This window comes from Rhodothermales bacterium, assembly GCA_013002345.1.
Lineage (GTDB): Bacteria > Bacteroidota > Rhodothermia > Rhodothermales > JABDKH01 > JABDKH01.
In genome coordinates this window covers 1-48,543 of the sequence record JABDKH010000187.1, presented here as the reverse complement: position 1 = coordinate 48,543, position 48,543 = coordinate 1, and the positions used below count along the sequence as shown (strand labels likewise).

Genomic DNA, 48,543 nt, shown 5'->3' with positions numbered 1-48,543 from the left:
ACTTCCTCCGAAAGACGGCGATCGTTCTGGGGAACGAGGTAGAAGGTGTTTCGGAAGATTTTCGGGCTGCGTCAGATGTCGTGTGCCGCATCGACATGATCGGTTTCGTAGAGAGCTACAATATCTCTGTCGCGGCTGCTCTCATGCTTTATCACGCACATCTCGCTCGCACGAGTGGGCGAAACGGCGGTGGTGATCTGAGCGCGGCGGAAAAGCAGGCACTAACCGCACAGTACTATCTCCGTGCCGTTCAACGAGCAGAAGAAATCCTGCTAGAAACCGACCGGAGAGCCGACTAGATGCCCGAGCGTCTGCGATCGTGCGCGACAGTGATGCCCCACATCTCTGGTTCGTGCGGAGCAGCGTCGTTCCAGTCGCCGAATGAATGAGAGCCATCTGATGTGTAGTGTACGCGGTACGTGCCGGCAGGCAGCATCAAGACTGTGTTCACCATGCGGTTCTTGCTAGCGCCGCCTGCGTGCTCCGTCATTCGAAACGTCATCTCCCACACGACGGTGCCATCATCAAGGTTCTCTATCCATCCGTAGTCATACATCTCTCCGCCCACTCCTTCTCCCACCGCAAAAACCCTGATGCGGCCCTCTTTCTCGAGCGTGAAGTCTGCTTCTCTGTTCTCGCCATCAATCACCTCGGTAATGCGAGCCAGAGTCGAACGATCGTCCGCAGGTGAATAGGTCGCAAGCCGGTCCGAATCGTCCGCGTCCACCGGCGCTATTGTCACGCCCCACGCGGCCGCGTCAAACGGGCGATCGGAGTTCCAGTCTTCGTACGAGTGAGATCCATCCGTTATGAAATGAACGATGTAATTCCCGACATCCAGCTTGATGACCCCGTCGAACACCCGGTTCTTGCTCGCTCCGCCTGCATGATCAGTCGATGCATAATCCATGCGCCACACTTGTTCACGCGTATCGGTATTCACGATCCAGCCGTAATCGAACATGCGGTCGCCGCGGCCTTCGCCAATCGCATAGATCCGTATTTCCAGAGGGCGGACGACCGAAAAACCGGCGGTCTGGTGCTGATCGTCGCCCAGTCCGCGAAGCTTGACAACGGCATGGTCAAGCGAGATGTTTTCATAGTCGAAGCGTGAGATATGTCGCAGATCGTCGGCATCGGGGACGCGCAATGTCAGGCCCCAGAAATCGGGGTCATACGGCGGTATGGCATTCCACTCCATGGGGGAGTGCGAGCCATCCGAACTGTAGAATGCGGCATACCGACCGGGTTCGAGACTGATCTGGTCGCGGCTCAAGCGGTTCTTTTCGGCGCCGCCCGCGTGTTGCAGATTCGCGGAACTCATCTCCCACACTTTCTGCCGCGAGTCGACACTCGCAATCCATGCATGATCGAAGGCATCGCCCTGTACGAACTCACCGACCGCATACACATCGATGTCCAGCGGTCGCTTTAACTCAAAACCCTCCGCTACGTAGCGGTCATCCGGAACACCGGTTATCGTCAAAAAGGCAGTCGACAGGAACCCATCGGCAAGGTCGTCGACGTTCGTCACGGGCCGGCCGGCGGGCGAAGTTCGGATCTGAATACCCAGTTCACTTTGCAACTCCTTGAAGCGCTCGTCAAAGTCCTCGTCGTTGTGCCAGTTATGACGATCAAATAGCTCCCGTATTACATTCCGGATGATGTCGCCAATGTCGCGAGGATTCCAATCTCCCCGATTCCAGTCCGTGTAGGAAGCGTAGTACACTTCGTATGTCCCGGCCGGAAGCGAAATCTCATCTGTCACCTTTCGCAAGTGTTGATCTTCTTGCTCACCGGCGTGCGTACTGAATTCCCACACGGGCATGCGGGTGCTGGCGTCGAGAATCCATGCCTTGCTCGCGAGCGGTCTTGCGCCACTCGGGTCGAAACAGATGGTTTCGATAGATACACGAGAGTCATCGGCAATAACAAAACCAGCCGTGCGTACCTCGCCGAACTCGCCCGCTCCGAGATCTACCGTGACGGATGATTGGGCAGCTACTCTGGATATTGAACCTGTAAACAGTAGAAGCAGGAAGGCTAGAGCGAGAATCAGAAGTCGAGTCCGATCAGGCAGGATTGTCCGACCCTTCGAATAGAATGTTCTGGTCATAGCCGCGGCGGTGTATTATTTCGGGTACGTATGCTCCGGTTGACGAAGCGGTAAGGCAAAAGTTACCCCGGCAGCATCGTAACGAACGCGAGGTGGCTCCGGAAGACTCGAAATCAGCCGGTGTACGAGATCCGGTATACGATGCCTGCCTGGTCGTCCGATAGCAGAAGCGAGCCGTCGGGCATCTGCTCAAGGTCGACGGGGCGGCCCCAGTTGTCACGACCTTGCAGCCAACCTACCGCAAACGGTTCGTAACTGATCGGCAGGCCGTCATTCCCGAGACGAATCAGCGCGACCCGATATCCGACCTTGTCTCTTCGATTCCAGGATCCGTGTTCTGCGATGAATATCTGGCCTCGATACTCTTCGGGGAAACTGTCGCCGGTGTAGAACTCCATCCCGAGCGCTGCGACATGCGCTCCTAGTTGCTGAACGGGCGCCACGAACTCGGATGCGGATCTACCCGTACCGAATACCGGATCCTGAATCCCCCCGGCGTGAATGTGCGGAAATCCAAAATGTGGACCCGGACGAGATATTCGGTTCAGTTCGTCGGGAGGGATATCGTCACCCATCATGTCGCGCCCGTTATCCGTGAACCAAAGGTCGTCCGAATCCGGATGCCAGTCAAAACCGACCGTGTTTCGTATGCCGCGCGCCACGATTTCGAATCCCGAGCCATCGGGATTTATCCGCGTGATGGCCCCGTACGGATCTTCGACCTCGCATACGTTGCACGGCGCACCGACGGGGACATAAAGCTTCCCATCGGGTCCGAATGCGATGTACTTCCACCCATGCCAGGTATCGCGCGGATAGCGATCTGTGATCAATGCAGGGGCGGGAGGGTCCGCGAGGAGACTTTCGATATCGTCGTATCGCCAGACGCGATCGACTTCTGCCACGAACAGAGATCCGTCCCGGAACGCCACTCCGTTTGGCATCGTGAGGCTACGGGCGATGGTGAATATCTCGTCCGCCGAGCCATCCGCGTTGTTGTCACGGACCGCATACACGCTACCGTTGTCGCGCGTCCCGATAAATAGCGTGCCACTCGGCGAAAGCGCCAACGATCGAGCATCAGGAAGGCTGTCCGCGTAGATCTCGATCTTGAAACCGTCCGGCAGCACAATCCGGTCAATTCCCTCCTGCGGCGTCAACTTCGGATCGCAGCCTGTCGAGGCGAGAAGCGCAACAAAGACCCATGTTCGGAGAGGACGTCTCATGACGGATTGGTCCTGCTCGTGATCTACCCTACTCGCCACTCGGCAGCGATCGCGTCGAAGGCGCCTCGTCAATCGCGGTCCGGATCATGACAGCGACGTCTTCGGCCTTGCGCTTGTTGTGCTCCAGGGTGAGACTGGAGTGATTGAACATGTCGACGATCGTCCCGATAAGGCACAACCCCCCGGTCAGCAGATAGAGGATCCCCATTCCCACCTGGTCGAGATAGAATCGGTGGATCCCTCCAAAACCTAGAAAACCGACGACTGCGAGCAGGAGAGTGACGGTTGTGTCCTTTCGCCTTTTCCGGTAAACGGCGGCGAATTGACGCGCCTGCTCTTCGCCCATCTCCTTGATCAGGGAAGCGACGTGCAGAAGCTCCTCGTCTTCAACTTCCGGCAAGTAGGTAATGGCTTTCGAGATTGCCTCTGACATATGCTGCCCCCTTTACTTTAGATCAAACGGTTAGAGCCTGTGGCGGGATTACGTGGCCAGATTCGCACGACTCGACTCGATATGGCGAGCAGGGCAAATGGTGAAAGCGGATGAGTGTCGATGGCCGCGACGACGTCACCGTGCAGCAATGAGGCCAGTGCGTGCCCCATTCCACAGCCCGGACATTCCAATCCAATCCACTTGAAGAGGCAGAGGTCCAGGGTCGGTGGTGCTGCCGGATCAGTGCACGCGAGAGTTACAAGGGCGACTATCCAGAAGACGATCTCGCCGGAATTTTTCAACGTAAACATCGTTGTTTAAGCCTTCAATCTTTGCATTCAATGTACGCGGTCAGAATCAGATCCTGAAGGGCGCGTCCAAGGGCCCACACAGCCACCAGAAGCTGGATTGCGCGCGCGGCATTTATTAACAGAATATGCAACGTATTTGGGGGCCCTCTTGACGGCGGAGGGCTACTTTTTTTAGAGACGGATGGTCTGGCAGCCGCATCCCGGCGCTCGATCAATCAGAGCCATCAGACGTGGGCGGGTCGGACCGTTCCGTCCACCGGAGACAATCAAAGGAGGTTAGAAATGACTACCCCGAACGTTAAATGGTTGATGGGATTTCTGCTACTTGCCCTTTCGGCCGGGCCGGCATTCGCACAGGGTGTGACAACGGCCGGTATGCGCGGAGTCGTGAAGGACGCAAACGGGGCGACGCTGCCGGGTGCAAACGTCGTCGCGACCCACGTCGAGTCGGGTTCCGTATACGGTGCCTCAACCGGAATCAACGGTAGCTACACGATGCGAAATATGCGCGTCGGTGGCCCGTACGCAGTTGAGGTCACGTTTGTTGGATTTGAACCGTTCAGCTATGGGGGCATCTATCTGACGCTGGGGGAGACGTACCGTCTCGATGCCGTACTTGCGGAGTCCGCTCTTGAGCTGGCGGGGGTAGAGGTGGTGGCTGCTCGTGGCGTCTTCGACGCGGAACGGACTGGTGTCGGGAGAAACATCGATGAGGCCACCATCAACAGTTTGCCGACGATCGGACGCGATCTTGCGGATTTTGCTCGTATGACGCCGGCCGCCTTCGTCGGCAATGACGATGATGATGGTCCGTCGATATCGATTGCCGGACAGAACAACCGATACAATTCGATCTATATAGACGGCGCCGTCAACAATGATGTCTTCGGCCTTTCGGCCCAGGGCACGAACGGCGGCCAGACGGGATCCACCCCAATTGCAATCGATGCGATCGAGGAGTTTCAGATCAACCTCTCTCCGTACGACGTCTCGCAGAGCGGATTCACAGGAGGAGCCATAAATGCCGTCACGCGCAGTGGCACAAACCGGTTCGAGGGCTCCGCATACTACTACACCCGCAACGAGAACTTCGTTGGCAAGACGCCACCGGCCCTGCTGGGTTCTGGATCAGAAAGAACCAGGGTTGCGGACTTTTCGAACCAGCGTTTCGGTGCTCGCCTGGGTGGTCCGATCATCAAGAACAAGCTGTTCTTCTTCGCAAATGTTGAGATCCTGCGTTCAGAGACACCGCAGCCGTTTGACGTAGACTACACCGGAAACTCGTCTCTGGCAGACCTGGACAATTTGCGCCAGGCGCTGCTTGACTCGGGATACGATCCGGGCGAATACGGAAGCAAGAAGAGCTCGCTGGACGACGATAAGGTGCTCGCAAAGCTGGACTGGAACGCGAATCCGAACAACAAAGTCAGCCTGCGCTACAGCTATTCGAAGTCGGACAACGTCGACGCATTTCAGAGTGATGCAAGTGACATCGAGTTCTCGAACAATTCGGAGGTCTTTCCGAACAAGACGCATTCACTTGCGGCCGAGTTGAACAGTACAATCGGTAACAACTACGCCAACAAGCTGATTGTAGGTTTTACACGGGTCAGTGATGACCGCGGCTTTGCCGGCGACCCGTTCCCTGAAGTGAACATCGACGACGGCTCCGGTGAGATTCACTTCGGTTCGGAACCGTTCTCTACGGGCAATATCCTGGAGCAGGATATTCTGACCGTCACAAACAACTTCAACTGGTTCCGCGGAGACCACACGCTGACATTCGGTACTCACTTCGAGTACTACGACATCTACAACCTGTTCATCGCTCAAAACTTCGGCGTCTACGACTATGACAGTGTGGACGACTTCCTGTCCTCACTGCGCGGAACTCCCGTAGAGCCGGGGTTCTTCACACGTGGATACTCCCTTGTTGACGATGAGACCGGAGACGCTTCGAATGCTGCAGGGGTGTTCAAGGCGATGCAACTCGGATTCTACGTGCAGGACGAGTTCCAGTTGAACGAGCAGCTTCGCCTGACAGGCGGTATTCGTGTCGACATTCCGAAGATCCTGGATGAGCCCATCTTCGCTCCGGATGTCATGACAACAACAATACCTGATTTATCGGCAAAGGCGGATCTCAAAGGAGCTCTTCCGGGCCAGGTGCCCAAGGCTGCAATCTATCTATCGCCACGCGTGGGCTTTAACTACGACGTTCTCGGCGACCGTACCGTGCAATTGCGCGGAGGGCTGGGAGTCTTCACCGGTCGAGTGCCATTTGTATGGCCGGGCGGCATGTTCACGAACAACGGAGCAACGGTCGGTCGCATCAGTGGGACCACGTTGCCCAACGGTGACCCCGTGCCATTTGTAGCAGACCCGAGCCAGGGTCTGACATCGAGCGAAGTAGATCCGACGCAGGAAGACATTCCGAGCGGTCGGCTCGAAATGTTTGAGGAAGACTACAAGTACCCGAGGGTCTTTCGAACGAGCCTTGGAGTCGACTACGATTTCGGATCGGGCCTCGTCGGAACCCTCGAGGGTCAGTACACAAAGAACCTGAGCAACATTGTCGTCCGAAATCTCAATCTGAATCCGGACGCCGTACAGAACATGGATGGACCTGATGGTCGCCCGTTCTACACGGACGAGGCGGGCGAGGACGTGTTCATCGATCCTCGCTATGAGGCGATTCATGTTGTCGGCAACACGAGCGAAGGTTACAGCTACGATGTAACAGCTTCGCTAACGGGTGCATACGACGACGTGATCACCGAAGGTGACCGGGTATCCTTCAACCTGTCGTACACATATGGGACGTCGAAGGTGATCAATGACGGAACGTCCTCGCAGATCAACTCCAACTGGAGAACTGTGGAGATAGGGAACGAGCTTCCGAATAATCCGAAATTGTCGCGATCAGATTTCGCGATCGGCTCGAGAATTCTCGCCGGCGTCACGTTCCGCAAGGCGTTTTTGGAGAACCTGGCGACTACAGTTTCTCTTCTGTACACGGGGGAAAGTGGAGCTCTGTACAACTACACGATCGACCGTTCACCGATCGGTGGCGGGTTCAGAGACTATGCACTGATCTACGTGCCTAACAGTGCCAGCGAGTTAACGTTCATCCAGAATGGTGATATGAGCCCGGCGGACCAGGCGGCCGCTTTTGATCGGTACATTGACAGCAGTGAGTACCTGAGCAGCCGTCGCGGCACGTATGTGGAGCGCAACGGGAGCCGGATGCCGTTCGAGAATATCGTCGACCTGCGGTTGGCCCAGGAGGTCTGGGGAAACATAGGTGGGCGTCGTCAGACGCTCGAGATAACGCTTGATATCTTCAACCTGACGAACCTTCTTAACAAGGACTGGGGTCAGCGCTACAACGGATTCACGAGCAGTAGCAATGGTGGAGCCGAGATCTTGGAGTTCAACGGCTTTGTCGATGAAGCCGGCGGTGACTTCACGCCGCAGTATCAGTTGGAATTTGATCCGGACAGGACTCCGACCGAAGCGGATTTCTTTGATAGCCGGACGAAGGATTCTGGTACCTACGGTTCGCGCTGGCAGATGCAACTCGGTGTTCGATACAAGTTCTAGTCGGCTTCAGACTTGAAGTAAGATGGGCCCGTCGTCGGCGGGCCCGTCTTATATGTGCCAACTAGAGTTGTGTATAGGCAGAAAGAAAAGGGCGGCAGCCGCGATTGCGGTGCCGCCCTTTGTCGGGGGTCGTCTGCTGACGTTTCCTACTTCTCCTCGAGTCGTGCTACGACCTTGCGGTCGCCAAACATCTCGACAGTTGCGCGGTCGTTCTTTCCGGCCGTGACCTTGGGTGTGCCTCCACCGAGAACGATCTCCAGGCGACCGTTCGATCCTGACACCGTGATCACCACAGCGTCGACGCGAGCCGGTTCGATGTTCGTGGAGTCCGTCGAGGCTACTTCCACGACGGCGAACGTATACCGGGTGACACCCCAACCGGTCAGCACATCTTCAAAGTCGAGGTTGTCGCCGTCGGTGATGTTGTCGGAGAATCCGTCTCCATTAACATCTCGACCGCCATCAATGAAAGTGGTCTCGTCCATCCGAACAGCCGTATTACCAACCGTCTTCACGCGGTTGCCCTCGGCTTTGGCTGTTATAGACGTTCCCTCTGTAAGCGGATTGCCGTTCCAGTCGGTGACGTCAAGTGTGTACGTCGTGCCGATTGAGGCCACGCCGGGCTGTACCTGGATAACGGGTCCTCCAGTCATCAGCACAGGTGTGATGGCCGTTACAGGATCCTGATTCTCGTCGGCCGTGGTGGCCGTTACATTCACGACACCATCCGGCGGCAGTGGATTGCCTGAGATCAGGTTCACGGATCCGCTACCCTGAGGGTTGGTGGTCGTAGAGCCTTCGACCAGGCTATAGTCGGTCGCGAAAGACACGGAGGTACCTGGGCGCACCGGATTCGAGTACTTGTCTCCAACAAGCACTGAGATCCGGTTTGTCAGATTGAAGGCGCGCAATCCGGGATAGTTGAAGGTTGCAGGACCCAGGGTGAAGTGTTCCTGGTCCGGCAGGCCGCCGTGTATCGCGATTGAAACGGGAAGCGAACGGATCGTTGTGCCGAGCACCGTCGCCTGGGCTACGATCTGGGCTACACCGGCTATCGTTCCGGCCGAGATATTCACTTCCACCTCGCCGTTGTTGTTTGTCTCGCCGACGTCCGGGAAGATGAACTCGCCTCCACCGGGTGCTTCGCCGAACGAGAAATTGACGGTCACCTTGCGGTCAATCGTCACCGGCTTGCCAAGTGAATCGGCTACCTGGAAGATTAGAGTCGCGACCTCGTCGGAGCCGCTCTCGCGTACGCCGATAGCGTCAGTGTCCTGAGACAGAAGTAGGATATTGGATCCGTATCCGGAAGATTCCGATATCTCGTCGATCTGGGTCAGGCGAATGATGGGCACGTTGACCGCGTTGCCGGCGATCGCGTCCGCGACGGTCACACTGGCCTCACTAAAGCCAGTCTTGCGGGCGACGACGACAAGATCCATCGTGCTGTCGATCTTGACGTCAAAAACATAATCACCTTCTACACCGGTTTCTCCGAGGACATCGTTCATCGGTAACACGGTGATGGTCGCGCCGCTGATCGGGTCGTTGTTCTGATCCAGCACACGGCCGATGAGGGTTACGGTGCCACTCTCGCTGTCACCGCCGAACAAATCGCAGCCCGAAGCGAACAGGCCGGTGAGGAGTACGAGAAATACGTAGGTCGGGAAACGTCTCATGGCTTACAGACTCGGTGGGTACTACAGGGACCGGAAATACCGGGGAATTCAGGTGGGGTATCGACCACTCCAAAGGCATCTTTAGCCGCTTTCAGGGTCATTAGTCTGGCTGAAGCGCATCCTGAGCCTCAGGGAACGAAGAGAACCCATTCTAATAGCGAAAGCCCGCTCTGCGGCTCTGCAGCGGACGTTTCACGGTCAACAGATTAGTTGATGTTCCAGGTGTCGCCGGCGTTGAGGAGAGCGGCCATATCACCCGTTCCCCGCTGATCCATGACCAACTCCATCTGCTTCTGGATCTCGTCGTCGTACGTAGGGCGCTGTTCTGCGTAGAATACTCCGAATGGCTGGGGAAAACCTGGTTTGAAGAAGACGCGTGCAAGAACCGACGCGAGGTCGCGGCTCGTCTCGTCATGAACCACACAGTCACTGGCCGACCATTGCCCGTTGGTAAGGTCGACGACTTCCACCGAGAATCCGCTCAGCCGGAGTCCCTTTCGCCCCCCGTCAAAGACAAGCGGCTTTCCATGCTGAACAAAAACGGTGTTCTCGGGCTTCGATTCCTTCTCCGTATAGGTGAAGAAGGCCCCGTCATTAAAGATGTTGCAGTTCTGATAGATCTCTGCGAATGCAGCACCTCTGTGAGCGTGCGCACGCTTGAGAATCACCTTCATATGCTTTGGGTCCCGGTCCATCGTACGTGCGACGAACGTCGCGTCGGCTCCGAGCGCAAGCGCGGCGGGATTGAAGGGGTGGTCAAGTGACCCGTAGGGCGTGCTTTTGGTGACCTTGCCCAACTCGGAGGTAGGACTATACTGGCCCTTGGTCAGTCCATATATCTGATTGTTGAAAAGCAGCATTTGCACATTCACGTTTCGCCGCATCAAGTGAATGACATGATTGCCGCCAATTGACAGGGCGTCGCCGTCGCCGGTCACAATCCACACGTCGAGATCAGGACAGCTGGCCTTCAGCCCCGTCGCCAACGCAGGCGCCCTGCCATGAATCGAGTGGAAGCCGTACGTGTTCATGTAGTACGGGAAGCGGCTCGAACATCCGATTCCGCTGATGAAGACGATCTTCTCTCTGTCCACTCCAAGTTCCGGCATCAGGCGCTGGACGGTCGCAAGAATCGCATAATCACCACAGCCGGGACACCAACGAACGTCCTGGTCGGACTCGAAGTCCTTCCGGCTCATGCCATCTCCACCAGTCGACTTTGCGGCTGATGGGGGAAGAGTAGGTCCGCTACCCGGAGGGCGTGTAACCTTGCGCCTGGTGGCCGTGCTACCGGGCGGCATCGTCGGCTTCTTCGGGCGAGTCGCGCCCGGCTTCTTCGGTTTATTGTTGTTGTCAGCCATTGATCGGTAGGCGTGAAGGAATAGTCAGATTCTTCAGGACGACGCGTTCTCGATGGCGGAAACGATTTCGCTCGACTTGAACGGCTGCCCTTGCATCTTTGTGACGCTTTTGAATGGCAGCAGGAAGCGAGATCGAAGGACCATGACGAGCTGTCCGTCATTGATTTCAGGAACGATCAGGTGCTCAAATCGACTCAGCACCTCGCCGAGATCCGATGGAAGCGGATTCAGGAAACGCAGGTTTATACTTCCGACGCGCTTGCCGGTCTTCCGAGCCTCGACCACCGCTGCCTCAATCGCACCGCGGGTCGAACCCCATCCGACAACCAGTACATCTCCTGACTCGTCTCCATGGACTACGGTTTTCGGAATGATGTCTGCAACACGCTCCACTTTCTCAGCTCGGAGCCGGGTCATCAGCTCATGATTCTCGGGATCGTAGGATACGTTTCCAGTCTTGTCTTGCTTTTCGAGACCCCCGAGCCGGTGCTCAAGGCCCTTCGTTCCCGGACGCGCCCACGGGCGCGCGAGCGTCTTCTGATCTCTCAGATAGGGCAGGAAACCTTCTTCGGCATTTGCTTCGTGACTTGCATCGGCAAAGGTCACGTCGATGTCGGGCAGGCTGTCGAGACTTGGGATGAGCCACGGCTCCGACCCGTTACCGAGATAGCCATCGCCGAGGAGAACAACAGGAGTCATGTAGGTCAGCGCGACTCGACATGCCTCGAATGCTGTCTCGAAGCAATCTCCGGGTGTGCTTGCCGCGAGAACCGGAAGCGGCGCTTCCCCGTTTCTGCCGAAGAGGGACTGCAGTAGATCGCTCTGCTCTGTCTTGGTCGGCAGTCCCGTAGACGGTCCACCTCGCTGCATGTTTACCACGACCAACGGGAGTTCCGTCATCACCGCGAGTCCGAGGGTCTCCGACTTAAGCGCCAGACCGGGGCCGCTCGTACCAGTGATTCCAAGATGACCTCCAAAGCTTGCCCCAAGCGCCGAGCCGATCGCGGCGATTTCGTCCTCTGCCTGGAACGTCATGACGCCGAAGTTCTTCAGTCTGCTCAGCTCGTGGAGCAGGTCCGACGCCGGAGTGATCGGGTAGGTGCCATAGAAGATGGTCAGGCCGCTCTTCTGTCCGGCGGCGACGAGTCCCATTGCCATAGCCTGTGCACCACGAATCGCACGATAGCGCCCCGGAGGCATCTGAGCTTCCGCAACGTCATATCGAACAATGAACTGCTCGGTCGTCTCGCCGTAGTGGTATCCCTTCTTCAGCACCTGGGTATTGGCGTCCCGCACCTCGGGTCGCTTCGCAAATTTATTGCCGAGCCATTCCAGTGCCGGTTCCATGGGCCGCGAGTAAAGCCACAGCGCCAGTCCGAGCGCAAACATGTTCTTGGAGCGATCGATCTCCTTATGACCGAGGCCCGTGTCTTTGAGAGCGTCGCGAGTAAGCTGCGTAAGCTTGACCGGTATTACGTGACGGTCCTCCAGGGAGCCATCCTCCAGCGGATTACTGGTGTACCCGGCCAGGTCGAGATTCCTCCGCTCAAATGCGTCCGTATTTACAATAATGGCACTGTGAGCGTGGACGCGTGCCAGGTTCACTTTGAGAGCCGCTGGGTTCATCGCCACGAGCAGATCGACATCGTCACCCGGCGTGCGGACATCGACTGAGCCGAATCGTAGCTGAAATCCGCTGACGCCGTACGTCGTACCGGCCGGGGCTCGAATCTCCGCGGGGAAATCTGGCAGGGTGGCCAGGTCGTTGCGGGCGTAGGCGGCAGCCAGGGTGAACTGTGACCCCGTCAACTGCATGCCGTCGCCGGAGTCCCCCGCAAAGAGGATCGTTGCTTCCGGGATTAACTTGACGCTTTTCTCAGGCGCTTGCGTTGCCATGGTTATCTGGCGATGCCCTTTTCGTTAGAAGTAGCGGATATGACGGCGGCGCGAAAGCCCCCGGCTCCCATGTAATGGCGCTGAAACGTACTGATGGCAATGTTGATTCAAAAGGTGCTGGTGCACGTCCAGGTCCACGGACGTGCATCGAGTTCAGGCCGACTCGGAACTGGTTGAATTTCAGTGCCGTAGGAGTCTCGAGTAGCGCGAGCGGAGCGATCCCGCCAGCGTTCTCGCTGCGCCCCGAAAGCTAAGCTTTTCCTCAGATAGTTACGCATTCCTGATGCCAGTCGCTTTTGACAAGTTGTTCGGGCGCCCGAAGCCCGTCATTGCCATGATACACACGGGTCCGAGCCCGGGTGTGCCCGGGTTTGTGTGTGTCGAAAGCGCATTGGATCGCGCGATTGCAGAGACCGAGGTGTTCGTTAGCGCAGGCGTCGACGGAATCATGGTCGAGAACATGCGCGACTTCCCATGTGTCCACGAGCGAGACATGGGTCCAGAGGTTACTGCGTTCATGACGACCATCGCCTGTGCAGTCAAGCGTCGCGCCGGCAAGATTCCGGTAGGCATTCAGGTATTGTTCCAGGCGAATCGTGCCGCACTGGCGGTCGCGGTCGCTGCGAAATGTGACTTCGTCAGGGCCGAAGGCTGGACGTACGCTCATGTTTCTGACAAAGGCTTCGCGGACGCTTCAGCAGGCCGTGTGGTTCGGTACCGAAAGGTAATTGGCGGTTCACGGATCCCGATCTTCGCAGACATCAGGAAAAAGCATGCCGCTCACGCGTTGACAGGAGACCTCACCATCGGTGAGATCGCCGCCGGAATGGAACTCCACCTTGCCGATGCTATTGTCGTGACCGGATCGGCGACAGGCGTCTCTCCGAACGTCGACAGTCTGAAAGAGGTCCGTGAGGCTACGATTCTTCCGTTGATTGTCGGGAGTGGAATCACGGCGGAAAATGTCGGGCTGTTCTATGACCACGCAGACGGCTTCATCGTTGGCAGTTCGCTCAAAGAGAACGGCGTCTGGCACGGACCCGTCAGCGACGAAAGGACACATGAGCTCATGAGCGCCGTTGTGCAGCTTCGCGCGGCGCGAGAAATGGTCTTTCAAAAGAACTAGGTCGACTCCGACCGACCGCTCCTCAGCAACGACCACAGCATGCTCGAGTACGAAGCCCTCACCGACACGATTCGCGTTATCGTTCGCCCGATTTATCTCGACGGCCAAACGGACATCATGAGTGGCCGGTTCGTCTTCGGTTATTTCGTTCGCATCGAAAACGAGGGTTCGCAGGAAGTTCAGTTGCTCCGGCGGCACTGGCTCATCAGTGACGGCACTGGAAAGGTTCAGGAGGTGGAAGGTGAGGGCGTCGTAGGAAATCAGCCCGTCATCGAGTCGGGCGGCCATCACGAGTACAACAGTTACTGCGTGCTCGAGACTTTCGAAGGCAGCATGGAAGGATCGTATCTGATGCAGCGCGCGAGTGGTGAGCGTTTCAGGGTCGTCATCCCTCGATTCAACCTCCGGGCGGCGGCGAACTAGCAGCCACTACGTCATGTCGATGTCGATGACGCAGTCGGCGGTTTTCAGTTCGATGATTCGATCGTTGTCGGTCAACCTGTAACTCACGATTTCAGCTGGAAGCATCTCACGCGGAGTCGCCATCTGAAAGAGCGTGTCCGCCACTACGTGCCAGTCCTCGGGTGTCAGATGTACGGTTGCCCTGCCGTCTTCGACAACAAATTGAGAGTAGCTCAACACCCGATTCAGGTGATGAATGCCCATGTTCTGATGGAGATTCGGATCCATAACTCACTCTTCTCGCTTCGGTTGAAATTCGTAGATTTGGTTCATGTCGGTCCGCGCAACTTCCGGCAGCGTTCTGGCTACTCTATAGACCCCGCGTGGTTTCGATGCACACCGATCCCATCCGATAACAAGAGTTCGCGTCTGGCATGAGGCAGTATCTCGACTATCTCCAGGACATCCTGGACAACGGTACTCACAAGGAAGACCGGACCGGTACCGGCACCGTCAGCACCTTCGGCCGGCAAATGCGCTTCGATCTCTCCGAGGGCCTCCCGCTCGTCACGACGAAGAAGCTGCACGTGCGGAGTATCATCCACGAACTGCTGTGGTTTCTCAGCGGCGATACGAACGTCAGATATCTCCGTGACAACAACGTCACGATCTGGGATGAGTGGGCGGATGAAAACGGTGACCTTGGTCCCGTTTATGGCAAACAGTGGCGCAGCTGGGAGGCGAAAGACGGCTCAGTCGTGGATCAGATGAGTCGGGTCCTGGACCAGCTTCAATCCAACCCGGACTCGAGACGGATGATCGTCAATGCGTGGAAGGTGGACGAGCTCGAGGATATGGCCTTGCCCCCGTGTCACATGATGTTTCAGTTTTATGTTGCGCACGGGCGGCTCAGTTGCCAGCTGTACCAACGCAGCGCTGACAGTTTTCTGGGCGTGCCGTTCAATATCGCATCGTACGCTATCCTCACGATAATGGTGGCGCAGCAGACGGATCTGGAGCCCGGCGAATTCGTGTGGACCGGTGGCGATTGCCACATCTACGGGAATCATCTGGAGCAGGTCCGGTTGCAGTTGTCCCGCGAGCCGTTGCCTCTTCCCCGGTTTGTAATTCACCGCAGACCTCCGTCGCTGTATGAGTACGCCTTCGATGATTTCGAGGTGGTGGACTACGAGCACCACCCGCACATCAAGGGTATGGTGGCGGTCTAGCCACGAAGATCAGAGCCCGACCGATGCACACCCCTCGACCTGAGATCGTCATCATTGCCGCCCTCGCGGAGGACAATCGCGTCATCGGTGTAGATAAAGATCTACCGTGGCGTATTCCGGAAGACCTGAAGCGATTCAAACAGCTGACGACAGGTTATCCGTTGTTAATGGGACGCAAGACATTTGAATCGCTGATTCATCAGTTCGGTGGACCGCTGCCAGACCGACGCAACGTGGTGTTGACCCGTCGGAGCGCGTTCGAAGGCTATGACGGTGTCGAGACGTACGACAGCATCGAGGCTGCACTCGCCGCCGTCGAGAACGTGGAACGCATTTACATCGGCGGCGGCGGGCACATATACGAGCAATTCCTCGAGCAGGCCGACAGGTTGGAGTTAACCCTGGTCGAAGGCTCCTACGTGGGCGACACGTTCTTTCCGCCTTTCGAGCATCTGGTAGGTACGCTCTTCACTTTGACCTGCGTTGAGAATCGCGATGGCTACCGCTTTGAAACGTACGAGCGCGCAAGGACCGCGGTCTAGTACGTCACGGCCGAGACCAATCCCTCAAATGACCGGAGGGCGTCGCAGGTGAAAATCTGTCACCTGCTGGTAAGCATGCGCGAGGGCGAGGGCCGCTCCATCACGGTATAAGCCGGAAAGGAACGTGACAGAGCCGGGCGATTTCCGACGTGCGTTACCCTCCACGGAGTGAAACGCATTCGGCACGCAAACCGCAGGGTGACCCGTCAGGTTTGTGAGAGCCAGTGCTTTTCCTTCGAACGCCGGGCTAACGATGACATCAAAGTTCTCCATGAGGTTCGCCATGCGCTTCAGCAGAACAGAACGAATTCGATTTGCCTGCAGATACTCCACCGCCGGTATGAATCGCGATGATCGAAATACGTTGGGCCACGCGTTGCGCTCCTGACGCACCATCGAGTCAATTCCGCGAGAACGCGTGAGGCCATCGAAGGCTGCAGCCGCTTCAGCAGAAAGAATGATCAGCATCGCATCGATCGGCAGATCAACCGGCAGTACGACAGGCTGCAGATCGATTGTAAGCTCCTCTCTCAGCACGCGTAACGTCTCGTTGTCGGCCTGCTGATTCTTGTAATCAGCCTTGAACGATGCTTCCACATAGCCAACGCGAAGTTCTCTGACATCTTGTGCAGCGTCGAAAGTGAATGGAGCGTTCACGGTCGCCGGATCACGCGGGTCAGCCCCCCGAATCGTGTCGAACACGATGGCACAGTCAAGTGCAGAACGGCACATTGGACCGAGCTTGTCCATGGACCATGACAGAGCCATCGCGCCACTGCGACTGACCAGTCCGAACGTCGGCCGATGTCCGGTGACGCCGTTTCGAGTGGATGGCGAGACGATCGATCCATACGTCTCGGAACCGATTGCAAACGGAACGAGGCCGGCCGAGACGGCACTGCCGGGTCCCGCCGACGAACCACTTGAGCCCTCATCCAGATTCCATGGATTGCGGGTCTTGCCGCCGAACCAGACGTCACCCCAGGCCAGTGCCCCGAGCGTGAGCTTCGCCACGAGAACAGCTCCGGCGTCATCAAGTCGCTTAATGACTGCTGCATCCTCGTCGATAATCTGATCCCGATATGGTGTTGCGCCCCAGGTCGTTGGATACCTCCGAGCGGAAAGCAGGTCCTTCGCTCCGTACGGAATTCCGTGTAAGGGGCCGCGGTATTGGCCGGCCGCAATCTCGCGGTCGGCTCTGTCAGCCTGCTCAAGGGCGCGCTCTTCCGTTACCGTCACAACAGCCTGTAACCGTGAATCGAAGCGTCGGAGACGGCGGATGAACAGCTCCGTCAATGATCGAGCGGAGATCACTTTCGTTCGAATCATCTCACCCAATGCGGCTACTCCCGCGAAGGCGAGGTCGTCGTCGCTCAGCGATCCGGTGTCGGCAACAGCACCCCAGGCGACTGCCGAGTCGCCGCCAGGAATGCTTTCACCACCGATTCGTGGATCAAACACCAGGGCAGGCGGGATGTCGGGTGACGCTTCGTGCTCTCGGAGTTGCGCGAACTCATCCAGCCTGGCGGCGAGGTCCTCCAGCATGAGGTTCCGTTCTTCATCTGAAAAGGAGAGATCCACGAGGCGCTCCGCCGCCTCGATATCAGTCGTTGTGAGAGAGTCGTCATCAACAGAATCGTCAGGGGTAGCCACCGACCGTCCGGCCGCAAGTGCGGGTAACGCGACGAGGCTCGAACGGACAAACTTGCGGCGGGAAAGCTCCGTGATGCGGCTCTGGTTGGACAACATGGTTCTCGTCTCCTCTGGATCGTGAGTTACGAGAACAGTACGGCCGCAAAGCCGACTTCGTCAACTGCCAGGTTCGGCAGCTTCCGGATAGCTCGGCACTTCAGGTGATTCGAAATGCACGTACCTTCGCAGAATCTCGACAACTTCCGTGTCCAGATTCTCTGTCATCCAGACCACGTAGCCGGGATCGCTCTCGGTCAGTTCCCTGAGCGTCTTTCCGCGGTGCTTGCCGAAGCAGACGATCACGTGCTCGCCGTCGACCTTCAATCTGCGACCGCTGTCCAGGAATGGATATCGCAGCTTCGAAACGATTTCCGCCGGTGTGCCACGAAGTTCATAGCGAAGTATCTGCTCTCGCATTATGTCTTCAGTAGCAGCTACGTCGCCCATCGCCCTGTGAGCGTCCGGCATCTCCGTACCAAGATAGTATTTGAACGTCCACGCCAGATTGCGTTGTTCGTGATGGCGCAGGATTTCAAACGCATCCAGCACGACAACATCCGGCGGACACGGAAACGGCTTGTCAATTCGCCCAAACTCGTTTCGGAGTACCGGAAGATCGAACTTCACGGCGTTGTATCCTGCAAGGTCGGAATTGGCGAGAATGTTGGACAGCTCGTCGGCAATCTCCGCGAAGCGCGGAGCCTTGACAAGGTGCTCGTCCGTGATTCCGGTCAACTCGCTAATCTCGGGCGTAAGGAAGCGACCAGGATTCACCAGCGTCTCGAACTTCTGCTTCTGACGGTCCGGAAACACCTTGAGACAGGCAATCTCGATGACGTGATCCTGCTCGACATCGATTCCGGTTGTCTCAAGGTCGAAGAATACGAGCGGTCTTTCGAGATGCATATCGAAATCAGCCTGCCACGAAGGAGGCACCTGAGGGTGGACCGAGCCGGTTTGCGAGCATAAACGCAATCGCATGCCGGTTGAACAGTCGCGGTTCTTCAACATTGCACACGTGGCCGGCACCCTCAATTATTTTGAGAATGCTGCGCTTGTGTGTTTCGATCAGACGCTGGACTGCGGGCAGGAACATGTAGTCTTCCTGTCCCATGAGGTAGAGTGTCGGGGCTTCGAGTTCGCGCTCTGCATAGGAACGAAGCAGCGGTACAACTCTGGATGTCAGTCGGAACCACCGGAGGAATTCCTTCTGACACAACTTCCGCGCTTCTCTTGTGAACAGTGCTCGCGATTCCTTGTGTCGCTTTCGCGGCATGATGATCCATGCGAAGAAGCGGTAGAGCCAGATGTACGGAACGACGTGCTTGAACATGTTGCCGATCGCAACGAGTACTCGAGATCGGACATTGAGACGCGTAATAGCTCCCCCGAGAACAACAGTACCCACGCGGTCTGGATCGATATCAGCTATCGACCGAATGATCAACGACCCGAGCGATATGCCAACGAAGTGCGCACGGCGTACGCCGACGTGATCAAGTACCTCGATGATATCCCGGCTGACATCGTCGAACGTATACCGCAGCTGACTGACCGGCATTCTACTCGACTCACCGTGTCCTCGCAGATCGAAAAGCAGGACATTGAACTTCTTGCGGAAGTCCCGCACCTGCTTGAACCAGATCGCAGAACTGCCGCCGGCACCATGGACGAAGACCACCCAGTCGGCGGTTGGCCCTATCTCGTATGTCTTATGATGTAGCAAGGCGGTTTTCGAATAGGTAAAACATTCAAACGCTCCAGCTATCCACGTGGTTCGCACAACGGCCGTTTGCATAGCAAATCCTGCATGACGGCAAGTTGGAAGCGGATTTCGATAAGTATCGGATCCTTCGAGCTTCCTGGGTATTGGGAGAGGCGCCCGTTGCTTCTAAGGGTCTAAGATATCGCACACCAGACCGTTGCTGATCCCTGGCGGGAATAGCCCGATCGTCAGAATCCCAGATGCGCGGGTGGTTGCCGATTACTCCTCCGATTGCTCCTCGAAGAGAGCGCACGCGAATCAACATAAGTCGGTCGGAGGATTCAGAGCACAGCCTTCGACAGCACGGCCTCAGGACATCCCGACTCCAGAAAAAGAGATACCGGTCAACCTGGCGATATCGGGTTTCCATGTCGTAAGGTCTCTTGACTCAAACTGGCCAAGATGATTGTGTCCGCAGGCTCGCGCAAGGATCTGCATGAGATGAACGGTAGCCTTGAGATAGTTCGTCAATCTCTCTGCCGATTTCTCGATGATGATTCGTGATCGCAGTGACTTCTTCTGCGTCGCGATACCGACGGGGCAGTTGTTCGTGTGGCAGGCGCGCATTCCCAGGCAACCGATTGCCTGGATCGCGGAGTTCGCGATAGCTATCGCGTCTGCTCCGAGCGCAAGTGCCTTAACGAAGTCCGATTCCGTTCGCAGGCCGCCAGTGATGATGAGGCTGACCTTTTCGGCCCCGCGGCTATCCAGATGACGTCGCGCCCGCGCGAGAGCGACCATCGTAGGTACGGAGATATTGTTCTTGAAGATCTCCGGTGCGGCACCCGTCGCGCCTCCACGACCGTCCAGGATGATGTAGTCGGTGCCCGAGTCAAGTGCGAAGTCGATGTCGTCCTCGATATGCTGAGCCGACATCTTGAATCCGATCGGAATCCCGCCGGTTCGTTCGCGGATTGCGTCGGCCAGCCGAGAGAAATCCTGTGCCGTTACGAGGTCGGGAAAACGCGAAGGACTGATCGCCGGCGTACCGGGCTCCAACCCCCGTACCTGTGCAATCTTGTCGACGACCTTTTCGCCCGGAAGATGTCCACCGGTACCCGTCTTGGCTCCCTGGCCGGCCTTGAAGTGGAAGGCTTGAGATCGGCAGGCCTTGTCGAGGTCCCAGCCGAATTTTCCAGACGCGAGCTCGTAGAAGTAGCGTGTATTGGCCTGCTGTTCCTCCGGAAGCATACCACCTTCACCCGAGCAGATTCCGGTGCCGGCCTGCTCGGCCCCGATCGACAGGGCAGTCTTCGCCTCCTCGCTCAGCGCGCCATAACTCATGTCACTGACAAAGATGGGGATGTCAAGCGACAGCGGCCGGGCGGCGCCCGGCCCGATGACAACTTCGGTGCCGACTCCAGCATCATCTTCGAGCGGCCGGCGCGCCAGCTGCGCGGTCAGGATCTGGATGTCGTCCCATCGCGGCAAGTCGGTGAGAGGTACACCCATGGCGGACATCTTGCCGTGATGTCCGAAGCTCTTGAGGCCGTTTCTTGCGAGCTCCTGAACATAGGCATTGAACGGTTCCTCCGGTCCACCGTGGACGTCTTGATACAGACCGAGATATTCCTCCCGCTGATACGGCTGTGGATTCTCCTTCGTCCACTCCATTATTTCGTGCCGGTCGACATAGACCGCGTCGTCATCGAGACTCACCCATGCAGCAAATTTGTGCAGCACTTCCGAATTGTCGTACTCGCTGACACCGGTATCGTATCGATAATCCCATCCATGGACGCCACATATCAAGTTGTGCCCGTCGACGTGTCCGTCCGACATCAGGGCGCCGCGGTGCAGACAGCGTCCGTAGAGTACGGATACATTGTCGTCGTATCGGACCACCACGAGATCGACTGACTCTGCGAGGGCGTACATGGGAGTGCGATCCGCGAGTTCACCCCAGGTGGCGACCTTCAAGGCATGCGTTGTTTCAGCGGGATTCATGTATTCATCGGTTTGATTGGAGTTTGGCGGAGAGTTCTGGGCGCCTTTCAGTCACTCTTCAACGCGGTGCGACAGGCGGAGACGGCTTTCTGTAAGAAGCCATCAATGAAGTCCTTCTGGTCTGCATGTTTCGATTGATCGACCAACTCCGTACCTGTAAGCACGGCGCCGACCCACCCTTCAGTATGCCAGCGACCCGTATCGAGTTCGGGCAGAAGCTGGGCCGCAGGGTACGGCCAGGGGGTCACGTACCAGTATGGCTCAGCATATCTTCCGTCGCCGGGACTCATCCCGACGCCTATCGACCGTGCCTCTTCACCCTCCTCGTTTGGGTCGATCTGGACCAGCGAAGCCACGTCAAAATGGTGAGGCCAACATCTCACCGCCGACGCCGCCTGTGTCCTGGCTGAGAAATTGCGGAGTAGCTGGAACGCGGTCGCATACCAACGACCAAGCTCGGCGAAGTGCTCGGCCGGGGCGGCCGCGAACTCCGCGCCGTCTTTGAGCGGATGGCCGGGCATTTCATGGTCGAATCGTGTTAGCTGCTTCACCTCTGTCTTTTCGAGGCGTGTCGCAACCTCGTTTGAAAGCCAGTGATATCCCGCGTCAAGAGTCTGCCCCGCAAGAGGGTGTCGGGTTGATCCATTCTCGTCAAAGGCCAATAGACTCAGATCGTCGAGTTTTAGTGCAAATCGGGCTGCGGTCCGGTCACCGAGCGGTGGACTGCCAAACGCAGGAGGATCTTCGATCCAGGTCAAACTCGTATGGCTGAAGTCTGGGGCGGCGACGCCGTACGTCAGTCCGACCGAACCCAGGATCTGCGCCGCCCAGTGCAATTCGAGACGGGCATCCGTCAGAATTTTCGGGTCGACTTGTCCGAGTTTCAGGTTGCTCATTGTATCACGCGTGATAGAAGAACTCTATATCAGGAGAGCGTCAGAGTGGACTTCAACAAGACTCGGTCCGTTGTGAAGCAGGGCTTTTTCAATTGCCGCGCGGAGGTCGTTTGCCGTCTTCACTCGCTGGCCTCGTGCGCCGCATAGCTTTGCGAACGCAGCGAAACTCGGATTGGTCAACGACGTCTGCCAGACGTCCCAGTTACCGGCTCGCTGCTCCTTCGAGATCTTGCCCAACTCGCTGTTGTTCAGCAACACATGCGTGATGTTCATCCCGTACTTCACGGCCGTCGTCAACTCAGCCATGTATTGAGCGAATCCACCATCGCCGGAGATAGACACGACGGGCCGCCCGGCAAACGGTGAGTCCTTCTCCTGTGTCGCGGCCCACGCTCCCATCGCTGCCGGAAAGGCGAATCCGATCGACCCGAGATAGCCCGACATGAGAACCGTCTGGTGCTCGCATTCAAAGTACCGTCCGAACGAGTAGGTATTATTACCCACGTCGACGGCAATGATTGCATCTGCCGGACACGTCTCCGTAAGCACCTCAAAGATCTGGGCGGAGTTGATACCCTCACCGCGGTCATCACTGCGCCGACTCTCTTTTTCCTGTCTCCAGATTCGCCAGCGTTCAGCGATTTCTGCGCGTTGGTCAACGGCCTGACTCTCCAGCAGACTTTGCAAAAGATGAGACGCCGTCACTCCAACATCTCCCCATAGCGGGACTTCCACCGAGTGGAATCTGCCCAGCGCCATCGGGTCGAAGTCCACCTGAATAATCGGAATCTTGCTCGAGATACCGGTGTGATTGCTGAAGCTTGCACCGAAAACAAGAAGCAAGTCGGCCTCATTCATGAAGTAACTCGCAATCGGCGTTCCGCTTCGACCGAGGACGCCACAACCGAGTTCATGACGGTCGGAGATCTGCCCTTTCCCCTTAAAGGTGGTGATGATGGGGCACGACAACGCTTCTCCAAGCTCAATGATGCTATTCATCGAGTTGCGAGCGCCATGACCAACAATGATGACGGGCCGCGCCGAGTCGGACAGGAGGGCGATGGCTCGATCTAGACTTTCCGACGGCGGGGAGATGTCTGTTGTCGTCACGCGCCCGTTCGGTTTCCCCGCCGGCGATTCCGCTGCTTCAAGTGACTGTACCTCGTCCGGAAAAATCAAGTGCGATACGCCTCTGTTGAGAATCGCATTCTTGCAGGCGAGATTCATGAGTTCCGCGTGGCGACTGCTGTGAAGGACTGACTGGCTCCACTGCGCGACTCGTCCGAACGCGGCTTGCAGGTCGATTTCCTGAAACGCGCCCGGACCCAGGACCTGGGTGTCCACCTGGCCCGTCAGGGCAAGAACTGGCGACCGGTCAACATTCGCATCCCACAGGCCAGTAAGAAGATTTGTGGCTCCAGGACCCGCAATGCTGAAACAGGCGGCGGGTCGGCCGGTCAGTTTTCCGTATGCCGAGGCGGCGAACGACGCTGCACCTTCATGGCGAATGCCGATATATCTCAACTGCCCGAGGCCCTCCTGCGCGCGCAGGGAATCCGCCAGGCCAAGGTTCGAGTGACCAACCATACCGAAGACCCATCGCACGCCCCACGCGATCATTGTGTCCGTCATCACGTCTGACACGGTCCGCGTTCGTTCGACCTCGGCGTGGAGGCCGACATAGATTCCGTCGCTACGCTTCTCGACCGGGAACGACTCTACACCGTCATCGAAGCCCGGTGCCTTTCCTGAAAGAGGGTCATAGTCCCAGCCATGCCACGGACATCGCAGGAGTCCATTCTCGATGGAACCTTCGCCCAGCGGGCCGCCCTGGTGTGGACACCTGTTGTCAAGCGCACCGTAGCTTCCATTCAAGTGGGTCAAGCAGAGGGTCTTATGTGCGCAGGTGACACTTTGAACGCGGCCCTCGGGCAGTTCATCGGGATTCAGAACCTTGTGCCACATTATTTTAGCGGGTTCTTGAGGTTTGCTCGTGTCGTCTGGCATGGGGCTCTATTGTCGGGTCATAGGAATGGGGCGGTTACGGGAATGTAGGTCTTCGAAAACGGGAAAACGTTACCTTCAATCACTCAGGACAGTGTCCGAATTGTCGGGCAGATTGCCGACAGCGCAGCGTTTCACCAAACTAAATCGACTTGCCATGAAGGTACCGGGTCTGACCACGTCTTACGTCCATGATCACGCGGCAGAAGGCTCGTACGATCGTGGCGAAAGGTATCAGCGTGAAGGAGCGGTCGTTTCACTCAAGCGAACTTCCGAGACTACCATCGACGCGCTTGTAAAAGGAAGTCAATATGTCCCATACAACATTCGGATACGACACAACGACAAGGTGGTGACGAGCGTGGAATGCTCATGCCCCTATTTTGCGGGAGCGTGGTGCAAGCACGTGGTCGCCGCACTCCTCGCGTGTCTTGAGGAGACTGATGCAAGTCCTGTGTCGCAGGCGGCCAGCCATCTGGTCGATCGACTCGATAAGGAAGACGTTGGCAGGTTGCTGGATCGTGTAGCCCGGAATCATCCGGAGATTGTGGCGTGGATCCGTGCTGAGCTAGACAGATCGCCGATCTGACGACCGTCGTGTTCGCGTGGCGCGTCGAACTGATCCTGTGAATCAAAAAAAGGATCGAGACAGTGGCAAAGTTGCCGATCTCGATCCTTCTTGCGTCGGGGTGGCGGGATTTGAACCCACGACCTCTTCGTCCCGAACGAAGCGCGCTACCGGGCTGCGCCACACCCCGAATCTGTGTCTCGTACGCCCGTCCTTGCGACAGGATTCGGAAGATACATGCTTCCGTGCGCACCGAAAACCGTACGTCGGACGTTCGTCAAACTTTCGCACCGTGCCGGGCGCGCCTACACGACGTGCTCATACATGTCTTCGATAAGTCCTGCATATTCCGCTTCGATGATTCGCCTCTTGGGTTTCATCGTGGGTGTCAACATGCCGTTTTCAACAGTGAATGGCTCCAGGATAATGCGGAAGTCACGCACCTTTTCATGGGCGGCGGCATTTCGAGAGTATGACTTGAACTCATTCCTGAACAGGTCCTGAACCGTGTCGTTGTAGACCAGTCCTTCCGTGGTCGAGTGCGTAATGCTGTTCTCCTCGGCGTACGCCTGCAGTGCCTCGAGGTCGGGCACGACGATAGCGCTCAGAAACTCGCGGCCTTCGCCGACGATCATAATCTGATCAATTAGTGGCACGCTCCGGAAGATTTCCTCGATCGGTCCCGGGTAGATGTTCTTCCCACCCTTCGACACGATCATGTGCTTGATCCGGTCCGTGATGCGCAGGTAGCCTCCATCGAATCGGCCGACGTCCCCCGTGTGATACCAGCCCTGCTTGTCGATCGCGACTGCCGTTGCCTCGTCGTTATGCCAGTATCCCTTCATTACGTTCGGACCCCTCGCGATGATCTCTCCGTCGGACGTCGTGAGATCTGACGGATAGTCGTCCCCCGAGAGTTGTCCAACGATCACCTGATCGCTAAGCCGCTGGATCCCGATGGTCACACCCGGGATCACCTGGCCGACGGTACCGTAGCGCGGGTGGTCGGCCGGATTGACCGTGAGAATCGGGGCGGTCTCTGTCAGTCCGTATCCTTCGATGATGCTGACGCCCGCGGCTTCGAAGAACTCGCCGATAGCCTTTGGAAGTGCCGCACCGCCAGACACCGCAAACCTGACATTGCCGCCCAGTTTGTCGTGAAGTTTTGCAAAAACGAGTTTGTGTCCCAGTGATCTTCGAAGCTTCAGAAGAGGCGAAATCCGCTTCCCTTCTTTAACGCGTGTTGCAGCAAGCGACCCGGCATTCACTGCACTTCGGAAGATCGTTTGCTTGACGGCGGATCCCTCAGAGACTGATTTGGAAATGACGTTGTAAACTTTCTCGAAGAGGCGCGGCACGGAGATCAGCACCGTCGGATTTACCTCCGCCAGATTCCGATTAACTGCGTCGACGCTTTCTGCGTAGGAGATCCTGGCTCCGCAGGCCAGCACCGCCACGAATCCGCACGTGCGCTCGAAGGAATGGCATAGCGGCAGAAACGATAGATGGTGATCCGACGGACCAAATGGTATTCGCTGCAGCGCAGCCTTCACGTTGGAGCACAGGTTGCCGTGCGTCAACATTACGCCTTTCGGGTTCCCGGTTGTGCCGCTTGTGTAAATGAGAGCGCTGAGATCGTCCGGCGTGAGCCCATCGCCAATAGGGACGAGGCGATTCTCCTCCTCGGCCCAGTACTCAATTCCTTCGTCCAACACATCATCCCAGTAGCGCGCATAGGACGGGTCGTCACCCTTTGAATCCGTCAGAGTGATCACGAACTCAAGGTCGTCGCAGCGGTCAAAAACCTTCTGTGCCTTTTTGAACTGAACGTTCGTAGAAACGATGAACATCTTCGAGCCGCTGTCGCGCAAGATGTACTCAACTTGATCTGCCGGCAGCGAGGTGTAGAGGGAAACACTCACACCCCCGAGAATCTGTGTTGCAAGATCGGTGATGGCCCACTCGGGTCGGTTCTCGGACAGGATCCCGATCCGGTCGCCCTTCCTGATCCCGTGCTTGTGCATGAAACCGGCGAGTGCGTTTACTCGGCGCTCGAGGTTCTTCCACGAGATATCGACCCAGTGCTTGGTGTTGCGGTCTTTGTAGCTGAGCGCTGCTCTGTTCTGGCCCGCGTAAACGCCGACGAGATTTCGGAAAAGCTGCGGAATAGTATCGAACTCGACAATTGCGGGCATACGATGTCACGCGGAGGTGATAATGATTTGGTAAATATACGTTTCGTCTGAATTCAAGCTCGAAAATCAGGAGGTCAGATCAGCTCCAACCGCTTGCGAGACACTATTATAACCGTCCTCCTGAAGCAGTGCCACAAGTTGCTCCTTAATGATCTTCACCAGGCCCGGACCCTGGTAGATAAGCCCCGTATAGAGTTGCACGAGGGACGCGCCGGCCCTGATCTTCGCATACGCACTCTCGGCCGAGTCGATTCCGCCCACGCCGATTATAGGAATCGCTCCGTCTGTCTTCTCATACAGGTATTGCACCATTCGTGTGGAACGCCGGTGGATGGGTCTGCCGCTGAGTCCGCCTGGTCCGATGCGTTCGAGCTGGTCCGGGTCCGCGCTGAGTCCGGAGCGGTCCGAAGCTGTGTTCGTGGCGATGAGACCATGTATTCCGTGAGAGACGCAGACGGCGAGCAGTTCTTCAAGCAGACTATCGAACACGACGCGATCGGACAGCGGAGGCGAGAGTTTTACGAGGACAGGGACCCGCGGATTGACTTCCTCTCGGACCTCAAATACACGTCCGAGAAGTTGGTCGAGCGGTTCCGGTTCCTCGAACGTCTTTCCCTCGGCGGTGTTGGGACACGAGACGTTGAGCGCGACATAGTTGGCTGCCGGCGCCAGTAGCCGGAAGCTCTCTACGTAGTCCTCGATTGCATCGGTACCTACAATGCTCTCGTCATGTGTTTTGGCGATGTTAATACCGAGTGGGAAGGGATGATACATACCGCGGTTTCCGATCCGTGCGGCAACGCGCTCGGCACCGTTGTTGTTGAGTCCCATCCTGTTGACGAGTGCACCGTCGTCAACGATTCGAAATGCTCGTGGCCGAGGATTGCCACGTGACGGTCGCAACGTCACGGAGCCGACTTCGGCAAAACCGAATCCCAGACGCGGCCAGAAGTCGATGAGCGCGGCGTTCTTGTCAAAGCCCGCGGCAAGGCCGACCGGGCTCGAAAACTTCTGCCCCCATAACGATACGCGCAACGCTTCGTGATCGTATCTGAAGATGCGATCGACTACACCGGAGCCGACCGATTGGGCCGTATGACCGGCTGCAAACGACAGATAGTGGGCCACTTCGGGTGGCAAGCTGAAAAGTAGACGCCTCAGTGCCGGATACACCTGTGTGCTTGACCTCGCTGCTCGGTGCTCGATGAACGTGCAATGCCACCAGGGAATTCAACGTCGGGCAATTTAACTTGCACCCTTTCGCCGTGCCATACGGACACACCCCGGATACGCTCTCCGCCAGACCCTGCCACCTCACAACCGCTATGGGAATCGTTCTTTATCAGGTCGATGCTTTCACTTCGGAGCCGTTCGGAGGAAATCCGGCGGCGGTGACGCTGCTGTCGGAACCGGTGCCTGACACATACATGCAGGCCGTGGCCGCCGAGATGAATCTCTCCGAGACAGCGTTTCTTACGCCACGAGGGGATTCCTTTGGTCTTCGCTGGTTCACGCCGGCTGCGGAAGTGGATCTGTGTGGCCACGCCACACTGGCAAGTGCACACGTGTTGTGGACTGAAGGCGTCGTTCATTCTGACGCGAGGATCACGTTCGAGACACTCAGCGGGCGCCTGATGGCCTGGAGAGATGGCGATCGGATCATGATGGATTTTCCCTCTGAGGCGGCAGGACAGGTGGAGGTCCCACAAGCTCTTCTGGACGCCGTACCCGCCCGTATCGTAGAGGGATTGAGAAATCGCCTGGATTATATGGTCGTGCTCGATTCAGAGGAGGCCGTGCGATCTCTGCGTCCTGATATGGCGGCCGTTGCCAGTCTCGGTTCGAGGGGAATGATCGTTACCGCATTGAGCCATGACGCGGCGTACGACTTTGTGTCCCGCTACTTTGCGCCCCAGTTCGGTATCCCGGAAGACCCCGTGACCGGTTCGGCGCACTGCTGCCTTGGACCGTACTGGGCGTCGCGCCTTGACAAGCCCGATCTGACCGGGTACCAGGCATCAACACGTGGGGGAGTCGTTCACGTTGCAATTCGTGGAAACCGTGTGTTGATCGGTGGCCAGGCCGTGTCCACTGCCCGGATCGAGATGCTGGCGCAACCCGCCTGACAGCAGCCGGAACGGGAAAGGCATCCAGATGCAGCCCTGGCGACTACCAGCCTGGAATCAGCTGGAATCCTACATATCCTCCCTTCACGGGACGCTGGAACGGGTATGCGTAAAAGATCTCCAGGACCATGTAACCGAACAGGTTGAAGCGACTCGATACGCCGGCGCTGATCACCGGCACGCGTTCGATCGGTTGCCCCGGCACGATCTCATCTACGAATTTCAACTTGGGCGTCTCACCCGCACTCCAAGCCAGGCCGGCATCTGCGAACAAAGAGATCTCAGTCGGCAGATACGGGAAGTTCAACAGTCCAAAAGCTTCCGAGCCAAGCAAAGGCAAACGAATCTCGGCGCTCGCCAGTGCGAGCCGGGTGCCTCTCAGTCGTTCTACCTCAACACAGCGCGTTCCCGACTCGTCCGGCGTACACTCGTTGGGCTCGAACGAGCTGAAGCTGTACCCTCGAATGTGCGTCAGCGTGTTCGCGTAACCGAGATACTCTTCGGTGAAGAGCGATCCTGCGTCGACCTCTCCGTAGTTGCCAAGATGCATTCCGCGGAATGCGAACGTGACCGGCTTCGCAAAAAAGTAACGACGATAGTCGGCGACCAGGCGCACAAACGTTTCCGATCCCACGAATGGAGAAACCTGTACCCGGTATCGTCCACCCTGCACCGGCGACGTGAACGCAAAGTTTGAGAAATCGCCGACATACGCCAGCGTGCTCTGAACGAAGTACACCGCGTCAGGAGAACAGAACCCCGAAGATGAATCACTACATTTCGGGACGCTGATTCGTTCGCGCGTATAAACGCCGTTCAGGACAAATCGGTCTATTTCGTAGTCGAATCCGTACCGAACAAACCCCACACTCAGGTCAGCTCGTCGCGTCGTCGAGAACGGATAAGATCCTCCGATGTCGACGTTGTCGATGAAGATCCGCTGGCGAATTTGATCAATCGTCAGTGTGGCAGGATCGATCGACTGGAATCCGTAGAGAAGGGGAATGTGTCCAATGGACGCGCCGTAGTTGATGCGTCGCTTGCGGTTGAGATAGCCGACCTGGCCTCCGATGTCCTTGAACGTTCCATTAGCCTGGACGACGACGCCGAGATTGTGGTCTCCCAGCATGTCACTGAAATACAGGCCAACGCCGCCCGCCACCTGAGTACCATAGTATCCGCCCGTCGAGACGCCGACGGTGGGCGGAGCCACATAGTCGAGTCGCAAGCGGGCACCATACTCTTTGGCAGGGAAGTCGGACGGATTGGGGAGGCCGGTCAACGGATCGGACAGATAATTACCGACCAGGCCGACGTCTTTTGCCTGCGCAGGCGGAAGCAGGGCGGCCGTACGATCGTGGTCTTCCACAGGTTCGACGACGGTCCCGATTGTTTCGTCAGGGTCGAGCGAGAAGACCGCATAGGTGTTGTCGCTGAACACCGAGAACATCATCCGACCACTCTGCTGCGCGACCGACATTGCTGGCGACATCGCTGTGATTCCACTCGCCCCCGTTTGCAGCCTCGTTACCTGGTACGTCAACCGGTCGTCCAGCGAGTATCGGTAGATGTCCTTGAAGCCGTCGTGATCGGAAATGAAGTACAGGCTCAGACCGTCCGGCGAAAACTGCGGGTTCATGTGCTTCGCACCAGGGAAAGGCCGGATGATCTCAATTGCCTGCGATTCGATGTCGATCGTCGCAAGGCGCACGGCGCCGTACTCCAGGGACTGGAAATCGGTACCGTCGGGTCCCCGGTCGGTGACGAAAGCCAGCGTGCGCCCGTCCGGTGACCAGGCCGGCATGAGATCACCGAAGCGATCGTTCGTGAGCTGGCGGACATTGCTCGTCTTCATGTCCAGCAAGTAGAGGTCGCTGATGCCCCCGTCCATGCCGGAGAATGCGATGTAGTTGCCGTCCGGCGACCAGGCTGGATTGGAGAAGGCCGTTACGCCTGCAACGGAAATCCGCCGTTCGATTTCTCCCGAATTCCAGTCAAGTATGCTGAGTTCGTTGTCTCCCTGCACGAACGTAACGAACGCGAACTTGCGGCCGTCCGGTGACCACGATCCAGCAGAACTGATAAACCGGATGGCATCAAAATGCGGATTACTATTCGCACCTTTGAGCTTCTTCACGACGCGTCCGGTCTCCGCGTCTGCGATGAAGAGATTTATTCGGAACAGGTCCCGTTCGGAAAGAAAGGCCACCCACTTTCCGTCGGGACTAACCGAGGGTGCGATGCTTAGATCGCCACCCGTTGTTTCCTTCGTCAGAACAGCTCGTCCGGCCGAGTCGGCCGGGGCACGACCCTCCGTCAGGGGGAGATACGAATCCTTTATCGATGTTATCCACTCCTTGGACAACGAGTCGGCGGTGATTCCCAGCGTATAGACGAGTGCGGAATCGAGGCCTACACGTCCTCCCATCTTGTAGATGTTGGCGACGGCAGCGTCCCCATATTTTCCTCCGACATACGCCATGTAGGCTTGCCCGTACCGGTACGGGAAATACCGATAGTCCTTGCTCAGCTGGTCCATCGTCGGAAGATCATCTCTCAGCGCGGCGTCGCGAAGCCACATCGCCGTGTGCGGGTCGTCGCGTCCGACAGACAAGTATTCCGCTGTGCCTTCGATGAGCCAGAGTGGCAGCAGCGACAGTCCGAATCGGGTGGTGTCGTCCCTCGAAAGCGCTATATCGTACTGGAACGAGTGGACGAGTTCGTGCCCGAGAACGTGATCGGTCTCCGCATAGAGCCCTGTCATCGGCATGACGACCCGCTCTTTGAGGCTCTCCGTAACCCCGCCCGTGCCTTGCCCGATCATGCCGCCGATGACATTTGTCTGCTGGAAGTCGGCGTCATTCGCATACAGAATCAGAGGCTTCCGCTTCTTGAACTCCCTCAGATATGTGCGCGAATGGCGGCGATACCACCGCTCGGCCATTCTTGACGCGTCCTGGGACGCCAGGCGCTCCTCATCGTAGAAGTACACCTCGAAGTGCTCGGTCTCAATGGACTTGAAGTCGAACGAGTCGTACTGAACCTTGTTACGCCCGAAATACTGAGCGTGGCCCGGAATAGCAGCAATGCCACTGAAGACCATCAATGCGGCGAACGCGATCAGTGATCTACGCATAAAACCGTTGTCTACGTTAGTACCTTGATTCTTCTTCAGGTCACCCGCAACCTGCCGCTGCGAGCAACCCGCTCACTATGGTCCCGCATGCCGCGCCTGGCGAGAATGCTCCTGAATCGCCTGTGAGTGATGCACATTGCGATGGAGCGCTCACTGTTAGATTCAAAACCGTGCATACTGTTGCAATCAACATACAAGAAACAAACCCATTCCGAAGAGAATTTGACCAAGTCGGATGTCCGTGCTCTTGACCGGAGCTAAACCGAGACCGAACGGTCCCGGCCCTGGATGCGGTTGGAACAGGCCATCTACGCTTTCAGACGATTCCTGAGAGCACTGTACAATCTGCTGGGCAAGTCGATACCCTGAATTCGTTGTCGCCCCGTCCACCCGTGGAGCGTCCATGTTTGAGTACAAGATTCGATTACGTGTTTTTGCCGGTGTAATCGTCGCTGTGTTGTTGGTCCTGGCACTGAGGCTTGTATACCTGCAACTCATTGACGTACAGACTTACTATGACGAATCTTCTAACGCGATTCGCGTTAAGCGTGTACTTCCGGCCCGGGGAGTGATCTATGACCGGAACGGCACGCTGATGGTGGACAATCAGCCCTCGTACTCTGTTCTCCTGACCCCGCGCTATTTCGATGTGGACCGGGGCGGCCTGCTTGCCGACTTGCTGGAAGTGCCGGACAGTGTGGTGACGGCTCGTTTTTCGGAAGCCCGCGCCTGGAACGCTTTCAGGCCGTCAGCTTCATTCCAGGATGTTCCGTTCAGAATCTTCAGCCGTGTTCAGGAAAACCTGTTCCGACTGCCGGGTGTTTCGTTTGAGGTATCTCAAAAGCGGCGGTATCTGACGGCGGCCCGCGCGTGGCACGCGCTCGGATTCGTGCGCGAGATCAATCAGCGTGAACTTGATGTCATGCGGGAACGCGGCTACCGCCAGGGTGACGTGATCGGACGAAGTGGCATCGAACGTGTGTACGAGGACCGGCTGCGCGGAAGTCTGGGCGACGAGTTCAAACTCGTTAACGTGATGGGGATGGAGGTCGAGTCGTACCACGCGGGGCAGCAGGATCGCAGTCCGGTCAGTGGATTTGATCTTCATCTTACCATCGACCATCGTGCCCAGGCGTTGGCTGAATCTCTGTTCGTGAACAAGCGCGGTGCTGCCGTTGCTCTCGATCCGAACAGCGGACAGGTGTTGCTCTTTGTATCCAAACCTGACATTGATCCGGATATCTTCTCCACCGAAATGTCGCCCGAGAAATGGGAGACGGTGACATCGGCTGAGGGCGATCCGCTGTTCAATCGGGCGACGATGAGCGGAATGCCGCCCGGATCGACATGGAAGCCATTCATGGCTCTTGTCGGCCTGGCTGAGGGGTTGATAACGCCAACGACTCCGTATACATGTCGTGGGGGCTACCGACTGGGGCGTCGCACGTTCAAGGATCATGCGGGCCACGTGCACGGCCGTATTCAGCTGGAGGAGGCCATCGAACAATCGTGCAACAGCTACTTCTTCAACCTGATGATGAACCTTGATGTGAATTCGTTCGCCCGATGGGCACACGTGTTTGGCTTTGGCGAGCGCATCAACATGGACATTTCCGAACAGAATCCGGGATTGATCCCCGACTCTTCCTATTACGATCGGACCTATCCGGCGGGCTGGACGGCCGGCTTCACGATTAACCTCGGGATCGGGCAGGGCGACATGCTGGTTACCCCGATGCAGCTTGCTCGTTACGTCGCTTCCGTTGCCAACGAGGGCACGTTGGTATCGCCGCACTTTGTCCAGATGCTGAGACATTCCGAAACCGGTGAGTCGTTACTGCCGGACGTCGATGAGCCGCGATCCATTCCGATATCGCAGGAGCACTTCGAAACCGTCAAGGTCGGAATGCGCCGCGTGATGGAAGAGGGCACCGGTCGGTGGTTTCAGATTCCGGACATCGCGTCCGGAGGTAAGACGGGTACCGCACAGGCCCCGGGCGATCGTGCTGACCATTCGCTCTTCATCATGTTCGCACCTTTTGACGATCCGAAGATTGCGGTAGCAGTGCTGGTAGAGAACGGCGGATTCGGTGCTACCCAGGCGGGTCCGATGGCCAGTTTACTTGCCGAGATGTACCTGACCGGTGATATCAGTCCACGACGACGATATCTCTTGAACCATATGCTCACACTCGAAAGCGAGCCCATTGCGAAGGAGACCGCGCCGTGAGGGTCTGGAATCGAAATATCGATTTTGGGGTGGTCCTCGCCTGGTTTGGACTCGTTCTGGTGGGGCTGACGGCGATCTACAGCACGACCCACGGTCCGGCATCCGAGTTCCTTCTTGAGACCGTTCAGGACAACTTCAATCGACAGTTGATGTGGCTCGGGGTGAGCATCGTCGCGGGTGCATGCATCTTGCTGTTTCCGGTACGGTTCTACCAGTATGGTGCATATCCCGCGTACGGCCTTCTTGTGTTGTTGCTGTTAGCAGCTCTCTTCGGTGGCACGGAAATCAATGGATCCAGGGCGTGGCTCCGTCTCGGACCGATCCAGTTACAGGTTTCCGAATTTGCGAAGGTCGGGACCGTCCTTGCTGTGGCGCAGCTCCTGTCGAGTCGGCGGCGAAATGCGAACAGCGTTCGCTACGCGCTGCTGTCCGTCATCCTGATCCTCGTGCCCGCTGCGATCATTGTCGTCCAGAACGATATGGGGACGGCGCTGATTTTTGTCGGGTTAATTCCGATAATGCTCTTCTGGTCCGGCCTCCCGGCAAGCACGTTGCTCTTGATGCTCGCACCTGCTGTTGCCGGTTACCTCGCCATAGTGTATATGCCGGCAGCCATCGTCTTCTCTCTGTTATTCACGGTCGGCATCCTGTGGTTCACACGAGAACGGTATCTCGCGTTTCTCGCTTTCGTGTTCAGTGGCGGGACGGTGATAGCGCTGACGTTCGCGATGACCAGTCTGCTGCAGCCATATCAGGTCAAGCGGCTGCTTTCTTTCACGAACCCGGAAGCCGCAGAGTATCGAGACAATGTGGGTTTCCACCTGGTCCAGTCAAAGGCAGCCATCGGCTCCGGCGGGCTCACCGGGAAGGGTTTCATGCAGGGCACACAGACGCAGGGGGCCTACGTGCCGGAGCAGTCGACGGACTTCGTGTTCAGCGTGATCGGCGAAGAGTTTGGTTTGCTCGGTGGAATCATCGTCTTGCTGCTGTTCGCGTTTCTTCTCGTGCGACTGATCGTGCTGGGAGTTCAGATCAAGCACCCGTTTGGCGTGATGGTAGCAGCGGGTGCGGTAGGTATATATCTCGTACACGTCTTCATCAATATGGGGATGGCGACGGGCATTCTCCCGGTTATCGGAATTCCACTGCCGTTCATGTCGTACGGGGGGTCGGCCCTGCTTGCGAACACGATGATGCTGGCGATCGTGCTGAATCTGTCTATACGGCGCGATGAGTTTTCCATCTACGGATACTAGCAGGCTCACAGCCGAGCAATGGCACCGGTTGGCGGACTCGATCCCGATCGCCCTCGATGTTGCGGTTGAGCGCGGTAGTGAGGGAGCGAACGTTTTTCTCGAGTCGTCGCGGCGTGACCAATATCATTTTCGACAAGTGGTCGCAGCCGGTCGTCCCCAGCCTTCCGAACAGCGTCGAACACGGCATTACGTTGAGGGAGCATCCGTCACCGCTTATTCCCATGATTGCGTGGCGGTCGCGTGTATTGAGGTGATGAGTAAAGAGGGAGCCCGGGCCGCGGCGCTAAGCGCGTGCGAGGAGGCGAAAACGGAAGGAAGAACAAGCGCATCTCCTTCCGATCGCCTGGCTGGTCTGGATGTATCCATGATGCTGGAGGAACAGCAGGCCGGGCTTCCGGCCGCGACTACCCAAGAGGTCGGGCGCAGCCTTGCGGAGGTATGTCTGGCCGTTTGTCCCGATGCGGTCGAGGTCGGTGTTGTTATTTCGGAGGAGTTCCGTCGACGTCTGGTCGTCAGCACCTATGGGCCACCCCGTATCAGCCGGCATGCTTTTGCGACCACGATAGTGACGTGCGAACGTGAACGAGGGCCGGACGTGCGCGTGGTGGCCGGGTTCGCCGGGCAGGAGAATATCGGTCCCGGCTGCGACGTCGATCGGATGATTCACGAGATCTGCCAGCAGGGGTCTGTGCGGCCGACATCCTACCGCGGAGGCGCGCTGACGATACCGATTGTCTTCGAGGCAGGCTGGTGCGCGGGCGTCTGGTTGCACGAGGCCGTGGGACACTTTCTGGAGGGGGATAATGTGTTGAAGGGTTGGAGTCCGTTCTCAAAGCCTGGAGAGAAAGTGGCTCCTCACGAGGTTACGATTGTGGATGATCCGGCCATCCACTCGTCGCGCGGGAGTATATCTTTCGATGATGAGGGTATGCCGGCGGTCAGAAACGTGCTTGTTGCGAGCGGTGTCGTAGAGGGGCATGTCCACAGTCGGCTCACGGGCCGACATTCAGGGGTCGCCGCGACTGGAAATGGACGTCGTGAAAATTATCGCTTCCCCCCGGCTCCAAGAATGACAAACCTCGTTCTCGAGAACGGCGGCGGTGACCGTGATGCGATCCTGGCTTCAATCTCGAAAGGCCTCCTGATCAACGCCCTGGGTAGCGGTACGGTTGACGTACGCACCGGGCGTTTCTCGTTTGATGTTATCCTTGCCCACTGGATCGAGGGCGGTCGTACAGGAGAGGCAGTTACAGGACTTACACTTTCGGGAGACGCGCAATCCGCGCTCGCAAGCGTGCGAGCCGTAGGAGACGATTTCGCGGCGGACGCCGGCAGGGGTATATGTCGGAAAGGTGGGCAGACGGTTCCGGTGGGCCTGGGTTCACCGACGGTGCATGTCGATGGGCTTCGGGTACAGGCTCGCAACTGACTCCCACTGCCGGGATTCTTTGTACCTTTGTCAAGAGTCAATGCGATGTCCTCTCCTATCTGACTCCTACCTGACGTGCCTCTCGTTCCTGCCCGGACTTCCCTGTGATCAAGAACTATATCAAAGAGCAACTCCTCAGATCTCTGGCCGATTGGCCCGACGTGCCGGCCGAGTTCGAGATCGAGTTGGAGATCCCGAATAACACCGACCACGGGGATCTGGCAACCAATACCGCACTGCGTCTCGCACGCCACCTTCGAAAGGCGCCGCGGAAGATTGCCGAGGAGATTCGGGATCGGCTGCTGGAACTTCCCCTGGACCCGGATCGCGTTTCTGCTGTCGAGGTTGCAGGTTCAGGGTTTCTGAATTTCAGATATGCGTCGTCGTACCTGTACCAGGAGCTTCAGTTACTTCTTGACGAGGGGAGTTCTTTTGGCCGCGCCGATCGTCTCGGAAAGACCGCCATCGTAGAGTTCGTGTCTGCGAATCCCACCGGGCCGCTCACGATAGGTCATGGTCGTAACGCCGTGCTGGGTGACACCATCGCGAACCTGCTGGACTGGACCGGCTACGACGTCACGCGCGAGTACTATTACAACGACGCCGGCCGACAGATGCGTGTGCTGGGCGAATCGGTCCGCGCTCGCTACGAGGAATTGGTCGACCCCGATATCCCGAGGAAAGAGATTGAGGGTGCGGGAGCCGAACGCGTGTCGGTGCCGACATCATTTCCTGATGACGGATATCTCGGTGAGTATATCATAGACATTGCCGGTGCTGTGCACGAGTCGCTGGGCGACAGCGGGGACCCCGTGCCGTCGGTGGAGACGCTGAAGCACGCCGCCGAGAAGGAGATCTTCGGACAGATTGAGTCGACGCTAGCGCGACTCGGCATTCGCATGGATTCGCACTTCAATGAGCACTCTATGTATGAGAACAATGCAGTCTGGGATGTGCTCAAGAAGCTGAGAGATCAAGGGCACGTGTACGACCAGGACGGGGCCGTATGGTTCAGGACGTCCGAACTGGGAAAGGAAAAGGACACGGTGCTCGTAAAGAGCTCTGGAGAACCCACGTATAGACTTCCGGACATCGCCTATCACGTGGACAAGCTTTCTCGTGGCTTTGATCTGGTCGTCGATATTTTCGGGGCGGATCACGTTGCACAGTACCCCGACATCCTGTCTGCGATCAGATTACTCGGACTGGACGAAACGCGCATCCAGGTCGTGATTTATCAGTTCGTTACGCTTGTACGCGGCGGCGAACCGGTCAAGATGAGTACACGAAAGGCCACGTACGAGATGCTGGACGATCTGCTCGACGAGGTGGGTGAGGACGTCACACGGTTCTTCTTTCTCATGCGATCCGCAAACACGCACCTGGAGTTCGATCTCGACCTTGCGAAGGAGGCAAGCAAAAAGAACCCCGTCTTCTATCTCCAGTATGCGCACGCGCGGATCTGCGCCATCTTGCGAAAGGCAGAAGAGGTTGGATTCAAGTTCGCGAGCGATGCGGATCTAACTTTGCTGAATCATCCCACGCAACAGGACCTGATCAAGACGCTTTTGAAACTGCCTGACGCCATCGCATCCGCGACCGTGGATTTCGAGCCTCAACGGCTAACGGTCTATCTGCGCGAAGTGGCTGTTGCGTTCACACAGTTCTACGACCATAGTCGGATAGTCGGTGAGCCGGAAGATATCGCGACGGCAAGGATGCACCTTGCCCGTGCGACACAGACGGTACTGGCTAATGGCCTCGGGATTCTTGGGATCGATGCTCCTGAGCGCATGCATCGCGAAGACACGGCGACATGATTATTGCTTATCAGGGTGAAGTCGGAGCGTTCAGCGAGGCGGCGGCTCGTCATCTTTTTGCTGCGGACGAACTGCAGCCGCACAGTTCTTTTGAGTCTGTGTTCGACGCTGTTCACGACGGTGACGCGGATCGGGGGGTAGTTCCCATAGAGAACTCACTGCACGGAAGTGTTCACAGCAACTATGACCTTCTGGAAGAGCACGAGCTTCGAATCGTAGGAGAGGTCAATCTTAGAATCCGCCACAACCTACTGGTACTGGCGGGCACGTCGATAGAGGAGATCACGACGGTGGAGTCGCATCCACAGGCGATTGGTCAGTGCCGCCGTTTTCTCCGGGAGACGTTGCCGCACGCCAGCGTGGTGCCAACCTACGATACTGCCGGCGCCGCTCGGGCGGTGGCCCGGGGTGGTGATCGGACGGTGGCGGCCATTGCGAGCCGGCGAGCCGCGGACGAGTACGGGCTCACCGTACTGTTCGAAGAAATCGAGAGCAATCACGAGAACTATACGCGGTTTCTTGCCTTGTCTCGGCCAGGACAGCCGGTGTCAACCGTGGTCGGATCCGAGGATGGATTCAAGACATCTATCGTCTACTCGATGCGGGACAACGTGCCGGGCGCATTGTTCAAAAGTCTGGCGGTGTTCGCCCTGCGAGAGATAGACCTCTTCAAGATTGAAAGCCGTCCGCTTGTGGGCCGACCGGGTGAATATCTTTTTTATCTGGATTTTGCCGGCGGTGAAGAGGAGAAGGAGGTGCAAAAGGCGATAGGGCACCTGGAAGAGATCGCAGCGTACGTCAAGATTCTTGGATCATATGGTCGGGGTGAGGTCGTTTATTAGATCGCGGGGGCTATGGGTTCATCCGGGTCGTGCCGATTACTAGTTTGTTCTCCACCGAAACGAGAGGGTGATTGTGTCGCTTTCGTACAGTATTAAGGAAGGCGTCGCCGGCTTCAGAAGGGCAAAATTCGCGTCTATTGCCTCGACGAGCGCCATGGCAGTAGCGCTCATTCTGATCGGCTTGTTCTTGTTGCTGAGTCTTGAAGCAAACTACGTTTCTGACTGGTTGCGTCAGCGCGTGGGTGAGCTGGAAGTCTTCCTTCAGGACGATGTAGACGAACCGTTGGCTCGCGCGATGTACGAACGTGCGCGGGTAACGGAAGGAGTTGCTGAAACGGAGTACATATCCAGGGCGCAGGCCCAGGCCGTATTCAGGCGTGAATTCGGCGAGGGGAGTGAGTTGTTCTTCGACGAGCCATTTCTCCCTGCATCGATCAAGGTGCGGGTGACATCCGATTACGCCAATCCCGACAGCCTGAACGCGATGGTGGCGCTGTTTGAAAGCTGGTCCCGGGTTGACGAGGTTGTCTTCAACCAACCACTCCTGGTGAAAGTGCAGACGAACCTGAAGTTGATCACGACCATGGGACTGTGGCTCGGCGCGCTCGTTGTACTCGCTTCGATATTCCTGGTAGGGAATACCATACGGCTCACGATATATGCTCGCCGTCTACTCATTCGTACGATGAAGCTCGTGGGCGCCACCGATTCGTTTATTCGCAGGCCCTTCATTGTCGAGGGGATCATGCAGGGTCTCTTCGCGGCCGTTCTCGCCATCGCGGCTCTGGTCGTGTTGTACGGCGTGATATCAAGCTACTTGCCGCAGGTCGATTCCGAGGGCGCAACCAGCCCGCTCTTCCTGTTGATCGCAGGTACACTGGCAATGGGCATCTTCCTCGGATGGATCGGATCTTTCTTCGCAGTTCGTCGATTCATCCGACATGTCGCGCTTCACTGATTAGACTGCGTCTCGATCGACTGCTGTTGGCGCGTGTCGACCGGTTGACATTCGCGTGGGGTGCGACTAGTTTAAAAAAACTGCCCCCACTGCGGTGTCTTCCTACAGCGTCCCTGGCATATGCTCCGGGTACTCCTGGTCATCTTAGCCATTCTCTCAACGGTTCTGGGAGCGGTCCTGCATTTCTGGGGATTGTACGTCCTTGCTGCGCTTCTGCTGGCCGCAGCCGGGGCAACCTGGCTACTCCAACTCAAGGGAAAATTTGACATTGGACGCCCGGACTCGAGCGGCTACGCACCGGTTGACGAAGAGGACCTGAACGCCCTCGGCATTCTCGATATACGCCCGAAATCTGGCAAGACCGAAGTGCGTCCGAAGCCGGACACCCCGCACCACGAACCCACCAGGGCCGCAACCCGCCGATCAGCCTCGGAGGCCCCACAATACTCGATTTTCGAGTCGGAGGAGAGATTGAGCTCTGTTGAAACACGCGTTCGAGAACCGATGCCCACAGAACGGAACGGGAGTTCCGTCGATACCGGCGTCAGTCGCTCGCCAACCTCCGTGTCCGGACCTGTCACGAAAGAAAGGAAGTCTCCTCAATACCAGGTTGCGTCCTGTTCCGACCGTATCGATGGCGATGTGGTCCTTCCATGTCTCGAATCAATGTGTGCAGCTCTCCAGGCCAACACGGTGTGTCTCCTTGGTTCCGAGGCCGACGGTAAGGGACACCGGATTCACGCGATCGTGAGTCGGAATGCGTACGCTCGTAGCGGTGGCGAGTTGACACCGGGTAACGGCATGCGCTGGTCGAACTCGATATATGTGACGGTCGAGCGCGCCGCCGACGCGACATGGGATCCGTATGACCTGCAATACTACCGGGAGACGATCGCGGTCAAGGAGCTGGCGTACGCCGCGATTCCAATGCCGCCGGGTGGGCGACGATTCCTGCTCATTGCAGACTCTATGTATGATGGTGTTCTTGAAAACTCGAGGGCTCATCGCGTCTTCGAGCACTTCGCGCGGGTACTCGGTGAAGTCGTTGACCGTGACGATGAAGCGCCGTCCGAATCGGCTCCGTCATTCCGTCCGAGACGAGAGATTATTGCAGAAGAAATGCTGCGTGCCCGCAAACGTAATTCACCAATGGCATTCGCATTGGTGATGTTGAACCGTGCGGAGGAGGTAGTTGCAGAAGACGGAGTCGACGCCGTCGCAGGGCTTGAGACTGGAATTCGCAAGCGTCTTGAGGAGTCAGGTGACGGTCTTCGCATCGAGCGATTTGGCGATCTGATGTTCGGCGTATTCGTTGCATCGCCGCTGACAGACGTAGAGCTATGGGCGATGCAGGTGTACGACGATTTCGAGAAGATGGGCCAGGAGTATCGAGGAGGCGTGAGCATCGGTGTGGCGATGCTGGCCGACCGGCACAAGACGCACGAACAGCTCAAAGCGGACGCAGCAGCCGCTCTTCAGGAAGCTGTCAAGTCCGGTGTCTGCACGATACTTGAGTAACTCGCCGGACCACCGGGCGTCCCGATTTATCGCGCAGCCATGTCTCTCTTTGTCACGATCGTGTTGGATGGCGTAGGAATCGGTGCGCAGCCAGACGCTGATGACTTCGGTGACGTCGGCAGCGATACGCTCGGTCACGTCTGTCAGGTAGCTCGACCCGATCTGCCAAATCTCGCTCGGTGGGGCCTGGGTAATATCAGGGCACTTACGGGGATGGACGGCACAAGAAATCCGGCGGCTGATTACGGCCGCCTGCGAGAGGTGTCGGCAGGGAAGGACAGCACGACCGGCCACTGGGAGCTGGCAGGCATTCAGCTCGAAAACCCGTTTCCGACATATCCTGATGGGTTTCCGGACGAACTCATCGACCGTTTCTTGTTGGAATCGGGCTGCGATGGCATCCTCGCCAACGTAGCGGCATCCGGCACCGAAATCATCGAGCGCGTGGGGTCGGCACACCAGGAATCAGCATGGCCGATTGTCTACACGTCGGCCGACAGCGTCTTTCAAGTTGCGGCGCATGTGGACGTGATTCCTCTGGAGCGGCTCTACGAGCTCTGTCGTCTAGCGAGGGACAGGGTATGCGTTGGACCCCATGCGGTTGGCCGCGTAATCGCCAGACCCTTTGCGGGCGCCGAGGGCTCGTACTCGCGGTTGTCGGCCATGCGGAAAGATTTTGCTCTGCGGCCCCTGAAGGCACCGGTACAGTCGCGATTGCAGGATGCCGGGATTCAGACGATCGCCGTCGGCAAGATCGGTGAGCTCTTCGATCGCGTGGGATTCGATTCCAGCATCAAGACCAGATCCAACACCGAAGGCATCGAGGCTACGGTGAAGGCCATCGTAGCGGCCACTGCGAATGGCCACCCGACCTTTATCTGGACGAATCTGGTAGACTTCGACCAGGACTTCGGACACCGAAACGACGCGCAGGGCTTTGCGCGTGCACTGGAGCACTTTGATTCAAATCTGCCCGAAATCGAACGCGCACTTCCACACGGCTCCGTGTTGTTGCTGACGGCCGACCACGGCAATGACCCGACCTTCCCCGGTACCGACCACACGCGAGAGCACGTTCCTCTGCTCGTCAGCTATGAAGGGTCGGGCTCCGACCTGGGTATGCGGTCCTCGTTCGCAGACCATGCCGCATCGGTTGCCGCCTACTTTGGAGTGGAATACGACTGCGCGGGGGACAGCTTTCTGCCGGACAGTGTTCGAGCGGCTTCCGGCAACTGAGCGCAACCACAGCTACTTCAGCAACACGACGCTCTTGGCAGTCGCAAACACCTCACCGGTGACGCGAATGAGGTACATGCCGCTCGACAATCCGGCTCCCTCAAACTGAAACTCGTGCTGGGTCCCCGACGTCAGGAATCCATCATGGAGCATCGCGACCTGTTGCCCGATTGCATTGTAGACGCGAACAGCAACGTCCTGCGCATCGATGACTTCCAGTTCGAAGGAGGTCACCGGGTTGAAGGGATTCGGATACGGCGATCCCAGCTTGAAGCTGTCAACCACACCTGCTGTCGGAGGGGTTGACGGGACGCCGCTGATATCGAGGAAGCTCACATTGAACAACGCGTCGGGTTCGTACACACCGCCGTCGTTGAACGGAAACTCCGAATCAAATCCAACGTCGATCCCCGCACCGTCGGCTCCGAAGATCAGGTTGTCGGATGCATCATAGATGACGAAGCGAAGCGGATCGCCAGCGTTGAGTCCGTCGATCTCCTCGGTCATTTCGTCGTCTCCCCACACCGTGATGGACATCGTTTCACCGGTCCACGTGGCCTTGCCGGCACACGCACCGTTTTTGTCCAGGACCACGACCTCATCGCCTTTGTCAAGCGCGACGCCGTTTATCGTTGGCGTGACCTCCGACCGGATGAAAATGCTTGCGTTCTGACCGGTGCGAACTGCGCATTCAACAAATGCGGACTTTGCGAAGGCGCCTGTGCTGAGAGCGGTGGCGATCAGCAAGCCGAGTATGGGACTTTTCAGCATTTCGTACACTTCTGCTACGGTGATTGGTGGAAGACGGGCCCTTTTGTGGACTCCATCTGTCAGCGTAGCATTGCGTACCCGGCGACTGGCGATCGCGTGGCAAAGAACCAGACTCCGGGTGGGAAATCGCGCGAAAACGGGGGTGGATCCTCACGCGAAGACTGGTAATTTACACAGTTTAGCTATCGGCCGCCATACGGCCGGATCGTGTGAGGGAAAGGTTTATCGGATGTGTAGGGGGATCCCCTACACATTCTCCTTACAACTGCATTGTGTATCGGCAGCCGCCGTACTGAATTCAAGATGTCGACTGGCTCGCCCAAACGGGGTGTCTCTGGTGGTTTTTCGGCCGGCGTTGCTGCGGGCGGGTGGTAGAGAGCGCTGGTCCGCGGTGGGCGGCGGCTCGCCGAATAGTACCCGAACGCCAGAGCGTCGTGAATTATTGTCCGGTTGTCATCGTCTGGGGCACTCGCTACCTTCTTTCGCACGTCTAAATCTTCGAGAAGAGTTCAAACCAGAGAAAAGGAATCGGGCCATGATGCTGGGCAAAGTCATCGGGACAGTCTGGGCGACGCGGAAAGACGATCAACTCGTTGGCATGAAGCTCCAGATCGTGCGCGAGGTGGATCTGGATCTTTCCTTGAAAGATCGTTTTGTCGTCGCCGTCGACAGTGTCGGAGCCGGCGCAGGGGAGGTTGTTCTGGTGGCTCAGGGGTCGAGCGCCCGTCAGACGGTCCTCACGAACAACAAACCGGTGGATGCGGTCATCACCGCGATTGTCGACAAAATGGACGTCGAAACCGTTGCCAGACTGGAATTGAGCGGGGTGGATTCGTGAAGTTGGCCAGGGTAATCGGCACCATATGGGCGACGCGGAAGAATGAGAGGTTTGAGTCGCGCCGAATGCTTCTTGTGCAGCCCATGGCCTTTCGAGGTCGCGACGTTGGTGGACCGATCATCGCGCTCGACACGGCAGAGTCGGGCGTAGGCGACGTGGTGATCTACACCACGGCCAGCGAGGCGGCTATTCCGTTCAAGCCCGGGCTGACACCTACAGATGCAACGGTGGTTGGTGTCGTCGATCGCATCGACCACCAGGACTGGACCTTCGTGGCCGGCGCCTAGCGGTCACCTATGAGCGGCACGAAGCGGAAGTCGTGAGACTGCTCTTCTTCGATCGTCTCCGGCCCCGTTCTGGTAAGGCGGTACATTGTCTGCCCGTCGGATCCACCCACCGGAATCACAAGGCGTCCACCGCCGTGTTCAGAGTCCGGGGTGCGAAGCTGCTTGATCAGGGGATCGGGTACCTCGGTAGCTCCGGCGGTGACGATTATCGCGTCGTAGGGCGCAAAGGCTGCCCAGCCCAACGTTCCGTCGTCGCACTTGGCCGTCACGCGGTAGTTCAGATCGTTGAGGAGTTGCCGGGTGCGTTCATACAGAGCCCGTATCCGTTCCACGGAGTACATGACAGCTCCCAGTTCACACAGAATGGCCGCCTGGTATCCGCTGCCTGTTCCGATTTCCAGCACCCGATCCCCACGGCCGACTGCCACCATCGCCGTCTGATAGGCTACCGTAAATGGTTGAGAGATCGTCTGGCCATATCCGATTGGCAAAGCTTCATCTTCATAAGCCCGCGGACGCAAAGCCGCATCAACAAAGAGATGTCGGGGTACCGTTTCGATAGCGCGAAGCACGTTGACATCCGAGATACCCTTGTCCTTAAGGGACTCAACCAGTTTCGTCCGGCGTCGGCGGTACTTCCAGTCCTCGGATGACATCAAGCCTCGGGGATGCTTGTTCGGGGGCTACCGTACGTGGCCGCCGGCTCAACTTCAGGATGTCCCAGATCCGCAGCCATAGGCGCCTGGGGCAGCAACGCGTCTGAAAGGTATTCGCGGAGCTTCTGCTCGTCTATGTCGGTGATGAGATTACCCAGCATGGACACCGAGATCGCCCCCGTTTCTTCGGAAACCACGAGCACAAATGCGTCAGTCTGTTCGGTCAATCCCACCGCGCTGCGATGCCGGAGTCCGAGGTGTGGAGAGAGTCGCATACTCGTGGACACGGGCAGAATGCAACGCGCAGCCTCAATAGTCTTCTTTCTGATAATGATCGCGCCGTCATGAAGCGGATTTTGCGAATAGAAGATGGTAATGAGCAAATCCTTTGATACACGGGCGTGAATCACCGTTCCGGTTTCGATGTAGTTTCTGAGCCCCGTCGACCGCTCGAACACGATCAATGCGCCGATCCGACTTCGACTCATCTCCATCGCGGCGTCCGTAATCTCGTTCACCATTTGCTCCTGAGCCGGCGACGTCACGAGCCTCCGAATCAGCGGGTTCTGTCCGAGTAACAAAAGCAGCCGCCGAATCTCGGGCTGGAACAGAATGATGACGGCCAGGACTATGACCTCCCCAATGAGCCCGAACAGTGAGTTCAGAATCGTCATGTCAGCGACGCTGACAATAACCTGTATCAGGTAGAGCGCGAGCACACCCAGGAAAATCTGGATGGCTATGGTGCCCCGCATAAGATTGTACAGCTTGTACAGTACGTATGCGAAGATGCCTATCTCGATAATGTCGATCAGCCTGATCGGGATGATCCACTGAAAAATCGTCAGGGCGATCGGAGGCACCATTATTCCCCGGCCTGTGTGATCGCAGCTACCACCTTCAGCGTCTCGACTGTCTGTCGGATGTCGTGCGTCCGGATGATAGAGGCGCCTCGCATGACGGCCACCACCGTCGCACCGAGGGTCCCGAACAGTCTCTCCTCAGGGGGTGGAGGATTGTCTTCGCCGCCCAGAACGGTCGCGATCGTTGATTTTCGCGAGATACCCAGCAGCAGCGGACGATGCAGGCTCGATAGCTGATCCAGATTCCGAATCAATCGGAGATTGTCGACCACCGATTTGCCGAACCCGAATCCCGGATCCAGAATGATCTCGGTGGCCCCGGCTTCCTTTGCACGGGTCATAGACTCGGTCAGTGAGCGGGTGACGGTATCGATGACGTTCTTGTGCTCTGTGTCATGAGGAAGCGCCCCGGGCGTCCCAACAGAATGCATAACGATCAGTGCTGCACCCGCGTCAGCTGCCACTTGCGCGATATCCGACGAGTATCTCAACCCGGTGATATCATTGATCATGTGAGCTCCAGCTTCCATGGCCGTCTTCGCAACATCCGGCTTGTAGGTATCCACCGAGACAAGCACGGACGGAAAGCGAGTAACGATCCCCTTGATGACGGGAGCGACACGTCGCATCTCCTCGTGGGGCGTGATGGGTCTGGCTCCTTCTCCGTATGTCTTTCCGGTCGGGCGAGACGACTCGCCACCGACATCGATAATGTCGACACCCTGCTCGACCATCTCCTCTGCCCGCGACAGGGCGGCATCGGGACTCATGTACTTCCCGCCGTCTGAAAAGGAGTCGGGAGTGACATTCAGGATGCCCATCACGAGTGCTCCCGAAGACAATCCGGGCGTGCAATCGAGTACTCTGTCGCGACACCGAACAACGAAGGTGGGCGTCGTTTCCGTTTCTTTTGCTTCCATGTTGGGAAGTTACGTCTACGTGTTCAAAATTCCCTCGGAGTTTCGCACCTTATCGGCAGCCCTTAATGCGGTGATCAGGAGCGGTTGATGATGGAACCGATTGATTTTACGGGATCCTTCGGTGGACGGAGCCGATCGAGTGTTACCGGAATGCCGGGAGTGAGAACGATGCGTGCCTATGTCTAGCGTGATAGGATCTATTGTCGGACGAGTCCCGATGGGACCTCTTCGGACGCTCCGAAAGGCGGCGGCGCATCCGTGGTCATCCCAGGAGGTCCTTCTGCGTAGCCTGGTGAAGCGTGCCGCCAGAACCGTAGCCGGAAAGAAATTCGATTTCGACGGAATGATCGGAAGTCCTGATGTGGTGACGAGTTTTCAGGCTCGTGTTCCTCTTCAGGAGTATGATGACATTCGACCGCTTGTCGATCGGGTGCGCGCAGGAGAGGAAGACGTGATGTGGCCGGGCCGCATGCGTGATTTCGCGATCTCCAGCGGCACGGTTTCCGCTGGCAAGATCATCCCGTTGAGCCGGGAGGCAATCAATTGCAACAGCCGATTCAGTCTTGCCGTTGCGCTCAACTACCTGGCGCACAGTGGCGACCTGTCTATGTGGTTCGGTGAGATGGTCAGTTTGCCGGGTCGGATCGAAGAGGATCCCGACCATCC

40 protein-coding genes and 1 tRNA gene are annotated in these 48,543 nt (G+C 57.5%); 19 read left to right on the top strand and 22 right to left on the bottom strand.

Annotation, left to right across the window (positions count from 1 at the left end):
* The coding region (locus tag HKN37_09455) for a TrmH family RNA methyltransferase (GenBank protein ID NNE46871.1) at nt 1-299 on the top strand (299 nt) is incomplete at its 5' end.
* On the opposite strand, the gene HKN37_09450 is transcribed toward HKN37_09455, so the two are convergent.
* From HKN37_09450 to HKN37_09435, 4 genes are all read right to left on the bottom strand, one after another.
* A complete protein-coding gene (locus HKN37_09450) occupies nt 296-2,116 on the bottom strand; it encodes a hypothetical protein (protein ID NNE46870.1) in 1,821 nt (606 codons plus the stop codon). The two genes, HKN37_09455 and HKN37_09450, sit on opposite strands and share 4 nt — an antisense overlap.
* A gap of 113 nt (nt 2,117-2,229) precedes the next feature.
* Entirely contained in the window at nt 2,230-3,342 is a 1,113-nt protein-coding gene (locus HKN37_09445) for a sorbosone dehydrogenase family protein (GenBank protein NNE46869.1), read from the bottom strand.
* Nucleotides 3,343-3,370: 28 nt separating this feature from the next.
* Entirely contained in the window at nt 3,371-3,742 is a 372-nt protein-coding gene (locus tag HKN37_09440) for a TM2 domain-containing protein (GenBank protein NNE46868.1), read from the bottom strand.
* 50 nt (nt 3,743-3,792) lie between these two features.
* Complete coding sequence (locus HKN37_09435; GenBank protein NNE46867.1) at nt 3,793-4,086, bottom strand: DUF2752 domain-containing protein; 294 nt, start codon at nt 4,084-4,086, stop codon at nt 3,793-3,795.
* Nucleotides 4,087-4,368: 282 nt separating this feature from the next.
* Between HKN37_09435 and HKN37_09430 the strand changes: the two genes are divergently transcribed.
* Nucleotides 4,369-7,689, top strand: coding sequence for a TonB-dependent receptor (locus HKN37_09430; protein ID NNE46866.1), 3,321 nt, complete (start codon nt 4,369-4,371; stop codon nt 7,687-7,689).
* Between the two features lie 146 nt (nt 7,690-7,835).
* Here the strand turns inward: HKN37_09430 and HKN37_09425 are convergent, their stop codons facing one another.
* The 3 genes from HKN37_09425 to HKN37_09415 all read right to left on the bottom strand — a co-directional run bounded on the left by HKN37_09425 (nt 7,836) and on the right by HKN37_09415 (nt 12,625).
* Entirely contained in the window at nt 7,836-9,368 is a 1,533-nt protein-coding gene (locus HKN37_09425) for a hypothetical protein (protein ID NNE46865.1), read from the bottom strand.
* 206 nt (nt 9,369-9,574) lie between these two features.
* Nucleotides 9,575-10,567 carry a 2-oxoacid:ferredoxin oxidoreductase subunit beta gene (locus HKN37_09420; GenBank protein NNE46864.1) on the bottom strand — a complete coding sequence of 331 codons (993 nt, stop codon included), beginning with the start codon at nt 10,565-10,567 and terminating at the stop codon, nt 9,575-9,577.
* Between the two features lie 195 nt (nt 10,568-10,762).
* Nucleotides 10,763-12,625 (bottom strand): 2-oxoacid:acceptor oxidoreductase subunit alpha, encoded by a 1,863-nt coding sequence (locus tag HKN37_09415; GenBank protein NNE46863.1) that lies wholly within the window; start codon nt 12,623-12,625, stop codon nt 10,763-10,765.
* A gap of 283 nt (nt 12,626-12,908) precedes the next feature.
* Here HKN37_09415 and HKN37_09410 point away from each other — a divergent pair, with 283 nt between their 5' ends.
* Entirely contained in the window at nt 12,909-13,751 is an 843-nt protein-coding gene (locus tag HKN37_09410) for a BtpA/SgcQ family protein (GenBank protein NNE46862.1), read from the top strand.
* A gap of 39 nt (nt 13,752-13,790) precedes the next feature.
* The gene (apaG, locus tag HKN37_09405) at nt 13,791-14,174 is read left to right on the top strand and encodes a Co2+/Mg2+ efflux protein ApaG (GenBank protein NNE46861.1); all 384 of its coding nucleotides are present in this window, start codon (nt 13,791-13,793) and stop codon (nt 14,172-14,174) included.
* Nucleotides 14,175-14,180: 6 nt separating this feature from the next.
* On the opposite strand, the gene HKN37_09400 is transcribed toward apaG, so the two are convergent.
* The gene (locus HKN37_09400; protein NNE46860.1) at nt 14,181-14,441 is read right to left on the bottom strand and encodes a hypothetical protein; all 261 of its coding nucleotides are present in this window, start codon (nt 14,439-14,441) and stop codon (nt 14,181-14,183) included.
* 146 nt (nt 14,442-14,587) lie between these two features.
* On the opposite strand from HKN37_09400, the gene HKN37_09395 reads away from it, so the two are divergent.
* Together HKN37_09395 and HKN37_09390 are read left to right on the top strand one after the other, a co-directional pair.
* Nucleotides 14,588-15,382: a thymidylate synthase gene (locus tag HKN37_09395; GenBank protein NNE46859.1), complete on the top strand. Its 795-nt coding sequence runs from the start codon at nt 14,588-14,590 to the stop codon at nt 15,380-15,382.
* Between the two features lie 23 nt (nt 15,383-15,405).
* Nucleotides 15,406-15,924: a dihydrofolate reductase gene (locus tag HKN37_09390; protein ID NNE46858.1), complete on the top strand. Its 519-nt coding sequence runs from the start codon at nt 15,406-15,408 to the stop codon at nt 15,922-15,924.
* A 24-nt stretch (nt 15,925-15,948) separates the two neighbouring features.
* On the opposite strand, the gene HKN37_09385 is transcribed toward HKN37_09390, so the two are convergent.
* The 6 genes from HKN37_09385 to HKN37_09360 all read right to left on the bottom strand — a co-directional run bounded on the left by HKN37_09385 (nt 15,949) and on the right by HKN37_09360 (nt 24,231).
* Entirely contained in the window at nt 15,949-17,673 is a 1,725-nt protein-coding gene (locus HKN37_09385) for an amidase (GenBank protein ID NNE46857.1), read from the bottom strand.
* A 60-nt stretch (nt 17,674-17,733) separates the two neighbouring features.
* Nucleotides 17,734-18,522, bottom strand: coding sequence for a 3'-5' exonuclease (locus HKN37_09380; protein ID NNE46856.1), 789 nt, complete (start codon nt 18,520-18,522; stop codon nt 17,734-17,736).
* Nucleotides 18,523-18,529: 7 nt separating this feature from the next.
* Nucleotides 18,530-19,342 carry an alpha/beta fold hydrolase gene (locus tag HKN37_09375; GenBank protein NNE46855.1) on the bottom strand — a complete coding sequence of 271 codons (813 nt, stop codon included), beginning with the start codon at nt 19,340-19,342 and terminating at the stop codon, nt 18,530-18,532.
* Nucleotides 19,343-19,690: 348 nt separating this feature from the next.
* The gene (locus HKN37_09370) at nt 19,691-21,328 is read right to left on the bottom strand and encodes a Rieske 2Fe-2S domain-containing protein (protein NNE46854.1); all 1,638 of its coding nucleotides are present in this window, start codon (nt 21,326-21,328) and stop codon (nt 19,691-19,693) included.
* Nucleotides 21,329-21,375: 47 nt separating this feature from the next.
* Nucleotides 21,376-22,224, bottom strand: a complete 849-nt coding sequence (locus tag HKN37_09365) for a hypothetical protein (protein NNE46853.1) — start codon at nt 22,222-22,224, stop codon at nt 21,376-21,378.
* A 24-nt stretch (nt 22,225-22,248) separates the two neighbouring features.
* The gene (locus HKN37_09360; protein ID NNE46852.1) at nt 22,249-24,231 is read right to left on the bottom strand and encodes a Rieske 2Fe-2S domain-containing protein; all 1,983 of its coding nucleotides are present in this window, start codon (nt 24,229-24,231) and stop codon (nt 22,249-22,251) included.
* Between the two features lie 154 nt (nt 24,232-24,385).
* On the opposite strand from HKN37_09360, the gene HKN37_09355 reads away from it, so the two are divergent.
* A complete protein-coding gene (locus HKN37_09355; GenBank protein ID NNE46851.1) occupies nt 24,386-24,817 on the top strand; it encodes a hypothetical protein in 432 nt (143 codons plus the stop codon).
* 95 nt (nt 24,818-24,912) lie between these two features.
* On the opposite strand, the gene HKN37_09350 is transcribed toward HKN37_09355, so the two are convergent.
* The 3 genes from HKN37_09350 to HKN37_09340 form a co-directional block, all read right to left on the bottom strand.
* Nucleotides 24,913-24,986, bottom strand: a tRNA-Pro gene (locus HKN37_09350).
* A gap of 115 nt (nt 24,987-25,101) precedes the next feature.
* Nucleotides 25,102-26,991 (bottom strand): long-chain fatty acid--CoA ligase, encoded by a 1,890-nt coding sequence (locus HKN37_09345; protein ID NNE46850.1) that lies wholly within the window; start codon nt 26,989-26,991, stop codon nt 25,102-25,104.
* A gap of 66 nt (nt 26,992-27,057) precedes the next feature.
* Nucleotides 27,058-28,164 carry a quinone-dependent dihydroorotate dehydrogenase gene (locus HKN37_09340; protein NNE46849.1) on the bottom strand — a complete coding sequence of 369 codons (1,107 nt, stop codon included), beginning with the start codon at nt 28,162-28,164 and terminating at the stop codon, nt 27,058-27,060.
* 152 nt (nt 28,165-28,316) lie between these two features.
* On the opposite strand from HKN37_09340, the gene HKN37_09335 reads away from it, so the two are divergent.
* Nucleotides 28,317-29,117 (top strand): PhzF family phenazine biosynthesis protein, encoded by an 801-nt coding sequence (locus tag HKN37_09335; GenBank protein NNE46848.1) that lies wholly within the window; start codon nt 28,317-28,319, stop codon nt 29,115-29,117.
* Nucleotides 29,118-29,160: 43 nt separating this feature from the next.
* Here HKN37_09335 and HKN37_09330 read toward each other — a convergent pair whose 3' ends face one another.
* Nucleotides 29,161-32,253: a peptidase S9 gene (locus HKN37_09330; protein NNE46847.1), complete on the bottom strand. Its 3,093-nt coding sequence runs from the start codon at nt 32,251-32,253 to the stop codon at nt 29,161-29,163.
* Nucleotides 32,254-32,656: 403 nt separating this feature from the next.
* Between HKN37_09330 and mrdA the strand changes: the two genes are divergently transcribed.
* The 8 genes from mrdA (at nt 32,657) to HKN37_09290 (ending at nt 43,542) form a co-directional block, all read left to right on the top strand.
* Nucleotides 32,657-34,483: a penicillin-binding protein 2 gene (mrdA, locus tag HKN37_09325; protein ID NNE46846.1), complete on the top strand. Its 1,827-nt coding sequence runs from the start codon at nt 32,657-32,659 to the stop codon at nt 34,481-34,483.
* The gene (gene rodA / locus HKN37_09320; protein NNE46845.1) at nt 34,480-35,739 is read left to right on the top strand and encodes a rod shape-determining protein RodA; all 1,260 of its coding nucleotides are present in this window, start codon (nt 34,480-34,482) and stop codon (nt 35,737-35,739) included. Before mrdA ends, rodA begins: the two co-directional genes overlap by 4 nt.
* Nucleotides 35,714-37,168, top strand: a complete 1,455-nt coding sequence (locus HKN37_09315) for a TldD/PmbA family protein (GenBank protein ID NNE46844.1) — start codon at nt 35,714-35,716, stop codon at nt 37,166-37,168. The genes rodA and HKN37_09315 overlap by 26 nt, the downstream gene beginning before the upstream one ends.
* A 107-nt stretch (nt 37,169-37,275) precedes the next feature.
* On the top strand, nt 37,276-38,988 hold the full coding sequence (locus HKN37_09310; protein NNE46843.1) for an arginine--tRNA ligase: 1,713 nt from the start codon (nt 37,276-37,278) through the stop codon (nt 38,986-38,988).
* On the top strand, nt 38,985-39,830 hold the full coding sequence (pheA, locus tag HKN37_09305) for a prephenate dehydratase (GenBank protein NNE46842.1): 846 nt from the start codon (nt 38,985-38,987) through the stop codon (nt 39,828-39,830). The genes HKN37_09310 and pheA overlap by 4 nt, the downstream gene beginning before the upstream one ends.
* A gap of 73 nt (nt 39,831-39,903) precedes the next feature.
* A complete protein-coding gene (locus HKN37_09300) occupies nt 39,904-40,788 on the top strand; it encodes an ABC transporter permease (GenBank protein NNE46841.1) in 885 nt (294 codons plus the stop codon).
* A 120-nt stretch (nt 40,789-40,908) separates the two neighbouring features.
* The gene (locus tag HKN37_09295; GenBank protein ID NNE46840.1) at nt 40,909-42,306 is read left to right on the top strand and encodes a hypothetical protein; all 1,398 of its coding nucleotides are present in this window, start codon (nt 40,909-40,911) and stop codon (nt 42,304-42,306) included.
* Between the two features lie 39 nt (nt 42,307-42,345).
* On the top strand, nt 42,346-43,542 hold the full coding sequence (locus HKN37_09290) for a phosphopentomutase (protein NNE46839.1): 1,197 nt from the start codon (nt 42,346-42,348) through the stop codon (nt 43,540-43,542).
* Nucleotides 43,543-43,554: 12 nt separating this feature from the next.
* On the opposite strand, the gene HKN37_09285 is transcribed toward HKN37_09290, so the two are convergent.
* Nucleotides 43,555-44,313 carry a T9SS type A sorting domain-containing protein gene (locus HKN37_09285; protein ID NNE46838.1) on the bottom strand — a complete coding sequence of 253 codons (759 nt, stop codon included), beginning with the start codon at nt 44,311-44,313 and terminating at the stop codon, nt 43,555-43,557.
* Between the two features lie 535 nt (nt 44,314-44,848).
* Here HKN37_09285 and HKN37_09280 point away from each other — a divergent pair.
* Nucleotides 44,849-45,151, top strand: coding sequence for a EutN/CcmL family microcompartment protein (locus HKN37_09280; GenBank protein NNE46837.1), 303 nt, complete (start codon nt 44,849-44,851; stop codon nt 45,149-45,151).
* Nucleotides 45,148-45,438, top strand: a complete 291-nt coding sequence (locus HKN37_09275; protein ID NNE46836.1) for a EutN/CcmL family microcompartment protein — start codon at nt 45,148-45,150, stop codon at nt 45,436-45,438. The genes HKN37_09280 and HKN37_09275 overlap by 4 nt, the downstream gene beginning before the upstream one ends.
* Here HKN37_09275 and HKN37_09270 read toward each other — a convergent pair.
* The 3 genes from HKN37_09270 to folP are packed head-to-tail and all read right to left on the bottom strand — an operon-like array spanning nt 45,435 to nt 47,877.
* A complete protein-coding gene (locus HKN37_09270; GenBank protein ID NNE46835.1) occupies nt 45,435-46,094 on the bottom strand; it encodes a protein-L-isoaspartate(D-aspartate) O-methyltransferase in 660 nt (219 codons plus the stop codon). The genes HKN37_09275 and HKN37_09270 overlap by 4 nt on opposite strands.
* Nucleotides 46,094-46,942, bottom strand: coding sequence for a TIGR00159 family protein (locus tag HKN37_09265; GenBank protein ID NNE46834.1), 849 nt, complete (start codon nt 46,940-46,942; stop codon nt 46,094-46,096). Before HKN37_09265 ends, HKN37_09270 begins: the two co-directional genes overlap by 1 nt.
* A gap of 17 nt (nt 46,943-46,959) precedes the next feature.
* Complete coding sequence (gene folP, locus HKN37_09260) at nt 46,960-47,877, bottom strand: dihydropteroate synthase (protein NNE46833.1); 918 nt, start codon at nt 47,875-47,877, stop codon at nt 46,960-46,962.
* A gap of 178 nt (nt 47,878-48,055) precedes the next feature.
* Between folP and HKN37_09255 the strand changes: the two genes are divergently transcribed.
* Nucleotides 48,056-48,543: GH3 auxin-responsive promoter (locus HKN37_09255; GenBank protein NNE46832.1), on the top strand; the 488-nt coding region annotated here is incomplete at its 3' end.

Coding starts and splice junctions, on each gene's coding strand:
- HKN37_09450 (NNE46870.1), bottom strand. CDS start 2,116: ATGACCAGAACATTCTATTCGAAGGGTCGGACAATCCTGCCTGATCGG.
- HKN37_09445 (NNE46869.1), bottom strand. CDS start 3,342: ATGAGACGTCCTCTCCGAACATGGGTCTTTGTTGCGCTTCTCGCCTCG.
- HKN37_09435 (NNE46867.1), bottom strand. CDS start 4,086: ATGTTTACGTTGAAAAATTCCGGCGAGATCGTCTTCTGGATAGTCGCC.
- HKN37_09430 (NNE46866.1), top strand. CDS start 4,369: ATGACTACCCCGAACGTTAAATGGTTGATGGGATTTCTGCTACTTGCC.
- HKN37_09425 (NNE46865.1), bottom strand. CDS start 9,368: ATGAGACGTTTCCCGACCTACGTATTTCTCGTACTCCTCACCGGCCTG.
- HKN37_09420 (NNE46864.1), bottom strand. CDS start 10,567: ATGAGCCGGAAGGACTTCGAGTCCGACCAGGACGTTCGTTGGTGTCCC.
- HKN37_09415 (NNE46863.1), bottom strand. CDS start 12,625: ATGGCAACGCAAGCGCCTGAGAAAAGCGTCAAGTTAATCCCGGAAGCA.
- HKN37_09410 (NNE46862.1), top strand. CDS start 12,909: ATGCCAGTCGCTTTTGACAAGTTGTTCGGGCGCCCGAAGCCCGTCATT.
- apaG (NNE46861.1), top strand. CDS start 13,791: ATGCTCGAGTACGAAGCCCTCACCGACACGATTCGCGTTATCGTTCGC.
- HKN37_09400 (NNE46860.1), bottom strand. CDS start 14,441: ATGGATCCGAATCTCCATCAGAACATGGGCATTCATCACCTGAATCGG.
- HKN37_09395 (NNE46859.1), top strand. CDS start 14,588: ATGAGGCAGTATCTCGACTATCTCCAGGACATCCTGGACAACGGTACT.
- HKN37_09390 (NNE46858.1), top strand. CDS start 15,406: ATGCACACCCCTCGACCTGAGATCGTCATCATTGCCGCCCTCGCGGAG.
- HKN37_09385 (NNE46857.1), bottom strand. CDS start 17,673: ATGTTGTCCAACCAGAGCCGCATCACGGAGCTTTCCCGCCGCAAGTTT.
- HKN37_09380 (NNE46856.1), bottom strand. CDS start 18,522: ATGCATCTCGAAAGACCGCTCGTATTCTTCGACCTTGAGACAACCGGA.
- HKN37_09370 (NNE46854.1), bottom strand. CDS start 21,328: ATGAATCCCGCTGAAACAACGCATGCCTTGAAGGTCGCCACCTGGGGT.
- HKN37_09365 (NNE46853.1), bottom strand. CDS start 22,224: ATGAGCAACCTGAAACTCGGACAAGTCGACCCGAAAATTCTGACGGAT.
- HKN37_09360 (NNE46852.1), bottom strand. CDS start 24,231: ATGCCAGACGACACGAGCAAACCTCAAGAACCCGCTAAAATAATGTGG.
- HKN37_09355 (NNE46851.1), top strand. CDS start 24,386: ATGAAGGTACCGGGTCTGACCACGTCTTACGTCCATGATCACGCGGCA.
- HKN37_09345 (NNE46850.1), bottom strand. CDS start 26,991: ATGCCCGCAATTGTCGAGTTCGATACTATTCCGCAGCTTTTCCGAAAT.
- HKN37_09335 (NNE46848.1), top strand. CDS start 28,317: ATGGGAATCGTTCTTTATCAGGTCGATGCTTTCACTTCGGAGCCGTTC.
- HKN37_09330 (NNE46847.1), bottom strand. CDS start 32,253: ATGCGTAGATCACTGATCGCGTTCGCCGCATTGATGGTCTTCAGTGGC.
- mrdA (NNE46846.1), top strand. CDS start 32,657: ATGTTTGAGTACAAGATTCGATTACGTGTTTTTGCCGGTGTAATCGTC.
- HKN37_09315 (NNE46844.1), top strand. CDS start 35,714: ATGAGTTTTCCATCTACGGATACTAGCAGGCTCACAGCCGAGCAATGG.
- pheA (NNE46842.1), top strand. CDS start 38,985: ATGATTATTGCTTATCAGGGTGAAGTCGGAGCGTTCAGCGAGGCGGCG.
- HKN37_09295 (NNE46840.1), top strand. CDS start 40,909: ATGCTCCGGGTACTCCTGGTCATCTTAGCCATTCTCTCAACGGTTCTG.
- HKN37_09290 (NNE46839.1), top strand. CDS start 42,346: ATGTCTCTCTTTGTCACGATCGTGTTGGATGGCGTAGGAATCGGTGCG.
- HKN37_09285 (NNE46838.1), bottom strand. CDS start 44,313: ATGCTGAAAAGTCCCATACTCGGCTTGCTGATCGCCACCGCTCTCAGC.
- HKN37_09280 (NNE46837.1), top strand. CDS start 44,849: ATGATGCTGGGCAAAGTCATCGGGACAGTCTGGGCGACGCGGAAAGAC.
- HKN37_09270 (NNE46835.1), bottom strand. CDS start 46,094: ATGTCATCCGAGGACTGGAAGTACCGCCGACGCCGGACGAAACTGGTT.
- folP (NNE46833.1), bottom strand. CDS start 47,877: ATGGAAGCAAAAGAAACGGAAACGACGCCCACCTTCGTTGTTCGGTGT.